The 56745-nt window shown below is 54.1% G+C and carries 57 protein-coding genes, 1 tRNA gene, 3 rRNA genes, 1 other RNA gene, 1 pseudogene and 1 other annotated feature (2 of these 64 cut by a window edge); of the genes and pseudogenes, 25 read left to right on the top strand and 38 right to left on the bottom strand.

Features of this window, described 5'->3' with window-relative positions; all coding sequences use genetic code 11:
- On the top strand, nucleotides 1-406 hold the 3' portion of the coding sequence (nadB, locus tag FHN83_RS05290; protein ID WP_139563383.1) for an L-aspartate oxidase. The gene continues 1214 nt to the left of window position 1, outside the view; only the last 406 of its 1620 coding nucleotides appear in the window; the start codon falls outside the window, past its left edge; the stop codon is at nucleotides 404-406.
- On the opposite strand, the gene trmN is transcribed toward nadB, so the two are convergent.
- A complete protein-coding gene (gene trmN / locus FHN83_RS05295) occupies nucleotides 391-1128 on the bottom strand; it encodes a tRNA(1)(Val) (adenine(37)-N(6))-methyltransferase TrmN (RefSeq protein WP_139563384.1) in 738 nt (245 codons plus the stop codon). The genes nadB and trmN overlap by 16 nt on opposite strands.
- A 132-nt stretch (nucleotides 1129-1260) precedes the next feature.
- Here trmN and srmB point away from each other — a divergent pair, with 132 nt between their 5' ends.
- Nucleotides 1261-2589, top strand: coding sequence for an ATP-dependent RNA helicase SrmB (gene srmB, locus FHN83_RS05300; protein ID WP_039029770.1), 1329 nt, complete (start codon nucleotides 1261-1263; stop codon nucleotides 2587-2589).
- Nucleotides 2590-2638: 49 nt separating this feature from the next.
- Here the strand turns inward: srmB and grcA are convergent, their stop codons facing one another.
- A complete protein-coding gene (grcA, locus tag FHN83_RS05305; protein ID WP_039029771.1) occupies nucleotides 2639-3022 on the bottom strand; it encodes an autonomous glycyl radical cofactor GrcA in 384 nt (127 codons plus the stop codon).
- A 314-nt stretch (nucleotides 3023-3336) separates the two neighbouring features.
- Between grcA and ung the strand changes: the two genes are divergently transcribed.
- Nucleotides 3337-4026, top strand: coding sequence for a uracil-DNA glycosylase (gene ung, locus FHN83_RS05310; RefSeq protein ID WP_039029772.1), 690 nt, complete (start codon nucleotides 3337-3339; stop codon nucleotides 4024-4026).
- 89 nt (nucleotides 4027-4115) lie between these two features.
- Here ung and FHN83_RS05315 read toward each other — a convergent pair whose 3' ends face one another.
- The gene (locus FHN83_RS05315; protein ID WP_039029773.1) at nucleotides 4116-5216 is read right to left on the bottom strand and encodes a tRNA/rRNA methyltransferase; all 1101 of its coding nucleotides are present in this window, start codon (nucleotides 5214-5216) and stop codon (nucleotides 4116-4118) included.
- A 206-nt stretch (nucleotides 5217-5422) separates the two neighbouring features.
- On the opposite strand from FHN83_RS05315, the gene trxC reads away from it, so the two are divergent.
- The 5 genes from trxC to FHN83_RS05340 all read left to right on the top strand — a co-directional run bounded on the left by trxC (nucleotide 5423) and on the right by FHN83_RS05340 (nucleotide 11144).
- Nucleotides 5423-5842 carry a thioredoxin TrxC gene (gene trxC, locus FHN83_RS05320; protein ID WP_039029774.1) on the top strand — a complete coding sequence of 140 codons (420 nt, stop codon included), beginning with the start codon at nucleotides 5423-5425 and terminating at the stop codon, nucleotides 5840-5842.
- Between the two features lie 71 nt (nucleotides 5843-5913).
- A complete protein-coding gene (tapT, locus tag FHN83_RS05325) occupies nucleotides 5914-6612 on the top strand; it encodes a tRNA-uridine aminocarboxypropyltransferase (RefSeq protein ID WP_139563385.1) in 699 nt (232 codons plus the stop codon).
- 35 nt (nucleotides 6613-6647) lie between these two features.
- A complete protein-coding gene (locus FHN83_RS05330) occupies nucleotides 6648-9311 on the top strand; it encodes a bifunctional acetate--CoA ligase family protein/GNAT family N-acetyltransferase (protein ID WP_139563386.1) in 2664 nt (887 codons plus the stop codon).
- Between the two features lie 110 nt (nucleotides 9312-9421).
- A complete protein-coding gene (pssA, locus tag FHN83_RS05335; RefSeq protein ID WP_039029777.1) occupies nucleotides 9422-10777 on the top strand; it encodes a CDP-diacylglycerol--serine O-phosphatidyltransferase in 1356 nt (451 codons plus the stop codon).
- Between the two features lie 31 nt (nucleotides 10778-10808).
- Nucleotides 10809-11144 (top strand): YfiM family lipoprotein, encoded by a 336-nt coding sequence (locus tag FHN83_RS05340; RefSeq protein ID WP_176556470.1) that lies wholly within the window; start codon nucleotides 10809-10811, stop codon nucleotides 11142-11144.
- Here FHN83_RS05340 and FHN83_RS05345 read toward each other — a convergent pair.
- The 9 genes from FHN83_RS05345 to rluD form a co-directional block, all read right to left on the bottom strand.
- Entirely contained in the window at nucleotides 11141-12448 is a 1308-nt protein-coding gene (locus tag FHN83_RS05345; RefSeq protein WP_139563387.1) for an MFS transporter, read from the bottom strand. The genes FHN83_RS05340 and FHN83_RS05345 overlap by 4 nt on opposite strands.
- Before the next feature lie 153 nt (nucleotides 12449-12601).
- Nucleotides 12602-13057, bottom strand: coding sequence for a DUF4385 domain-containing protein (locus tag FHN83_RS05350; RefSeq protein WP_039029779.1), 456 nt, complete (start codon nucleotides 13055-13057; stop codon nucleotides 12602-12604).
- Between the two features lie 114 nt (nucleotides 13058-13171).
- Nucleotides 13172-13287 (bottom strand): 5S ribosomal RNA (gene rrf, locus FHN83_RS05355).
- A gap of 64 nt (nucleotides 13288-13351) precedes the next feature.
- Nucleotides 13352-16250 (bottom strand): 23S ribosomal RNA (locus tag FHN83_RS05360).
- A 209-nt stretch (nucleotides 16251-16459) separates the two neighbouring features.
- Nucleotides 16460-16535 (bottom strand) — tRNA-Glu (locus FHN83_RS05365).
- An 85-nt stretch (nucleotides 16536-16620) separates the two neighbouring features.
- A 16S ribosomal RNA gene (locus FHN83_RS05370) occupies nucleotides 16621-18161 on the bottom strand.
- The 16S, 23S and 5S rRNA genes sit together here with 1 tRNA gene alongside, the layout of an rRNA operon.
- Nucleotides 18162-18592: 431 nt before the next feature.
- Nucleotides 18593-21166 (bottom strand): ATP-dependent chaperone ClpB, encoded by a 2574-nt coding sequence (gene clpB, locus FHN83_RS05375; RefSeq protein ID WP_039030107.1) that lies wholly within the window; start codon nucleotides 21164-21166, stop codon nucleotides 18593-18595.
- 129 nt (nucleotides 21167-21295) lie between these two features.
- Complete coding sequence (gene yfiH / locus FHN83_RS05380; protein WP_139563388.1) at nucleotides 21296-22027, bottom strand: purine nucleoside phosphorylase YfiH; 732 nt, start codon at nucleotides 22025-22027, stop codon at nucleotides 21296-21298.
- Nucleotides 22024-23004 (bottom strand): 23S rRNA pseudouridine(1911/1915/1917) synthase RluD, encoded by a 981-nt coding sequence (gene rluD / locus FHN83_RS05385; RefSeq protein WP_039030105.1) that lies wholly within the window; start codon nucleotides 23002-23004, stop codon nucleotides 22024-22026. The genes yfiH and rluD overlap by 4 nt, the downstream gene beginning before the upstream one ends.
- Before the next feature lie 130 nt (nucleotides 23005-23134).
- On the opposite strand from rluD, the gene bamD reads away from it, so the two are divergent.
- The 4 genes from bamD to pheA all read left to right on the top strand — a co-directional run bounded on the left by bamD (nucleotide 23135) and on the right by pheA (nucleotide 25904).
- Nucleotides 23135-23872 carry an outer membrane protein assembly factor BamD gene (gene bamD, locus FHN83_RS05395; RefSeq protein ID WP_039030104.1) on the top strand — a complete coding sequence of 246 codons (738 nt, stop codon included), beginning with the start codon at nucleotides 23135-23137 and terminating at the stop codon, nucleotides 23870-23872.
- Nucleotides 23873-24143: 271 nt separating this feature from the next.
- Nucleotides 24144-24485, top strand: coding sequence for a ribosome-associated translation inhibitor RaiA (gene raiA / locus FHN83_RS05400; protein ID WP_032613238.1), 342 nt, complete (start codon nucleotides 24144-24146; stop codon nucleotides 24483-24485).
- A gap of 103 nt (nucleotides 24486-24588) precedes the next feature.
- Nucleotides 24589-24714, top strand: a sequence feature (Phe leader region).
- On the top strand, nucleotides 24590-24637 hold the full coding sequence (locus tag FHN83_RS28395) for a hypothetical protein (protein ID WP_193767862.1): 48 nt from the start codon (nucleotides 24590-24592) through the stop codon (nucleotides 24635-24637). (Overlaps the previous feature by 48 nt.)
- A 29-nt stretch (nucleotides 24715-24743) precedes the next feature.
- Nucleotides 24744-25904, top strand: a complete 1161-nt coding sequence (gene pheA, locus FHN83_RS05405) for a bifunctional chorismate mutase/prephenate dehydratase (RefSeq protein WP_139563389.1) — start codon at nucleotides 24744-24746, stop codon at nucleotides 25902-25904.
- Here pheA and FHN83_RS05410 read toward each other — a convergent pair.
- Genes FHN83_RS05410 through aroF form a run of 3 tightly spaced genes read right to left on the bottom strand, consistent with a single transcriptional unit; the run spans nucleotide 25901 to nucleotide 29036 of the window.
- Nucleotides 25901-26773: an SMP-30/gluconolactonase/LRE family protein gene (locus tag FHN83_RS05410; protein WP_139563390.1), complete on the bottom strand. Its 873-nt coding sequence runs from the start codon at nucleotides 26771-26773 to the stop codon at nucleotides 25901-25903. The two genes, pheA and FHN83_RS05410, sit on opposite strands and share 4 nt — an antisense overlap.
- Before the next feature lie 60 nt (nucleotides 26774-26833).
- The gene (gene tyrA / locus FHN83_RS05415; protein WP_139563391.1) at nucleotides 26834-27955 is read right to left on the bottom strand and encodes a bifunctional chorismate mutase/prephenate dehydrogenase; all 1122 of its coding nucleotides are present in this window, start codon (nucleotides 27953-27955) and stop codon (nucleotides 26834-26836) included.
- Nucleotides 27956-27965: 10 nt separating this feature from the next.
- Entirely contained in the window at nucleotides 27966-29036 is a 1071-nt protein-coding gene (gene aroF, locus FHN83_RS05420) for a 3-deoxy-7-phosphoheptulonate synthase AroF (RefSeq protein WP_039030100.1), read from the bottom strand.
- Nucleotides 29037-29250: 214 nt separating this feature from the next.
- Here aroF and FHN83_RS05425 point away from each other — a divergent pair, with 214 nt between their 5' ends.
- From FHN83_RS05425 to FHN83_RS05440, 4 genes are all read left to right on the top strand, one after another.
- Nucleotides 29251-29625, top strand: a complete 375-nt coding sequence (locus FHN83_RS05425) for a DUF2799 domain-containing protein (protein ID WP_139563392.1) — start codon at nucleotides 29251-29253, stop codon at nucleotides 29623-29625.
- Between the two features lie 198 nt (nucleotides 29626-29823).
- On the top strand, nucleotides 29824-30309 hold the full coding sequence (locus tag FHN83_RS05430; protein WP_255296757.1) for a YfiR family protein: 486 nt from the start codon (nucleotides 29824-29826) through the stop codon (nucleotides 30307-30309).
- Nucleotides 30302-31522 carry a diguanylate cyclase DgcN gene (gene dgcN, locus FHN83_RS05435; protein WP_139563394.1) on the top strand — a complete coding sequence of 407 codons (1221 nt, stop codon included), beginning with the start codon at nucleotides 30302-30304 and terminating at the stop codon, nucleotides 31520-31522. The genes FHN83_RS05430 and dgcN overlap by 8 nt, the downstream gene beginning before the upstream one ends.
- 13 nt (nucleotides 31523-31535) lie before the next feature.
- A complete protein-coding gene (locus tag FHN83_RS05440; protein ID WP_139563395.1) occupies nucleotides 31536-32018 on the top strand; it encodes an OmpA family protein in 483 nt (160 codons plus the stop codon).
- 4 nt (nucleotides 32019-32022) lie between these two features.
- On the opposite strand, the gene FHN83_RS05445 is transcribed toward FHN83_RS05440, so the two are convergent.
- The 7 genes from FHN83_RS05445 to ffh form a co-directional block, all read right to left on the bottom strand.
- Nucleotides 32023-33390 (bottom strand): PepSY-associated TM helix domain-containing protein, encoded by a 1368-nt coding sequence (locus FHN83_RS05445; RefSeq protein ID WP_139563396.1) that lies wholly within the window; start codon nucleotides 33388-33390, stop codon nucleotides 32023-32025.
- 52 nt (nucleotides 33391-33442) lie between these two features.
- Nucleotides 33443-33838 carry a DUF2946 domain-containing protein gene (locus tag FHN83_RS05450; protein WP_255296505.1) on the bottom strand — a complete coding sequence of 132 codons (396 nt, stop codon included), beginning with the start codon at nucleotides 33836-33838 and terminating at the stop codon, nucleotides 33443-33445.
- Nucleotides 33839-33968: 130 nt separating this feature from the next.
- The gene (gene rplS, locus FHN83_RS05455) at nucleotides 33969-34316 is read right to left on the bottom strand and encodes a 50S ribosomal protein L19 (protein WP_002914145.1); all 348 of its coding nucleotides are present in this window, start codon (nucleotides 34314-34316) and stop codon (nucleotides 33969-33971) included.
- A gap of 41 nt (nucleotides 34317-34357) precedes the next feature.
- Nucleotides 34358-35125 (bottom strand): tRNA (guanosine(37)-N1)-methyltransferase TrmD, encoded by a 768-nt coding sequence (gene trmD, locus FHN83_RS05460; RefSeq protein WP_039030094.1) that lies wholly within the window; start codon nucleotides 35123-35125, stop codon nucleotides 34358-34360.
- Nucleotides 35126-35169: 44 nt separating this feature from the next.
- Nucleotides 35170-35706 (bottom strand): ribosome maturation factor RimM, encoded by a 537-nt coding sequence (gene rimM / locus FHN83_RS05465; RefSeq protein WP_375540641.1) that lies wholly within the window; start codon nucleotides 35704-35706, stop codon nucleotides 35170-35172.
- Between the two features lie 15 nt (nucleotides 35707-35721).
- Nucleotides 35722-35970, bottom strand: a complete 249-nt coding sequence (gene rpsP / locus FHN83_RS05470) for a 30S ribosomal protein S16 (RefSeq protein WP_003863133.1) — start codon at nucleotides 35968-35970, stop codon at nucleotides 35722-35724.
- 247 nt (nucleotides 35971-36217) lie between these two features.
- The gene (ffh, locus tag FHN83_RS05475) at nucleotides 36218-37579 is read right to left on the bottom strand and encodes a signal recognition particle protein (protein ID WP_039030093.1); all 1362 of its coding nucleotides are present in this window, start codon (nucleotides 37577-37579) and stop codon (nucleotides 36218-36220) included.
- 166 nt (nucleotides 37580-37745) lie between these two features.
- Between ffh and FHN83_RS05480 the strand changes: the two genes are divergently transcribed.
- Nucleotides 37746-38537 carry a cytochrome C assembly family protein gene (locus FHN83_RS05480; RefSeq protein WP_039030092.1) on the top strand — a complete coding sequence of 264 codons (792 nt, stop codon included), beginning with the start codon at nucleotides 37746-37748 and terminating at the stop codon, nucleotides 38535-38537.
- An 18-nt stretch (nucleotides 38538-38555) separates the two neighbouring features.
- Nucleotides 38556-39842 (top strand): HlyC/CorC family transporter, encoded by a 1287-nt coding sequence (locus FHN83_RS05485; protein ID WP_039030091.1) that lies wholly within the window; start codon nucleotides 38556-38558, stop codon nucleotides 39840-39842.
- 50 nt (nucleotides 39843-39892) lie between these two features.
- On the opposite strand, the gene grpE is transcribed toward FHN83_RS05485, so the two are convergent.
- Nucleotides 39893-40486 (bottom strand): nucleotide exchange factor GrpE, encoded by a 594-nt coding sequence (grpE, locus tag FHN83_RS05490; RefSeq protein WP_072036665.1) that lies wholly within the window; start codon nucleotides 40484-40486, stop codon nucleotides 39893-39895.
- Nucleotides 40487-40607: 121 nt separating this feature from the next.
- Between grpE and nadK the strand changes: the two genes are divergently transcribed.
- The 3 genes from nadK to bamE all read left to right on the top strand — a co-directional run bounded on the left by nadK (nucleotide 40608) and on the right by bamE (nucleotide 43726).
- Nucleotides 40608-41486, top strand: a complete 879-nt coding sequence (nadK, locus tag FHN83_RS05495) for an NAD(+) kinase (RefSeq protein ID WP_039030089.1) — start codon at nucleotides 40608-40610, stop codon at nucleotides 41484-41486.
- Between the two features lie 85 nt (nucleotides 41487-41571).
- Nucleotides 41572-43233 (top strand): DNA repair protein RecN, encoded by a 1662-nt coding sequence (recN, locus tag FHN83_RS05500; RefSeq protein WP_139563397.1) that lies wholly within the window; start codon nucleotides 41572-41574, stop codon nucleotides 43231-43233.
- 151 nt (nucleotides 43234-43384) lie between these two features.
- Nucleotides 43385-43726: an outer membrane protein assembly factor BamE gene (bamE, locus tag FHN83_RS05505; protein WP_039030087.1), complete on the top strand. Its 342-nt coding sequence runs from the start codon at nucleotides 43385-43387 to the stop codon at nucleotides 43724-43726.
- Nucleotides 43727-43823: 97 nt separating this feature from the next.
- On the opposite strand, the gene FHN83_RS05510 is transcribed toward bamE, so the two are convergent.
- Complete coding sequence (locus FHN83_RS05510) at nucleotides 43824-44111, bottom strand: RnfH family protein (protein ID WP_176556471.1); 288 nt, start codon at nucleotides 44109-44111, stop codon at nucleotides 43824-43826.
- A complete protein-coding gene (locus FHN83_RS05515; protein WP_218015343.1) occupies nucleotides 44101-44538 on the bottom strand; it encodes a type II toxin-antitoxin system RatA family toxin in 438 nt (145 codons plus the stop codon). Before FHN83_RS05515 ends, FHN83_RS05510 begins: the two co-directional genes overlap by 11 nt.
- 156 nt (nucleotides 44539-44694) lie before the next feature.
- Here FHN83_RS05515 and smpB point away from each other — a divergent pair, with 156 nt between their 5' ends.
- The 4 genes from smpB (at nucleotide 44695) to FHN83_RS05535 (ending at nucleotide 47655) form a co-directional block, all read left to right on the top strand.
- Nucleotides 44695-45177 carry an SsrA-binding protein SmpB gene (gene smpB, locus FHN83_RS05520; protein WP_039030084.1) on the top strand — a complete coding sequence of 161 codons (483 nt, stop codon included), beginning with the start codon at nucleotides 44695-44697 and terminating at the stop codon, nucleotides 45175-45177.
- Between the two features lie 90 nt (nucleotides 45178-45267).
- Nucleotides 45268-45631: a transfer-messenger RNA gene (gene ssrA, locus FHN83_RS05525) on the top strand.
- A 168-nt stretch (nucleotides 45632-45799) separates the two neighbouring features.
- Nucleotides 45800-46720, top strand: coding sequence for a hypothetical protein (locus FHN83_RS05530; RefSeq protein ID WP_139563399.1), 921 nt, complete (start codon nucleotides 45800-45802; stop codon nucleotides 46718-46720).
- A 461-nt stretch (nucleotides 46721-47181) separates the two neighbouring features.
- Complete coding sequence (locus FHN83_RS05535; RefSeq protein WP_139563400.1) at nucleotides 47182-47655, top strand: hypothetical protein; 474 nt, start codon at nucleotides 47182-47184, stop codon at nucleotides 47653-47655.
- A 123-nt stretch (nucleotides 47656-47778) separates the two neighbouring features.
- On the opposite strand, the gene FHN83_RS05540 is transcribed toward FHN83_RS05535, so the two are convergent.
- From FHN83_RS05540 to FHN83_RS05600, 13 genes and pseudogenes are all read right to left on the bottom strand, one after another.
- Nucleotides 47779-48093, bottom strand: coding sequence for a hypothetical protein (locus FHN83_RS05540; RefSeq protein WP_139563401.1), 315 nt, complete (start codon nucleotides 48091-48093; stop codon nucleotides 47779-47781).
- Nucleotides 48093-48332, bottom strand: a complete 240-nt coding sequence (locus FHN83_RS05545) for a hypothetical protein (protein ID WP_139563402.1) — start codon at nucleotides 48330-48332, stop codon at nucleotides 48093-48095. Before FHN83_RS05545 ends, FHN83_RS05540 begins: the two co-directional genes overlap by 1 nt.
- Nucleotides 48333-48396: 64 nt before the next feature.
- The gene (locus tag FHN83_RS05550; RefSeq protein ID WP_139563403.1) at nucleotides 48397-48822 is read right to left on the bottom strand and encodes a tail fiber assembly protein; all 426 of its coding nucleotides are present in this window, start codon (nucleotides 48820-48822) and stop codon (nucleotides 48397-48399) included.
- Between the two features lie 4 nt (nucleotides 48823-48826).
- Nucleotides 48827-49411 carry a gp53-like domain-containing protein gene (locus FHN83_RS28145; RefSeq protein WP_176556472.1) on the bottom strand — a complete coding sequence of 195 codons (585 nt, stop codon included), beginning with the start codon at nucleotides 49409-49411 and terminating at the stop codon, nucleotides 48827-48829.
- A gap of 11 nt (nucleotides 49412-49422) precedes the next feature.
- Nucleotides 49423-50004 carry a YmfQ family protein gene (locus tag FHN83_RS05560; protein ID WP_139563404.1) on the bottom strand — a complete coding sequence of 194 codons (582 nt, stop codon included), beginning with the start codon at nucleotides 50002-50004 and terminating at the stop codon, nucleotides 49423-49425.
- Nucleotides 49995-51053, bottom strand: a complete 1059-nt coding sequence (locus FHN83_RS05565) for a baseplate J/gp47 family protein (RefSeq protein ID WP_139563405.1) — start codon at nucleotides 51051-51053, stop codon at nucleotides 49995-49997. The genes FHN83_RS05560 and FHN83_RS05565 overlap by 10 nt, the downstream gene beginning before the upstream one ends.
- On the bottom strand, nucleotides 51046-51465 hold the full coding sequence (locus FHN83_RS05570) for a phage GP46 family protein (RefSeq protein ID WP_139563406.1): 420 nt from the start codon (nucleotides 51463-51465) through the stop codon (nucleotides 51046-51048). Before FHN83_RS05570 ends, FHN83_RS05565 begins: the two co-directional genes overlap by 8 nt.
- Before the next feature lie 2 nt (nucleotides 51466-51467).
- Entirely contained in the window at nucleotides 51468-52010 is a 543-nt protein-coding gene (locus FHN83_RS05575) for a phage baseplate assembly protein V (RefSeq protein WP_139563407.1), read from the bottom strand.
- Entirely contained in the window at nucleotides 52010-53080 is a 1071-nt protein-coding gene (locus FHN83_RS05580) for a phage baseplate assembly protein (RefSeq protein WP_139563408.1), read from the bottom strand. The genes FHN83_RS05575 and FHN83_RS05580 overlap by 1 nt, the downstream gene beginning before the upstream one ends.
- Nucleotides 53081-53082: 2 nt before the next feature.
- Complete coding sequence (locus FHN83_RS05585) at nucleotides 53083-53367, bottom strand: hypothetical protein (RefSeq protein WP_139563409.1); 285 nt, start codon at nucleotides 53365-53367, stop codon at nucleotides 53083-53085.
- The gene (locus tag FHN83_RS05590; RefSeq protein WP_139563410.1) at nucleotides 53367-54890 is read right to left on the bottom strand and encodes a phage head spike fiber domain-containing protein; all 1524 of its coding nucleotides are present in this window, start codon (nucleotides 54888-54890) and stop codon (nucleotides 53367-53369) included. The genes FHN83_RS05585 and FHN83_RS05590 overlap by 1 nt, the downstream gene beginning before the upstream one ends.
- Before the next feature lie 134 nt (nucleotides 54891-55024).
- Nucleotides 55025-56320: pseudogene (locus tag FHN83_RS05595) on the bottom strand (DNA circularization protein); the annotation flags it as partial.
- A gap of 48 nt (nucleotides 56321-56368) precedes the next feature.
- Nucleotides 56369-56745 carry the 3' portion of a PH domain-containing protein gene (locus tag FHN83_RS05600; protein WP_032675068.1) on the bottom strand. 40 nt of this gene lie beyond the right edge of the window, so the window shows 377 of its 417 coding nt (coding positions 41-417); its start codon lies beyond the right edge, outside the window — the gene reads right to left on this strand; its stop codon occupies nucleotides 56369-56371.

Raw genomic sequence — 56745 nt, forward strand, 5'->3', positions numbered from 1 at the left:
TATCGCAAAACGTATGCCTTACGCCCGCCAGGCGGAAAAGCTGCCCGCCTGGGATGAAAGCCGCGTGGAAAATCCGGATGAACTGGTGGTGATCCAGCACAACTGGCACGAGCTGCGCCTCTTTATGTGGGATTACGTCGGGATTGTGCGCACGACTAAACGTCTGGAACGCGCCCTGCGCCGCATTACCATGCTCCAGCAGGAAATTGACGAGTATTACGCGCACTTCCGCGTATCCAATAATTTGCTGGAATTACGTAACCTGGTGCAGGTGGCGGAGCTGATTGTGCGCTGCGCAATGATGCGTAAAGAGAGCCGCGGGTTGCATTATACGCTCGACTACCCGGAGCAACTTGAACACTCCGGACCGTCCGTGCTCTCACCGCTGGCTCACATAAATAAATAGAAGGGGTGGGTCAGCGCCGTGTAGTCATCGGAATAACGCTGATCCGGCCCGCGGATCACCAGCCTGTCGCTGAAGCACTCCCCCTCTTTCGGCGACAGCGCCAGCAGTACCCGGTGCGGCAGCCTGCCGTCGGTCTCCGCGATATCGGTGCGCAGGCGTAAAAACCAGCCCATCTCCAGCGCACTGGCAATAAATGCGCTGCCCGCACTCTCCGGTAACACCACGCAGAAAAATCCCTCTTCGGAGATCAACCCGGCGGCACAGGATAACAGCGCGCCATGATCGAGCGAACCGGTGTACCGCGCCTGCTCTCGCTCGGGAGTGGCGCACCCGACGCCAGGTTCATAATAAGGAGGGTTGCTGACAATTAAGTCATAGCGGGCCGTTTGCTCTGGCGCCCAGGTTAGAACATCCGCACAATGAAGTGATACGCGCGAAGCCCAGGGGGATTCCGCCACGTTTTCGGCTGCCTGCTCAGCGGCCTGCGGATCCAGCTCCACCGCATCAAGGGTGACCGCCTGCTCGGTGCGCTGCGCCAGCATCAGGGCCAGCAGTCCGCTGCCGCTGCCAATATCAAGGATACGTTTAACGCCTGCTACCGGTGCCCATGCCCCCAGTAAGATGCCATCAGTGCCGACTTTCATTGCACAACGATCGTGGGCGACAAAAAACTGCTTAAAAGTAAAACCATCGCGGCGCAGCTGCGCTTTGAGTTGAGACATGTCAGAGCAACCTTCAAAATGAAACGGGTGTAGCATAGGTGAAAGCGCAACGACGGAAAAGGGATATCCACACAAACAGATGAAGATTGCAGCCGTAACGTCTATAATCAGCGCCCCACACAGAGGTAGAACATGACTGTAACGACATTTTCCGAACTTGAACTCGACGAAAGCCTTCTGGACGCGCTCCAGGAAAAAGGCTTTACACGCCCGACCGCTATTCAGGAAGCGGCTATTCCGCCTGCACTGGAGGGCCGTGACGTGCTCGGTTCAGCGCCAACCGGCACGGGTAAAACGGCAGCCTATTTGCTGCCTGCGTTGCAGCATCTGCTGGATTTTCCGCGTAAGAAATCAGGTCCGCCGCGTATTCTGATCCTCACCCCGACCCGTGAACTGGCGATGCAGGTTGCCGATCACGCGCGTGAGCTGGCGAAGAACACCCACCTGGATATCGCAACCATTACCGGCGGCGTGGCCTATATGAACCACGCCGAAGTGTTCAGTGAGAACCAGGATATCGTCGTCGCGACGACCGGGCGTCTGCTGCAATACATTAAAGAAGAGAACTTCGACTGCCGTGCGGTCGAAACGCTGATCCTCGACGAAGCCGACCGTATGCTGGATATGGGCTTTGCGCAGGATATTGAGCACATCGCCGGTGAAACTCGCTGGCGCAAGCAGACCATGCTCTTCTCCGCGACGCTGGAAGGCGATGCGATTAAAGATTTTGCCGAGCGTCTGCTGGAAGATCCGGTTGAGGTGTCTGCCACTCCGTCAACGCGCGAACGCAAGAAGATCCATCAGTGGTATTACCGTGCCGATGACATTGAGCATAAAACAGCCCTGCTGATCCACCTGCTGAAACAGCCGGAAGCCACGCGTTCTATCGTCTTTGTACGCAAGCGCGAGCGTGTACATGAGCTGGCGACCTGGCTGCGTGAAGCGGGTATCAATAACTGCTATCTCGAAGGTGAGATGGTGCAGATTAAGCGTAACGAAGCCATCAAACGTCTGACCGATGGCCGCGTGAACGTGCTGGTGGCGACCGACGTCGCGGCGCGCGGTATCGATATCCCCGATGTCAGCCACGTCTTCAACTTCGATCTGCCGCGCACTGCGGACACCTATCTGCACCGTATCGGCCGTACCGGTCGTGCCGGTCGTAAAGGTACCGCCATTTCGCTGGTCGAGGCGCATGACCACCTGCTGCTGCAGAAAATTGGTCGCTACGTTGACGAGCCGCTGAAAGCCCGCGTGATCGACGAACTGCGTCCGAGCACCCGTGCGCCAAGCGAAAAAATGACGGGTAAACCGTCCAAGAAAGTGCTCGCGAAACGCGCCGAGAAAAAGGCGAAAGAAAAAGAGAAACCGCGCGTGAAGCAGCGCCACCGTGATACCAAAAACGTGGGCAAGCGTCGTAAGCCTGCTGGCAGCGCGCCAGCCACACAGAAAGAAGAGTAAAGAAAAGCCGGGTTAAAACCCGGCTTTTTTATTTTTACGCTGGCAAGGATTACAGGCTGGCGGTAAAGGTACGGGCAATAACGTCACGCTGCTGTTCGGCAGTCAGTGAGTTGAAACGTACTGCATAGCCTGAAACACGGATGGTCAGCTGCGGATATTTTTCCGGATGCTTAACGGCATCTTCCAGCGTTTCACGACGCAGCACGTTAACGTTCAGATGCTGACCGCCTTCAACGCGGACTTCCGGTTTGATTTCCATCGGGATTTCGCGATATTCGATTTCGCCCAGGGCGTTAACCTGAACCACTTCGTCTTCAGCAAAGCCTGCTTTTGCGCATACGCAGCGCGCTTCGCCTTTCTCGCTGTCCAGCAGCCAGAAAGAGTTCAGCAGGTCGTCGTTTGCAGCTTTAGTAATCTGGATACCAGTAATCATTTGATGCCTCCCTTAGACTACAATATTGGGTGTGCCCTGTTCGTCAGGGCAATTGGTAAAACCATTGTTGCTTGAGTGTATATATATCAGCCAAGCCCCCGCCATTCCTTGATATAAATCAACAAAAACCACACCAGCATAAGGGTGATAGATGGAGATTATTGTTTTATATCAATTTTCACCCAAGCCTGATTTAAAATAATTTTGTAAATTTTAAATATTTTTCAGCATGATAGCGTTTTCTCCGCCGTCAATTTTGCGCCCCCGGCATAAGCAGTTAAGCTAGGGGGAGAGAAAATTCGCAGGAGAGCGAGATGACAACATCTTTAACCTGGCACGATGTGCTGGCCGATGAAAAAAAACAGCCTTACTTCGTTAATACCCTGAACACGGTTGCCGCCGAACGTCAGGACGGCATCACCATCTATCCGCCTCAGAAAGATGTGTTTAACGCCTTTCGTTTTACCGAGCTCGCCGATGTAAAAGTGGTGATCCTGGGGCAGGACCCCTATCACGGGCCGGGTCAAGCACACGGTCTGGCGTTTTCTGTGCGACCGGGCGTTGGCATTCCCCCTTCCCTGCTGAACATGTATAAAGAACTCGAAGCCTCCGTTCCCGGCTTTACCCGACCAGCTCACGGTTATCTGGAAAGCTGGGCGCGTCAGGGTGTGCTGCTGCTTAACACCGTATTGACGGTTCGCGCCGGGCAGGCCCATTCCCATGCCAGCCTCGGTTGGGAGACGTTTACCGATAAAGTCATTAGCCTGATTAACCAGCATTGTGAAGGCGTGGTGTTTTTACTCTGGGGATCGCACGCACAGAAGAAGGGGGCGATTATTGATACTCAGCGCCACCACGTGCTGAAAGCGCCGCACCCGTCACCGCTGTCAGCGCATCGCGGCTTTTTTGGCTGCAATCATTTTGTGCTGGCGAATGAGTGGCTGGAAAAACAGGGCGAAAAGCCGATTGACTGGATGCCGGAATTACCGGCTGAAAGCGAATAATAAGTTGTTGTAGGCCGGGTAGAGCGAAGCCGCCACCCGGCGCATTGCCCGGCGGCGCTACGCTTGCCGGGCCTACGAATAAAGCGAAATTACGCTTTGTTCTGACGCCACCACTCCGCCAGCAGAACGCCGGTCGCAACGGATACGTTGAGGCTCTCAACATTGCCGGTGCCATCGATAGAAACGCTCAGATCGGCGCTGGAGAGTGCCGCGTCAGTCAGACCATCACGCTCCTGACCCAGTACCAGCACCATCTTACGCGGCAGCGTCGCTTTAAACAGCGGCGTAGTGCCTTTGTGGCTGGAGGTGGTCACAATGGCGTAACCCGCTTTACGGAACTGCTCAATCGCTTCCAGAACGCTGTCGCCGGTAATCGGTTGAACGTGCTCCGCGCCACCCTCCGCAGTACGAATTGCCGCGCCGGATTCCAGCAGAGCAGCATCCTGCAACAGAACGCCTTTGACGCCGAAATGGGCGCAGCTGCGCATCATGGCACCGAGGTTATGCGGGTTGCCTACGTCTTCCAGGGCCAGCACGCAGTCATCTTCGCCCGCCTGGCTGACCCACTGCTTAACGGTGGTGCCGTTACGTTTCTTGATCAGGAAGCAGACACCGCCGTGGTGCTCGGTACCGGACGCTTTGGTGATCTCTGCGTCATCTACCACGTGGTAGGCTTTGCGGTTGGCCGCCATCCAGCGCAGCGCTTCCTTGAAACGCGGCGTCACGCTCTGGATAAACCAGGCGCGCACGATGCAATCAGGACGGCTCTGGAACAGGGCCTGACAGGCGTTTTCGCCATAGACGCGCGTCTCTTCCGCACGCTGACGGCGGATCACTTCCGGATCGATAACCGGTTTATCGGCCATGCTGCCGTGATCGACAGGCGCCTTAGACTCATCGCCCGGCGCGCGGGAAACGGTGCGCCACGGTGAGGCGTCACGGTTAAAGTCGTCGCGTTTGAAATCATCACGCTTGCGGTCGTCACGTTTACGATCGTCGCGTTTGCGGTCATCACCGCGGCTGTTTCTCTCATCGCGGGCGGGGCGACGGCCACCGTCTGCACGAGATGGCCCTGGACGCCCGCCACCCTTTCCGGTACGCGGATTTTCGGTGCGTTTATCAGAGTCATCATCACTGCGGACATACATCACTTTGACCTTGCCGCTTTTGTTTTTCAGTTCGTCGTTCATGCTTTTCTCCACCAGCGCTGCGCGAAGCGCGCAGATTACCCGATGTCCCCGCGCATAGCCATTACTTCGTATAAAAGCCTGTGACTATTGTTCTCATTGAATAAAACGCATTGTCGTTTCAAACAGTGTCGTTGATAATATGTAACATCTTAGAAACATAACCGGCATCCTGCCGCTTTGTCCCCCTGCTCTACCTGAGGTTAGTTATGAATACCGTATGTGCCAATTGCCAGGCTCTTAACCGCATTCCGGATGATCGAATTGATGATGGAGCAAAATGCGGACGCTGCGGTCATGAATTGTTCGATGGTGACGTGATTAATGCTACCGGCGAAACTATGGATAAACTGCTGAAGGATGATCTGCCGGTTGTTGTCGACTTCTGGGCACCCTGGTGCGGCCCGTGCCGTAACTTTGCGCCCATTTTTGAAGATGTCGCTGAAGAGCGTAGCGGTAAAATGCGTTTCGTGAAAGTGAACACCGAAGCCGAACGCGAGCTAAGCGCCCGCTTCCGCATTCGCAGTATTCCGACCATCATGATTTTCAAAAATGGTGAAGTCGTCGATATGTTGAATGGCGCCGTTCCAAAAGCCCCGTTTGACAGCTGGCTGAACGAATCCCTCTGATATTCCGGGGCACGTAACTTGTGCCCCGCTCTCGCCTCTGCGAGAATGGCGTTTTTTCTGCGCTCTCTCCCATGACTGATAACGCCGTACTGCAATTGCGCGCCGAACGCCTGGCGCGTGCGACCCGCCCTTTTCTTGCCCGTGGTAACCGCATTCGTCGCTGTCAGCGCTGCCTGTTGCCGCTTAAGCAGTGCCTGTGCGCGACCCTGACTCCCAGCCATGCCGATAGCCGTTTCTGCCTGGTGATGTTCGATACCGAGCCGATGAAACCCAGCAATACCGGACGTCTCATCGCCGATATCTTACCCAATACCGCCGCCTTCCAGTGGTCACGCACCGAGCCGCCTCAGGCGCTGCTCGATCTGGTTGCCAGCCCCGATTACCAACCGATGGTGGTGTTCCCGGCCTCTTACGCCGGAGAGACGCGCCAGGTGATGACTAAGCCCTCCTCCGGCAAACCGCCGCTGTTCATCATGCTGGACGGCACCTGGACCGAGGCGCGCAAAATGTTTCGCAAGAGCCCATATCTGGATGCCCTGCCGGTGATCTCCGTCGATTTGTCACGCGTCTCGGCTTATCGACTGCGTGAAGCCCATGCCGAAGGCCAGTACTGCACTGCCGAAGTGGCTATTGCCCTGCTGGATCTGGCGGGAGATGTTCAGGCGGCGAGCGCGCTGGGCGATCACTTCTCGCGTTTTCGCGAACGCTATCTGGCGGGAAAAACCATTCATAAGGGAAGCATCACAGCGGCCGAGCCGGAAAGCGTTTAAAATCATCAGGTCACTCGCCCTTTCAGGAGACCTGTATGAGCCAGCGCGGGCTAGAAGCCTTACTCCGCCCTAAATCCATCGCCGTAATTGGCGCGTCGATGAAACCCGAGCGCGCCGGTTATCTGATGATGCGTAACCTGCTCGCTGGCGGCTTTAATGGCCCGATACTGCCGGTAACTCCCGCGTATAAAGCGGTACTGGGGGTGCTTGCCTGGCCGGACGTGGACAGCCTGCCCTTCATCCCCGATCTTGCGGTGCTCTGTACCCATGCCAGACGCAATATTGCGATGCTCGAAGCGCTGGGGAAAAAGGGCTGTAAAACCTGCATTATTCTCTCTTCGCCCCCAGAGCAGCAGGCGGAGCTGTTGGCCTGCGCTACGCGATATCAGATGCGGCTTCTGGGGCCAAACAGTCTGGGCCTGCTGGCACCGTGGCAGGGGCTGAATGCCAGCTTCTCTCCCGTTCCAATACGTAAAGGCAAACTGGCCTTCATTTCCCAGTCGGCTGCGGTCTCTAATACCATCCTCGACTGGGCGCAGCAGCGCGAGATGGGCTTTTCTTACTTCATCGCGCTGGGCGATGGCCTGGATATTGACGTGGATGAGCTGCTGGATTTTCTGGCGCGGGACACCAAAACCAGCGCAATCCTGCTCTATCTTGAACATCTCAGCGACGCACGGCGCTTTGTCTCCGCGGCCCGCAGCGCATCACGCAACAAACCGATTCTGGTGATCAAAAGCGGACGCAGCCCTGCCGCCCAGCGTCTGTTGCACTCCCACTCCGGGATGGATCCGGCATGGGACGCCGCTATCCAGCGCGCCGGCCTGCTGCGCGTTCAGGATACCCACGAACTCTTTTCTGCAGTCGAAACGCTCAGCCATATGCGTCCGCTTCGGGGTGAACGGCTGATGATCATCAGCAACGGTGCCGCACCGGCAGCGCTGGCGCTGGACGAACTCTGGCTGCGAAACGGGAAACTGGCTACGCTCAGCGAAGAGACCCTGCAGCGCCTGCGTGAGGCGTTGCCGCCCGGCGTGGAACCCGGTAATCCGCTCGACTTACGCGACGATGCCAGCAGCGAGCGCTATCTCAGCGCCCTGAATATTCTGCTGGATAGCCAGGATTTTGATGCCCTGATGGTCATTCACTCTCCTAGCGCCGTGGCACCGGGTAGCGAAAGCGCCCGTGCGCTGATTGATATCGTGAAAAAGCATCCGCGTGGAAAATACGTTTCGCTTCTGACCAACTGGTGCGGCGAATTCTCGTCCCAGGAGGCGCGACGTCTTTTCAGCGAGGCGGGACTGCCCACCTACCGTACCCCGGAAGGCACCATCACCGCGTTTATGCATATGGTGGAATACCGGCGTAATCAGAAACAGCTCCGGGAGACGCCAGCCCTGCCGGGGAATCTGACGGCCGACACGGGTCATGCCCATGACCTGTTACAACGTGCCATTGATGATGGCGCGCGTTCGCTGGATACCCATGAAGTACAGCCGATCCTCACCGCCTATGGCCTGCATACCCTGCCTACCTGGATTGCCAGCGACAGTGCGGAAGCGGTGCATATTGCCGAGCAAATCGGTTATCCGGTTGCCCTGAAACTGCGTTCACCTGATATCCCGCACAAGTCTGAAGTCCAGGGGGTGATGTTGTATCTGCGTACCGCGGCGGAAGTTCAGCAGGCGGCGGACGCCATCATCGATCGCGTCAAAATGACCTGGCCTCAGGCGCGGATCCACGGCCTGCTGGTGCAAAGCATGGCCAACCGTGCGGGCGCGCAGGAGTTGCGGGTAGTCGTGGAGCACGATCCGGTTTTCGGGCCGCTGATCATGCTGGGCGAAGGGGGCGTGGAGTGGCGTCCTGAAGAGCAGGCGGTTGTTGCCCTGCCGCCGCTGAACATGAACCTGGCGCGCTATCTGGTGATCCAGGCCATCAAGAGTAAAAAGATCCGCGGGCGCAGCGCCTTACGACCACTGGATATCGCCGCCCTGAGCCAGTTTCTGGTGCAGGTATCGAACCTGATTGTCGATAGCCCGGAGATCCAGCGTCTGGACATTCACCCTTTACTGGTATCAGGCAGCGAACTGACGGCGCTGGATGTCACAATGGATGTAGCGGCCTATACCGGCGATCGCGAAAGCCGGCTTGCTATCCGACCTTATCCGCATCAGCTGGAAGAGTGGGTAGAGATGAAAAATGGCGAGCTGTCGCTGTTCCGCCCTATTCTCCCGGAAGATGAACCGCAGCTTCAGCGCTTTATCGCTCAGGTCACCAAAGAAGATTTGTACTACCGCTACTTTAGCGAAATCAATGAATTTACCCATGAAGATTTAGCCAATATGACGCAGATCGACTACGATCGGGAAATGGCTTTTGTTGCCGTCCGGCGCACTGATGAGGGCGATGAGATCCTCGGCGTTACACGTGCCATCTCCGATCCGGATAACGTTGATGCGGAATTTGCGGTGCTTGTCCGCTCCGATCTGAAAGGTCTCGGGCTGGGAAGACGGTTACTCGAAAAGCTGATTGGCTATACGCGCGATCACGGACTCATCCGCCTCAACGGCATTACAATGCCTAACAACCGCGGCATGATCGCCCTGGCGCGAAAACTGGGCTTTGCGGTTGATATTCAGCTTGAAGATGGGATCGTCGGGTTGACCCTGCAGCTGATGCCAGCAGGTAAACAAGAGTAAGGTACTGGAAATGTTGACCACTTTAAACGGCACTGGTGGTATGATTGCCCGCTTCTGTTGTCTGCATAGTACATATAATCCTTCAATGAACAGAGAAGAAACGCACTGTGATGTTGTCAAAATTTAAGCGTAATAAACATCAACAACACCTTGCTCAACTACCGAAGATTTCTCAGTCAGTTGATGATGTAGAGTTCTTTTATGCTCCCGCCGATTTTCGGGAGACGCTACTGGAAAAAATTGCCAGCGCAACGCATCGTATTTGCATTATTGCTCTATACCTTGAACAGGATGAGGGCGGCAGCGCGATTTTACGCGCCGTTTACGAGGCCAAACGTCAGCGTCCTGAACTGGATGTCCGCATTCTTGTCGACTGGCATCGCGCCCAGCGCGGTCGTATTGGCGCGGCTGCGGCCAACACCAATGCCGACTGGTACTGTCGCATGGCGCAGGAAAACCCGGGCGTAGACGTGCCGGTGTATGGCGTACCGGTTAACACCCGCGAAGCCCTTGGCGTCCTCCACTTCAAAGGCTTTATCATCGATGACAGCGTGCTGTATAGCGGCGCGAGCCTGAACGATGTCTACCTGCATCAGCTGGATAAATACCGTTACGATCGTTATCACCTGGTGCGCAATGCCCGCATGGCTGACGTCATGTTTGAGTGGGTGGATCAGAATCTGGTACACGGCCGCGGCGTAAATCGTCTTGACGATCCGAACCGACCAAAAAGCCCGGAGATCAAAAACGACATCCGTCTTTTCCGTCAGGAACTGCGCGATGCCATGTTCCATTTCCAGGGTGATGCGGATAATGAACAGCTTGCGGTGACCCCGCTGGTGGGCCTGGGCAAATCCAGCCTGCTGAATAAAACCATCTTCCATCTTATGCCATGCACCGAGCATAAGCTGACCATCTGCACACCTTACTTCAACCTGCCGGCCGTGCTGGTGCGTAATATCATTCAGCTGTTACGCGACGGTAAGAAAGTGGAAATTATCGTTGGCGACAAAACCGCGAACGATTTCTTCATCCCGGAAGATCAGCCGTTTAAGATCATCGGCGCCCTGCCTTATCTGTATGAGATCAACCTGCGCCGCTTCCTGAGCCGCCTGCAGTATTATGTGAATACCGATCAGCTGGTTGTGCGTCTGTGGAAAGATGAAGACAACAGCTATCACCTGAAAGGGATGTGGGTTGACGATGAGTGGATGCTGCTGACCGGTAACAACCTCAATCCACGTGCCTGGCGCCTGGATCTCGAAAATGCCATTTTGATCCACGATCCACGCCAGGAGCTGGCCGCTTCGCGCGAGCGTGAGCTGGAACTGATCCGCACCCACACCACGGTGGTTAATCATTATCGCGATCTGCAAAGTATTGCTGACTATCCGGTGAAAGTACGTAAGCTTATTCGCCGTTTACGTCGTATTCGAATCGACCGGTTGATTAGCCGCATCCTGTAATTTTCAGCCCTGTCATTGACGGGGCTTTTTTATGGAGGTCGTTGTGCGTTATTTCCTGTTAACAGGCTGTCTGGTTCTGTGCGGATGCAGCCATATGGCTCAGGATAGCTGGTCTGGTCAGGACAAGGCGCAACACTTTTTAGCCTCGGCGATGCTATCGGCTGCGGGAAATGAATATGCCCAACGTCAGGGGTATAGCCGCGACCGGAGCGCTGCCTACGGCCTGATGTTTTCGGTTAGTCTGGGAGCATCAAAAGAGCTCTGGGACAGCCGCCCGGAGGGGAGCGGCTGGAGCTGGAAAGATTTTGCGTGGGACATAGCCGGTGCGTCGACCGGCTATGCCGTCTGGCAACTGGCCGAGCACTAAAGACGAACACCTTTGCCTTTTCGGTGCAGCATCAAAGAGACAATAAAGGCCAGCGCTCCCATTAGCGTGACGTACCAGAAAAAGATCGTCTCACTCCCCATCGATTTTAATGACAGGGCGACATATTCCGCCGAGCCGCCAAAGAGTGCGTTAGCCACCGCATACGACAACCCAACACCCAGGGCACGCACCTGAGCCGGAAACATCTCAGCCTTAAGAATACCGCTGATAGAGGTGTAAAAACTGGCAATAATCAGCGCGACCATCACCAGGGCAAAAGCGGCATAAGGAGATGAAACATGCTGGAGAGCGGTCAGAATGGGCACGGTGCATAACGCCGACAAGCCGCCGAAAATCAGCATTGAGCTACGACGGCCAATCTTATCCGACAGCGCGCCAATAATGGGCTGAATAAGCATAAAGACAAAAAGCGCTACCGTCATAACCATACTCGCCACGTTCGCATGCATACCTGTGGTGTTGACCAGATACTTCTGCATATAGGTGGTGAAGGTATAGAAGGTGAGCGAGCCGCCAGCCGTAAAGCCGAGCACCATCAAAAAGGCCTTTCGGTTACGCCATAGACCTTTAAATGAGCCCGCCTCTTTTAACGTCCTCACCTCTTTTCGCGACGTTTCTTCCAGCTGACGGCGTAACCACAGTGCCACAACAGCAAGCACGGCGCCGAGCGCGAAGGGAATACGCCATCCCCAGGCACGGAGATCTTCATCACTCAATACCTGTTGCAGGATCACCACGGCAAGGATAGCCAACAACTGGCCACCTATCAGCGTCACGTACTGGAAGGAGGCATAAAAACCTTTACGCCCTTCCACTGCGACTTCACTCATATATGTCGCGCTTGTACCATATTCTCCCCCGACGGAGAGCCCCTGGAACAAACGCGCCAACAGCAGTAATGCGGGTGCCCATGTGCCGATAGTTTCATAGCCGGGCAGACAGGCGATCACCAGTGAGCCAAAACACATCATGCAGACGGAGATCAGCATGGAGGTTTTTCGCCCTTTTCGATCGGCAATTCGGCCAAACAGCCAGCCGCCAATCGGACGCATCAGAAAGCCTGCCGCGAAAACCCCTGCGGTTTGCAGCAATTGGGTAGTGGTGTTGCCTGATGGGAAGAAGATATGGGCAAAATAGAGCGAGCAAAACGAGTAAACGTAAAAATCGAACCACTCAACCAGATTGCCTGAAGAGGCGCCGACGATTGCCCAAATCCTGCGGCGAGTATCGCCGTCTGCACTTTTATTACTATCCGTATCTGTACTTGCTACGGTTTCTGTCATTTTAAATCCCCTGTCTTACATTGCGGGCCATTGCACCCATTCCAGTAAAACCAGATTTAAAATTTAACGTTAGGTAAAAAAAAATGTTTCTATTATGTTTCATTTGATTTTGTGAGACGCATCATAAAACGGGCAATACCGGAGGCCATAACATCATCCCCACTTTTTTTGATGCGCTTGTTTTCTCTGTAAATAATCTTCATCAGCACGAATTTTATCCCACCATCCTTTGAACACTTTTGCCGCTTCGGCTTTAACAGGATCGTGATCTAAGGGACGAACATTGCGTTCATCATCGTACTTTTTTCCGCCTTTATGGTTGGCGTAGCGTCTGGCGCGGGTATACCCCATCTGGATAAATTTTCTGGCCATATCCATACCAACGAAATCGTCTTGCTGGCGGTACTGCTCAAAAAGCGCGTAAATTTCCTGCGCAGATTTTGTCGCAACCTCAGCATTTTTGTATCGCCAGTGGGGCAGGATTTCACTTTTGTAAGGTTCAACCAGCAGAACGCCCTGCTCTCCCCGCCCTACCTGGTAGAGCTCAGGGTGGTCACGAAAGTTTGTACTGGCGAAATCTTGTTGGTAGTTAAATGGTGGGTTCGGCAAAATAACCTCGCTGACGGTGCGTATCTTATTATTTTAGCCAGAGATTGTTGAGTTTGCCTGCGCGCACAAACGCAAAAAGCCCGTCCTTGCGGACGGGCTCTTGGCTTGTTTGATGCCTGGCAGTTCCCTACTCTCGCATGGGGAGGCCCCACACTACCATCGGCGCTACGGCGTTTCACTTCTGAGTTCGGCATGGGGTCAGGTGGGACCACCGCGCTACAGCCGCCAGGCAAATTCTGTAATCTGTACCAGCTGAAAATCGTCTCAAACCTACCGAAACAGCTTCGGCGTTGTAAGGTTAAGCCTCACGGTTCATTAGTACCGGTTAGCTCAACGCATCGCTGCGCTTACACACCCGGCCTATCAACGTCATCGTCTTTAACGTTCCTTCAGGACCCTTGAAGGGTCAGGGAGAACTCATCTCGGGGCAAGTTTCGTGCTTAGATGCTTTCAGCACTTATCTCTTCCGCATTTAGCTACCGGGCAGTGCCATTGGCATGACAACCCGAACACCAGTGATGCGTCCACTCCGGTCCTCTCGTACTAGGAGCAGCCCCCCTCAATTCTCCAGCGCCCACGGCAGATAGGGACCGAACTGTCTCACGACGTTCTAAACCCAGCTCGCGTACCACTTTAAATGGCGAACAGCCATACCCTTGGGACCTACTTCAGCCCCAGGATGTGATGAGCCGACATCGAGGTGCCAAACACCGCCGTCGATATGAACTCTTGGGCGGTATCAGCCTGTTATCCCCGGAGTACCTTTTATCCGTTGAGCGATGGCCCTTCCATACAGAACCACCGGATCACTATGACCTGCTTTCGCACCTGCTCGAGCCGTCACTCGCAGTCAAGCTAGCTTATGCCATTGCACTAACCTCCTGATGTCCGACCAGGATTAGCTAACCTTCGTGCTCCTCCGTTACTCTTTAGGAGGAGACCGCCCCAGTCAAACTACCCACCAGACACTGTCCGCAACCCGGATTACGGGTCCACGTTAGAACACCAGCCATTAAAGGGTGGTATTTCAAGGATGGCTCCACGCAGACTGGCGTCCACGCTTCAAAGCCTCCCACCTATCCTACACATCAAGGACCAGTGTTCAGTGTCAAGCTATAGTAAAGGTTCACGGGGTCTTTCCGTCTTGCCGCGGGTACACTGCATCTTCACAGCGATTTCAATTTCACTGAGTCTCGGGTGGAGACAGCCTGGCCATCATTACGCCATTCGTGCAGGTCGGAACTTACCCGACAAGGAATTTCGCTACCTTAGGACCGTTATAGTTACGGCCGCCGTTTACCGGGGCTTCGATCAAGAGCTTCTCCTTACGGATAACCCCATCAATTAACCTTCCGGCACCGGGCAGGCGTCACACCGTATACGTCCACTTTCGTGTTTGCACAGTGCTGTGTTTTTAATAAACAGTTGCAGCCAGCTGGTATCTTCGACTGATTTCAGCTCCACCCGCAGGGGCTTCACCTACATATCAGCGTGCCTTCTCCCGAAGTTACGGCACCATTTTGCCTAGTTCCTTCACCCGAGTTCTCTCAAGCGCCTTGGTATTCTCTACCTGACCACCTGTGTCGGTTTGGGGTACGATTTGATGTTACCTGATGCTTAGAGGCTTTTCCGAAGCAGGGCATTTGTTGCTTCAGCACCGTAGTGCCTCGTCATCACACCTCAGCGTTAACAAGGTACCGGATTTACCTGGAACCTCCGCCTACATGCTTAAACCGGGACAACCGTCGCCCGGCCAACATAGCCTTCTCCGTCCCCCCTTCGCAGTAACACCGAGTACAGGAATATTAACCTGTTTCCCATCGACTACGCCTTTCGGCCTCGCCTTAGGGGTCGACTCACCCTGCCCCGATTAACGTTGGACAGGAACCCTTGGTCTTCCGGCGAGCGGGCTTTTCACCCGCTTTATCGTTACTTATGTCAGCATTCGCACTTCTGATACCTCCAGCATGCCTCACAGCACACCTTCAACGGCTTACAGAACGCTCCCCTACCCAACAACACATAGTGTCGCTGCCGCAGCTTCGGTGCATGGTTTAGCCCCGTTACATCTTCCGCGCAGGCCGACTCGACCAGTGAGCTATTACGCTTTCTTTAAATGATGGCTGCTTCTAAGCCAACATCCGGCTGTCTGTGCCTTCCCACATCGTTTCCCACTTAACCATGACTTTGGGACCTTAGCTGGCGGTCTGGGTTGTTTCCCTCTTCACGACGGACGTTAGCACCCGCCGTGTGTCTCCCGTGATAACATTCTCCGGTATTCGCAGTTTGCATCGGGTTGGTAAGCCGGGATGGCCCCCTAGCCGAAACAGTGCTCTACCCCCGGAGATGAGTTCACGAGGCGCTACCTAAATAGCTTTCGGGGAGAACCAGCTATCTCCCGGTTTGATTGGCCTTTCACCCCCAGCCACAAGTCATCCGCTAATTTTTCAACATTAGTCGGTTCGGTCCTCCAGTTAGTGTTACCCAACCTTCAACCTGCCCATGGCTAGATCACCGGGTTTCGGGTCTATACCCTGCAACTTAACGCCCAGTTAAGACTCGGTTTCCCTTCGGCTCCCCTATACGGTTAACCTTGCTACAGAATATAAGTCGCTGACCCATTATACAAAAGGTACGCAGTCACACCACAAGGGTGCTCCCACTGCTTGTACGTACACGGTTTCAGGTTCTTTTTCACTCCCTCGCCGGGGTTCTTTTCGCCTTTCCCTCACGGTACTGGTTCACTATCGGTCAGTCAGGAGTATTTAGCCTTGGAGGATGGTCCCCCCATATTCAGACAGGATACCACGTGTCCCGCCCTACTCTTCGAGTTCACAGCAAGTGTGCTTTCATGTACGGGACTATCACCCTGTACCGTCGGACTTTCCAGACCGTTCCACTAACACACAAGCTGATTCAGACTCCGGGCTGCTCCCCGTTCGCTCGCCGCTACTGGGGGAATCTCGGTTGATTTCTTTTCCTCGGGGTACTTAGATGTTTCAGTTCCCCCGGTTCGCCTCGTTAACCTATGTATTCAGTTAACGATAGTGTGTCGGAACACACTGGGTTTCCCCATTCGGACATCGCCGGGTCAAAGGTTCATATCACCTCGCCGGCGCTTTTCGCAGATTAGCACGTCCTTCATCGCCTCTGACTGCCAGGGCATCCACCGTGTACGCTTAGTCGCTTAACCTCACAACCCGAAGCTGTTTCACTTCGCGTTGTGAAAATTTGAGAGACTCGAACACACTTTCCATCTGTTCCTGTTACGGAGAACAGACACAGTGTGTCGTTTCAATTTTCAGCTTGATCCAGATTTTTAAAGAGCAAATATCTCAAACGTGACTCTGAAGTCAGTTTTGAGATACTGATTGGTTGTGCCTTTCACTCACACCCAGCAAGTGGCGTCCCCTAGGGGATTCGAACCCCTGTTGCCGCCGTGAAAGGGCGGAGTCCTGGGCCTCTAGACGAAGGGGACACTGAAGTCTCAATCGCAAGACGCCTTGCTATTTACTTTTCATCAGACAATCTGTGTGAGCACTGCAAAGGCAGGTTCTTTAAGGTAAGGAGGTGATCCAACCGCAGGTTCCCCTACGGTTACCTTGTTACGACTTCACCCCAGTCATGAATCACAAAGTGGTAAGCGCCCTCCCGAAGGTTAAGCTACCTACTTCTTTTGCAACCCACTCCCATGGTGTGACGGGCGGTGTGTACAAGGCCCGGGAACGTATTCACCGTAGCATTCTGATCTACGATTACTAGCGATTCCGACTTCATGGAGTCGAGTTGCAGACTCCAATCCGGACTACGACGCACTTTATGAGGTCCGCTTGCTCTCGCGAGGTCGCTTCTCTTTGTATGCGCCATTGTAGCACGTGTGTAGCCCTACTCGTAAGGGCCATGATGACTTGACGTCATCCCCACCTTCCTCCAGTTTATCACTGGCAGTCTCCTTTGAGTTCCCGGCCGGACCGCTGGCAACAAAGGATAAGGGTTGCGCTCGTTGCGGGACTTAACCCAACATTTCACAACACGAGCTGACGACAGCCATGCAGCACCTGTCTCAGAGTTCCCGAAGGCACCAATCCATCTCTGGAAAGTTCTCTGGATGTCAAGAGTAGGTAAGGTTCTTCGCGTTGCATCGAATTAAACCACATGCTCCACCGCTTGTGCGGGCCCCCGTCAATTCATTTGAGTTTTAACCTTGCGGCCGTACTCCCCAGGCGGTCGACTTAACGCGTTAGCTCCGGAAGCCACGCCTCAAGGGCACAACCTCCAAGTCGACATCGTTTACGGCGTGGACTACCAGGGTATCTAATCCTGTTTGCTCCCCACGCTTTCGCACCTGAGCGTCAGTCTTTGTCCAGGGGGCCGCCTTCGCCACCGGTATTCCTCCAGATCTCTACGCATTTCACCGCTACACCTGGAATTCTACCCCCCTCTACAAGACTCTAGCCTGCCAGTTTCGAATGCAGTTCCCAGGTTGAGCCCGGGGATTTCACATCCGACTTGACAGACCGCCTGCGTGCGCTTTACGCCCAGTAATTCCGATTAACGCTTGCACCCTCCGTATTACCGCGGCTGCTGGCACGGAGTTAGCCGGTGCTTCTTCTGCGAGTAACGTCAATCGATGAGGTTATTAACCTCACCGCCTTCCTCCTCGCTGAAAGTACTTTACAACCCGAAGGCCTTCTTCATACACGCGGCATGGCTGCATCAGGCTTGCGCCCATTGTGCAATATTCCCCACTGCTGCCTCCCGTAGGAGTCTGGACCGTGTCTCAGTTCCAGTGTGGCTGGTCATCCTCTCAGACCAGCTAGGGATCGTCGCCTAGGTGAGCCGTTACCCCACCTACTAGCTAATCCCATCTGGGCACATCTGATGGCAAGAGGCCCGAAGGTCCCCCTCTTTGGTCTTGCGACGTTATGCGGTATTAGCTACCGTTTCCAGTAGTTATCCCCCTCCATCAGGCAGTTTCCCAGACATTACTCACCCGTCCGCCACTCGTCACCCGAAGAGCAAGCTCTCTGTGCTACCGTTCGACTTGCATGTGTTAGGCCTGCCGCCAGCGTTCAATCTGAGCCATGATCAAACTCTTCAATTTAAGTTTGATGCTCGTGAATTAAACTTCGTAATGAATTACGTATGTTCACTCAGAGACTTGGTATTCATTTATTGTCTTTCGACATTAAGAATCCATGTCACTTTGAGTGCCCACACAGATTGTCTGATAAATTGTTAAAGAGCAGTGCCGCTTCGCTTTTTCGCTGCGGCGCGGGGTGTGCATATTACGCTTTCCCGCTTCAGAGTCAAGCGTTTGTTTCACGCTTTTCTCTGCTAACCCGGCGGCTTGTTTGCCGTTGTTCCGTGTCAGTGGAGGCGCATTATAGGCAGTTATTCCTGGCTTGCAAGTGTAAAGTGAAAATTATTTTCTAACCGCTCACTTTCCAGGCAAATCCGTTTCCGGATTGCTATTCTTGCCTGGTTTTTAAACAAAAACGAGCCCCGCAGGGCTCGTTTTTGTCGTTTTGTGACTTACTGCACTGCCACAATCTGGTCGTCTTTCTTCACCAGTTGAATGGTTTTGCCCGGAAGCAGCTTCCCTGAAAGAATTTGCTGCGCCAGCGGGTTTTCTATCTGCTGCTGGATGGCGCGTTTTAAAGGACGCGCCCCGTAAACAGGATCGTACCCATTCGCACTCAGCAGTTGCAGCGCATCATCCGCAATCTGCATTTCATATCCACGCTCTTCCAGACGTTTATACAAACGCTGCAGCTGAATACGAGCAATAGAAGCAATGTGTTTTTCACCCAGCGGATGGAAGACCACGACTTCATCGATACGGTTGATGAACTCAGGACGGAAGCTGTGGCTTACCACACCCAGCACCAGATCCTTCATATGACCGTAATCCAGTTCACCGAAGCGTTCCTGAATCAGATCGGAACCCAGGTTCGAGGTCATAATAACCACTGTGTTACGGAAATCGACCGTTCTGCCCTGCCCGTCCGTCAGGCGACCATCATCCAGCACCTGCAGCAGAATGTTGAAAACATCCGGATGGGCCTTTTCAACTTCGTCCAGCAGGATGACGGAGTACGGGCGACGGCGAACCGCTTCTGTCAGATACCCGCCTTCTTCATAACCGACATATCCTGGAGGTGCACCCACGAGACGCGACACGGAGTGTTTTTCCATAAACTCGGACATGTCGATACGCACCATCGCATCATCACTGTCGAACATAAAGTTCGCCAGCGCCTTACAGAGTTCCGTTTTACCCACACCGGTCGGCCCCAGGAACAGGAAGGAGCCAATCGGACGGTTAGGATCCGACAAACCAGCGCGGCTACGGCGAATAGCGTTTGATACTGCTTCAACCGCTTCATCCTGACCAATCACGCGATGATGAAGGTCTTCCTCCATGCGCAGTAATTTGTCGCGCTCGCTCTCCATCATTCTGGCTACCGGGATCCCGGTCCAGCGTGCAAGTACTTCAGCGATTTCCGCATCCGTCACTTTATTGCGTAACAGACGCATGGTTTTACCTTCGGCCTGAGTCGCCGCCGCCAGCTGTTTTTCCAGTTCCGGAATTTTGCCGTACTGCAACTCAGACATTTGCGCCAGGTCGCCCACGCGACGTGCCTGCTCGATGGCGATCTTTGCCTGCTCCAGCTCGGCTTTAATGGTCTGGGTACCGGAGAGGGAGGCTTTTTCGGCTTTCCACTCTTCTTCTAACACTGAATACTGGCGCTCTTTATCGTCCAGCTCTTCATTAAGCATATCCAGGCGCTTTTTACTCGCTTCATCAGACTCTTTCTTCAGCGCCTGTTGTTCAAGCTTCAGCTGGATGATACGGCGATCGAGTCGGTCCAGCTCTTCCGGCTTGGAGTCAATCTGCATACGAATACTGGAAGCTGCTTCATCGATCAGGTCGATCGCTTTGTCAGGCAGCTGTCGATCGGCAATATAACGATGCGACAAAGTTGCAGCCGCCACGATGGCCGGGTCGGTGATCTGCACATGGTGGTGCAGCTCATAGCGCTCTTTTAGACCACGCAGAATGGCGATGGTATCTTCCACTGAAGGCTCAGCCACAAACACTTTCTGGAAGCGACGTTCAAGAGCGGCATCCTTTTCGATGTACTGACGATATTCATCAAGCGTGGTGGCCCCGACGCAGTGCAGTTCACCACGTGCGAGCGCCGGCTTCAGCATGTTCCCGGCATCCATAGCGCCGTCGGCTTTACCTGCCCCAACCATCGTGTGCAGTTCATCGATGAACAGGATGACGTTGCCTTCCTGTTTCGCCAGATCGTTGAGGACGCCTTTCAAGCGTTCTTCAAACTCACCCCGATATTTAGCACCTGCCACCAGCGCGCCCATATCCAGCGCGAGTACACGGCGGCCTTTCAAACCTTCGGGGACTTCACCGTTGACGATACGCTGGGCCAGCCCTTCGACAATGGCGGTTTTACCGACGCCCGGTTCACCAATAAGCACCGGGTTATTTTTGGTACGGCGCTGCAGGACCTGAATCGTACGGCGGATCTCTTCATCACGCCCGATGACCGGGTCAAGCTTGCCCTGTTCGGCACGCTCAGTCAGGTCGACGGTATATTTCTTCAATGCCTGACGCTGGTCTTCGGCACCCTGATCGTTCACGCTCTCACCTCCGCGCATCTGTGCAATCGCCTGGGTCACGTTGGCGGTGGTTGCACCCGCCGTTTTCAGCAGGTCGGTCAAGGTGCCACGTGATTCAAGCGCCGCCAGAACAAAGAGTTCTGATGAAATAAAGTTGTCGCCGCGTTTTTGCGCCAGTTTGTCGCAAAGATTCAGTACGCGAACCAGATCCTGAGACGGTTGTATATCTCCGCCTGTGCCCTCTACCTGCGGTAAACGGCTCAGAGCCTGATCGATGGCTGTGCGTAACTGCCCCGCATTAACTCCGGCAGATGTCAGTAAAGGACGTACCGAGCCCCCTTCCTGATTCAGCAAGGCGCTCATTAAATGAAGTGGTTCGATAAATTGATTGTCGTGCCCCAGTGCGAGAGACTGGGCATCGGCGAGAGCAAGCTGGAATTTATTAGTAAGACGATCCAGACGCATAACTCCTCCCATAACAGGTCAAAATTGCTACTGGAGATTAAATGAGGTCATCCCTCAATTATTCAAGGTGAATGACCTGAATTATGCGAAAAGAAAACGGCGCGTGCCGGATCGCCTTGATTCTATAGGTTATATCAGCCAAATGAAACTTGCCATACGCCCGGTCGTCTTGTCGCGACGATAGGAAAAGAAATCATCCTTTTCGGTGAAAGTGCAGCGATCGCCGCCATAGATCTGGCTGATACCAAGGTTCGTCAGGCGCTGGCGGGCAAGCTGATAAATATCCGCCATGTATTTATCTCCCGCCGCGCAAAAAGCATTTTCCGCCCGCGGGTCGTGCGCCATAAAGGCCTCGCGCACTTCCGGGCCCACCTCAAAGGCTTGTGGCCCAATGGCCGGGCCAAGCCAGGCGATGATGTTATCCGCACTGTCAGCGAAGCAGGCGACAGTCTCTTCCAGTACGCCAGCGCACAATCCGCGCCAGCCAGCATGGGCTGCGGCAACTTCGGTGCCCGCACGGTTGCAGAAGAGCACCGGCAGGCAGTCGGCGGTCATGACGGCACAAACTGTACCCGGAGTATTGCTGTACGAGGCATCAGCACGTTTCGAAGCGTAGGGTTCTCCGCTGAGCCGGAGCACAGCGGTACCATGCACCTGTTCAAGCCAGACCGGTTTCGACGGCAACTGGCCCGCAGCAAACATGCGTTTGCGATTCTCTTCAACATGCTTGAGATTATCGCCACAGTGAGCGCCCAGGTTTAATGATTCCCAGGCCCCCTCACTCACGCCCCCGATACGGGTTGAACTACATGCTGCCACGCCCTCTGGCGCGGGCCACTCCGGGACAATCAGTTTGGTCATAACCAGTCCACGTCATCCTTATGTTCTTCAAAATCGGCACGCATAGCGTCGATAAGTTCCACCATATCCTGTGGGATAGGCGCGTGCCACTCCATCTCGATACCGGTGATGGGATGATAGAGACGTAGCATGGTGGCATGCAGAGCCTGACGGTCGAATTTACGCAGCATGGCGATAAATTCTTCGGATGCGCCTTTCGGCGGACGCGGACGGCCACCATAAAGCTGATCGCCCACCAGCGGATGGGTGATATGCGACATATGAACACGGATCTGGTGAGTACGGCCCGTTTCCAGACGCAGACGCAGGCGCGTATGAATGCGGAAATGCTCCATGATGCGGTAGTGCGTCACTGCCGGTTTACCCATTGGGTGGACAGACATATGGGTACGCTTGGTCGGATGGCGGCTGATAGGCTGCTCAACCGTCCCGCCCGAGGTCATGTGACCAATGGCCACCGCTTCGTACTCGCGGGTGATTTCACGCAGCTGCAGGGACTCCACCAGACGCGTTTGCGCCGGAATGGTCTTCGCCACGACCATCAGGCCGGTGGTGTCTTTATCCAGACGGTGAACGATCCCCGCACGCGGTACATCGGCGATCGGCGGATAGTAGTGCAGCAGCGCATTCAGCACCGTGCCATCAGGATTACCTGCGCCAGGGTGTACAACAAAATCGCGCGGCTTATTGATGACCAGGATGTCGTCGTCTTCGTAGACGATATTCAGCGGGATATCCTGCGGCTCAAAACGGACTTCTTCTTCGATATCAGCATTGATGGCGACCACTTCCCCACCCAACACTTTCTCTTTTGGCTTGTCCCAGATCTTGCCATTTACCATCACGCGCTGGTCAAGGATCCATTCTTTTATGCGTGAACGCGAATAATCAGGGAACATTTCGGCCAAAGCCTGATCTAAGCGTTGTCCGAGCTGTTTTTCGGAGACTGTTGCGGTGAGTTCTACTCGTTGTGCCATAGACTGCTTCTTCGTTTAACGTTGGGTTTTACGGCTTTGCCGTTTAATATAGTGTGCTATTGTAGCTGGTCTTAATCGGGAGCAGGAAAGAGATTCTCCCGGACAAACATTTGAGGAAAGTCAAAACGTCATGACGCGCATGAAATATCTGGTGGCAGCGGCCACGTTGAGCCTGGCTTTGGTAGGCTGCTCCGGTTCGAATGAACAGGTCCCTGACAATCCGCCGAATGAAATCTATGCGACTGCTCAGCAAAAGCTGCAGGACGGTAACTGGAAACAGGCGATAACGCAACTGGAAGCGCTGGATAATCGCTATCCATTTGGCCCGTATTCCCAGCAGGTACAGTTGGATCTGATCTACGCCTACTATAAAAATGCCGATCTGCCACTGGCCCAGGCGACGATTGATCGCTTCATGCGTCTGAATCCGACCCATCCGAATATCGACTACGTGATGTACATGCGCGGCCTGACCAACATGGCGCTGGACGACAGTGCGCTACAGGGCTTCTTCGGCGTCGATCGTTCCGACCGTGACCCTCAGCATGCGCGCGATGCGTTCAATGACTTCTCCAAGCTGGTTCGCGGCTACCCGAACAGTCAGTACGTAACGGATGCCAGCAAGCGTCTGGTGTTCCTGAAAGACCGTCTGGCGAAATACGAATATTCTGTGGCGGAATACTATACCCGTCGTGGCGCATACGTTGCCGTCGTGAACCGTGTTGAAGGCATGCTGCGTGATTATCCGGATACCCAGGCAACACGTGATGGCCTGAAGCTGATGGAAAATGCCTATCGTGAGCTGCAGATGACATCTCAGGCTGAAAAAGTGGCGAAGATTATTGCCGCCAACAGCAGCAGCTCCTGATCATTCAGTAAGATGCAAAACGGCAGCCCAGTGGCTGCCGTTTTTTTATCCGTTTTCGTACTAAGCTGAAGCGGTTTAGCCCGCACCAATCCTATCAACTATGGCCGCAATTTCTTCCTTCGACAAGGTAAATCTTACTTCTTCCTGTCCTGCCTCACAAAAAGAATCCGTTGACAAAAAGTGACATTAAAATGTGATTTACATCACACATTTTGACATTAGGAACGGTATGCTGGAATCACCAAGACGGGAAAGACAAGAGGTAAAATTTATGACAATGAACATTACCAGTAAACAAATGGAAATTACTCCGGCAATCCGCCAGCACGTCGCAGACCGTCTCGCCAAACTGGATAAATGGCAAACACACCTGATTAACCCGCATATCATTCTCTCTAAGGAGCCACAGGGTTTCATCGCTGACGCAACTATCAATACTCCAAACGGCCATCTGGTCGCCAGCGCGAAACATGAGGATATGTACACCGCCATCAACGATTTGATCAACAAGCTGGAACGGCAGCTCAATAAAGTGCAACACAAAGGTGAAGCCCGTCGCGCCACAACATCGGTGAAAGACGCCAGCTTCGCAGAAGAAGTTGAAGATGAGTAATCCCTTACATTGAGTCTATCGCCAACGCGCCTTCGGGCGCGTTTTTTATTGACAGGGTGAAAACAGTGCAGGTACTTTAAGTCTGTCTTCTGAAGGAATCATCCATGACCGTTAAGCCGTTCTTCTTCGCATTCTTTTTTACCTTCCCCTGATTGGGAGGCGTTTCGTCGTGTGATAAAGAATGCGAAGACGAACAATAAGGCCTCCCACACCGGGGGGCCTTTTTTATTGATAACGATAAATGACAAAGGCAACGCTATGACATCGGAAAACCCGTTACTGGATCTGCGAGATAAGATCAGCTCACTGGATGAAAAACTGCTTTCGCTGCTGGCTGAACGCCGTGCGCTTGCCGTCGAGGTAGGTAAAGCAAAGCTGGCATCACATCGCCCGGTACGTGATATCGACCGTGAGCGCGACCTGCTGGAACGCCTGATTAATCTTGGCAAAACGCGCCATCTGGATGCGCACTACATCACCCGCCTGTTCCAGCTGATTATCGAAGATTCCGTCCTGACCCAGCAGGCGCTGCTGCAGCAGCATCTGAACAAAACCAATCCGCACTCGGCGCGTATTGCCTTCCTGGGGCCAAAAGGTTCCTATTCCCACCTCGCGGCACGACAGTATGCTGCCCGCCATTTCGAAGAGTTTATTGAGAGCGGCTGCGCGAAGTTCGCCGATATTTTCAATCAGGTGGAAACCGGCCAGGCGGACTACGCTGTCGTACCGATTGAAAACACCAGCTCCGGGGCGATCAACGATGTTTACGATTTACTTCAGCACACCACCCTGTCATTGGTCGGCGAACTGACGATCCCTATCGACCACTGCGTGCTGGTCTCCGGGACGACCGACCTCGACAAAATCAAAACGGTTTACAGCCACCCGCAGCCCTTCCAGCAGTGTAGCCAGTTCCTGAACCGCTATCCGGGCTGGAAAATTGAATATACCGAGAGCACCTCGGCAGCCATGGAAAAGGTCGCTCAGGCCAATTCCCCTGCCGTGGCCGCACTGGGCAGCGAAGCGGGCGGCGCGTTGTATGGATTACAGGTGCTGGAACGTAACCTGGCCAACCAGACGCAGAACATTACCCGTTTCATCGTTCTGGCACGTAAGGCGATCAACGTTTCCGATCAGGTGCCGGCGAAAACTACCCTCTTGATGGCAACGGGTCAGCAGGCCGGTGCGCTGGTTGAGGCCCTGCTGGTGCTGCGTAATCACAATCTGATTATGACCAAGCTGGAATCGCGCCCTATCCATGGCAACCCGTGGGAAGAGATGTTCTATCTCGATATTCAGGCCAACCTGGAATCTGCATCCCTGCAGAAAGCCCTGCGCGAACTGGGTGACATTACCCGTTCAATGAAGGTGCTTGGCTGCTATCCGAGCGAAAACGTCGTACCGGTCGATCCGGCTTAACGCGTAATAAACGGCCCCTTTTTCACCCCTGCCACGCTGACGGGCAGGGTGAAAATGGCACCGGAAAGAGGATATTCCGCCACTTCCTGCGGATCCATATTCTCGCGGGTGGTGGTGATAAACAGCGTCTTCATATCCTCGCCACCGAAACAGACCATCGTCGGGTAGCGCACCGGCAAACGATACTCTTCCAGCTGCTCGCCCTGCGGTGAAAAACGCGCGATGTGCCAGCCGTCAAACAGCGCACTCCAGTAACACCCCTCCACATCCACCGCTGCGCCGTCGGGTATCCCCTCTCCCGGCTGGAATCGGCGAAAGACTTCCCGTTTACCCGGTTCGCCCTGCTCATCCAGCGGCGTACGGTAGATAACCGCGTTGGGCGTGTCTGAGGTGTACATCCAGCGCCGGTCATCGCTGAATGCCAGGCCGTTATGACCGTGGATATCACACTGGATAACCTCAGGCGTGAGGTCATTATCGATGCGCATCAGCAAGGCGCCGTTGTAATCCCCCGGCGCCCAGAACGTGCCCGCGTAGAAGCGGCCAAAGTGATCGGTTCCCCCGTCATTGAAGCGCGCCAGCTGTGGGTTCGATGGGTTATCACACACTTTTCGCTGCAGCAGCCCGTGCTTGTCCGCCAGCCAGATAGCGTTGCGCATGGCGACAATAAAGCCCCCTCCTTCGCGCAGGGCAAAACAGCCCACCTCTTCGTGAAAGGATAGAACGCTGTGTTCACCTGTCGGCAAATGATAGCGGTGGATCTCGCCTTCAAGAATATCCGCCCAGTAGAGCGCGTTTTCTGCATCGCTCCAGGTCGGGCATTCCGGTAGATGCCCCGTGTAGTCAAACAGTACCTGTGGTTCAGCCATGACAAATCCCCAAAATGAAAAAAGCCAGCAGTGCTGGCTTTCAGTATATACATCATCGGATTACTGGCGACTGTCATTCGCCTGTCGCAGCAGGATGCGGCTTTCGCTCTGGAAGCGTTGGGCGTAATCGCCAAACCAGTGCTCGACCTTACGGAAACTGTCGATAAAGGCCTGCTTATCGCCCTGCTCGAGCAGAGTGATCGCCTCGCCAAAACGCTGGTAGTAGCGTTTAATCAGCGCCAGGTTGTTGCCCGAGGACATAATAATATCCGCGTACAACTGTGGATCCTGGGCAAACAGCCGCCCGACCATCGCCAGTTCAAGGCGATAAATAGGGGACGACAGCGACAGCAGTTGCTCAAGCTGCACGTTCTCTTCCGCCAGATGCAGGCCATACGCGAAGGTCGCGAAGTGACGCAGCGCCTGGATGAAGGCCATGTTCTGATCGTGCTCGACGGCGCTTATACGGTGCAGTCGCGCGCCCCATACCTGAATCTGCTCCAGGAACCACTGGTAGGCTTCTGGTTGACGACCATCGCAGTAGACCACAACCTGCTTCGCCAGGCTGCCGCTGTCCGGGCCGAACATCGGGTGCAGGCCCAGCACCGGGCCATTATGCGCGGCCAGCATCGCCTGCAGCGGACCATTTTTTACCGAGGCCAGGTCGACCAGAATACAGTCTTCCGGCAGCGGTGGCAGTCTGGCAATAATCTCTTCAGTAACGTGAATCGGTACGCTGACAATAACCATACCGGCATCGGCCACCATCGCTTCCGCCTGAGGCCAGTCCTCTTTTTCAAGGATGCGCACCTGATAGCCGGAAAGCGTCAGCATCTTCTCGAACAGACGCCCCATCTGCCCGCCGCCACCGACAATGACCACCGGGCGCAGCGTTGGACAGAGGGTTTTAAATCCCTTGTCGTTTTCGCTGGAGTACGACTCACGCATCACGCGGCGCAGCACATCTTCAATCAGATCCGGCGAGACGCCCAGCGCCTGGGCCTCTTTACGGCGTGAAGCCAGCATGGAGGCTTCACGCTCCGGCACGTAAATCGGCAAGCCGTATTTACTTTTGACTTCACCCACCTCGGCGACCAGCGCCATGCGGCGTGCCAGCAAATCCAGCAGCGCCTTGTCTACCTCGTCAATTTGATCGCGCAGGGCGGTCAATTCAGCAACCATAACTAACCTCTTAAGCCAGACGCGTCGCCAGCTGGCCGTTCAAATCTTTGTGGATCTCACGCAGCAGCGCATCGGTGGTTTCCCAGCTGATGCAGGCATCCGTCACGGATACCCCGTGCTGCATGGCGCTGCGTGGCTGCTCAGATGACTGATTGCCTTCATGGATGTTGCTTTCAATCATCAGGCCAATAATCGAACGGTTGCCATCTTTAATCTGCGCAACGACGGATTCCGCCACCGCAGGCTGACGACGGTAATCTTTATTGGAATTACCATGACTGCAATCTACCATCAGCGCCGGGCGCAGTCCTGCCTGTTCCATCTCTTTTTCACACTGAGCAACGTCTGCCGGGCTGTAGTTTGGTGCTTTACCGCCGCGCAGGATAACGTGCCCATCCGGGTTGCCCTGGGTCTGCAGCAGGCAAACCTGGCCTGCCTGGTTGATGCCGACAAAACGGTGCGGCATGGCAGCGGCGCGCATGGCATTAATGGCTGTCGCAAGGCTGCCGTCGGTACCGTTTTTGAAACCGACCGGCATAGAGAGGCCCGAGGCCATTTCACGGTGCGTCTGCGATTCAGTGGTACGCGCACCGATTGCTGACCAGCTGAACAGGTCGCCCAGGTACTGCGGGCTGTTTGGATCCAGCGCTTCTGTTGCCAGCGGCAGCCCCATGTTAACCAGCTCCACCAGAAGATTACGCGCAATCTTCAGACCGGCTTCCACATCAAACGAGCCATCCATGTGCGGATCGTTAATCAACCCTTTCCAGCCGACGGTGGTACGAGGTTTTTCAAAATAGACGCGCATGACCAGGTAGAGGCTATCGCTGACCTCCTCGGCCAGGGCTTTAAAACGATGCGCATATTCGATGGCGGCTTCTGGATCATGAATAGAGCACGGACCACATACCACCAGCAGACGCGGATCGCGCCCGGCAATAATGTCGGAAATGGTCTGGCGTGAGTGCGCGATTTGCGCCTCTTGCTCAACGCTCAGCGGGAATTCCGCCTTCAGTTGATCCGGAGTGATCAAAACATGTTCATCGGTAATGTGTACGTTATTCAGCGCGTCTTTTTGCATGATTGCGATCCTGGAAGCTCGTTTGCGATAGTTGTTTCCTCACTGAGGAAGCCCAACGATACCACAACAAGTAAAGATTTCAATCCAAAATCCGTAAATAATAATTTACAACATACAGTTTTAAGCAAAAAACATCCAATTAAACTGTAACGTAAAAATTACAGTCCGCATTTTTAACGCCAGGCTATGCTCAATGGAAAAAGGAGAATGTCTTATGCGCCTGATTGTTATCCCACTTCTGGGTCTGCTGCTAACCGCCTGTCAAATCGATCCTTACACTCATCAGCCGACATGGACGGGCACCGACTGGTATGATGCCGGTAAAGAAGATGCCATGAATGGCGTGGTCGCTAAATCGAGTGAGTCACTTGCCGCGAATTTTAATGACCCTAAGGTGGATCGCTCTGCCTATCTCAGCGGTTATAAAGAGGGGCGTGAGAAAATATGTCAGGAAAATTTCGTTTACGCCTGGGGATTAGCAGGGAAAATATTTCCTGCCAGCTGTGATACTGCGGATAACGCCACTCAACTTCGAACCGCCTGGCAGCAGGGAATGGATGAAGGAACAAAAGCCAGTCGCTTAAATTAATAACGCCCACACGCACTCTGTAAATAAAAACGTCAGATTTCACTTAAGTCTCTGAACAGAATTTCGGCGTAATGACTGCCCACGTAAAAAATGGTATTCTTGCACCGAAACTCAAGGGCAAATATTTCCAGAGTGGTATGGCGGATTCTGGTGGGTAACTTTCTTCTCATTTCCTGGTGCCGGGTAGCCCTGGTGCTGATGCTGTTATTATCCTGCGAACAGGCTATTGGCGGAACATTATCCAGAACGGATAAATCGGTACGCTCAATTGTCTCCGGGATCGTCAGTTATACCCGTTGGCCTGCCCTCTCTGGTCAGCCAACCCTGTGCATTTTTGCCTCTTCCAGCCACGTTGAGGCGCTCAGTGCTCAGGGTCCGGATGCACTGCCCTACATTCCCGTGATTATTCATAGCGATCAGGAAGCACTGGGAGCAGGTTGCAATGCGCTCTATTTTGGCAGTGAGTCTCCGACCGCCCAGCTTGAATTAAGCACCGCCTTCAATTCCAGTCCGTTGCTGTTAATTGCGGAGCAAAATTCGCAATGCGTTATTGGCAGTGCTTTTTGCCTGATATTTGATAATACACAAGTCAGATTTTCCGTAAATCTGGATGTGCTGTCGCGTAGCGGAGTCAGAGTCAATCCTGATGTGTTAATGCTTGCACGGAATACGAAGGATGAATAAGGAATTTACATTAGCGCCTCGTCTGACGTTCAAAAGGACCCTGAGGCGCATCAGTATAATTAGCGTCCTCATAACGATGACGCTGGTCTGGTTATTATTGTGCATTGCTTCAGTGATATCACTGAAACAGTACGCACAACGAAATCTTGAATTAACCAGCGCCACCGTGAGCCGCAGTCTGGAGGCGACGCTGGTGTTTAATGATACGACCGCCGCCAACGAAGCGCTGGCCACACTTGGCAAACAGGGGCAGTTTTCTTCTGCGGTACTGCTGGACCGCTACGATCATCCTTTTGCTACATGGTCGATGGGGCCGAACGATCGGGCCGATCCCCTCAGTAAACTGGTCAGCCGGTGGTTATTCCCTCAGCCCATCCGCCAGCGCGTCTGGCACAATAACCTGCCGATTGGTGAGTTACACCTTACCGCGCGTGACAGCCTGATCAGCCACTTCCTTTGGACTTCCCTGGCGGTGTTAACCGGCTGCATCCTGTTTGCGGCCATGGTGGCGTTAATCATCACCCGCACCCTGCATAACGGCGTTGTCACCGCCCTGCAAAACATAACCGAGGTGGTGCACGACGTCCGGTCAAACCGTAACTTCTCCCGCCGGGTATCCGAGGAGCGCATCGATGAATTTCATCGCTTCGGTCAGGACTTCAACAGTCTGCTGGATGAAATGGAGGAGTGGCAGTTAAAACTGCAGGCCAAAAATGCCCAACTGCTGCGCACCGCCATGCACGATCCGCTCACCGGTCTGGCGAATCGGGCGGCTTTCCGTACCAGCATCACGGCGCTGATGAATGACTCCTTAGCGCGGACCAATTCCGCCCTGCTCTTCCTGGATGGTGATGACTTTAAGCTGATTAACGATACCTGGGGGCACGCCGCCGGGGACTGTGTACTGATTGAAGTGGCCCGCCGCATGGTCGAGTTTAGCGGCGAGCGTCATCAGCCCTATCGTCTGGGCGGGGATGAATTTGCCATTATTCTGTATGGCATCCATTCGGAACACGAGGTCCTGCGCCTCTGCGCCGCGCTGACGCAACAGTTCAGCCCGTCTTATGACCTGCAAAACGGCCTCAGCACCAGAATGTCGCTCAGCATTGGCTTCGCGCTGAGCTGGGAGCATCACTCCGTTGAAACCTTACTGGATCAAGCTGACCGAAATATGTATCTGGTGAAGCATCAGCGTTCTAAAAACACTGCATAGAAGGGAACACATTATGTTAAGGCGATACGCCGCACCGCTGTTGATGGCATCAATGCTGCTGGCGGGATGCCAGGCGCCGCAGGGCAAATTTACCGCTGAACAGATTGCCGCCATGAAATCATACGGCTTTAACGAGACTAACGGCGACTGGTCGCTTGGCCTCTCTGCGAAGATCCTGTTTGGTAAAAACGAGTATCAGCTGCGCCCGGAGAGCGAACAGCAGATTAAAAGCATGGCATCGCGTCTTGCGGCCACGGGCCTGACGCACGCCCGGATGGACGGACATACGGACAACTACGGCGAAGAGAGCTACAACAAAGACCTCTCCCTGAAGCGCGCCAATGTGGTTGCCGATGCCTGGGCTCAGGGTGCAGGTATTCCCCGCAGCAATCTGACGACCCAGGGCTTAGGTAAACAGTACCCCGTTGCGGACAACAAAACTGCCCAGGGACGTGCTGAAAACCGTCGCGTTGCGGTGGTGATCGGCACGCCCTGAGTCATTACTCTGGCGTTCCGGCCAGGGCTAATCCTGATGCCGCCCGCCAGCGCAGCCAGTCAATAACGATAAACAGCGCCAGGCTGCATCCCATGACTGGCATCGCCAGCCCCAGTAATACGGCGATACCGACAGAGACGCACCGCCCCCACAGCGGCAACGCCAGCCAGCTCTGACACAGAGTCTGCGCGGGATCGGTTGCCGTCTGACGGGGCCTGCGCATCCACCACATCCGGTATCCCCACACAATCATCACGCACAGCGCGACGCCAAAGGCGATCAACACCAGCTGGTTAGGCAGACCAAACAGCACGCCCATATGGAAATCCACCCCCCAGCGGGTCAGTTTGGCCATCAGCGGGTAATCCGCAAAACGGGTATGATCGATGACCGCCAGGGTCGCGGGGTCAACGGCCACCGCATCCACCTGCGTCGGCCAGCGACGATCTATCTCCGTCACCGTCCACGCCGTCGCATCACTCTTCGCCGGGCGGATCTCCAGCTTCGTGGCCTTGATACCCGCCGCATTCGCCGCCTGTAGCACGCCGTCGTAGAGCGCCGGATCGGGCTTCATCTCCGGCATGGGCATCGACATGTGATGACCGTGATGATCGGCATGCGGATCGGCGATTTTCGCCGGGCCTTGCAGCTGCGTTTTCACCTGCGGTGTGAGCCAGTTCATCTCTGCCCGCAGCTTATCCACGTTCCCCCCCGCCCACTGGGACCAGGTCAGGCCGGTCGCCGAGAACAGCAGCATGCCCAGCAGCAGACACCAGCCGAGGGTGACGTGCAGACGACGGCGGTTCTGGAAGCGGTTATTGATACGCCGTTTTGGCCGGGTATAAAACCACAGCGCAATGCCCCCCAGCGCGGCAATCCACATCCACGACGCGGCCAGCTCGCTGTAGAGACGCCCCACGTCACCCAGCATCAACGACTGATGCAGATAATCGATTGTCTGGCGGAACGGCAAAATACCGCTGGTGCCGTAGACGGTCATATCTCCCCGAACCTCAAGACTGACCGGATCGATAAAGATGGCCCGGTTCTCTGAGGCCTTCAGCGCCGGGTCGGCATACATTACCCGGGTGGTGTCGCCATCGGCCAGACCCGGGCGAACCGCATGCAGGCGCAACTCTCCGCCGGTCACTTTTTCCGCGACAGCGATCTGCTCCGCAAGAGGGCGCGCTGTCCCCCGGGTCTCGCTGAACAGGGCATGATGATAAAGCGCATTTTCCAGCTGCGGTGTGGCGACATACAGCGTACCGGAGAGCGCGGCGATAAAGATAAATGGCCCGACAAACAGACCAATATAGAAGTGAAGACGACGCAGCAGGTTGCCCCATGCAGCGCGCGAAGTGCAGGTAGTCATGCTTTCCCTTTTTTAGGCAAAAAGTTATCGGTACACCGGGGTGCACGTTTTTTTAAATGGAATAAGCAGACAGGCGCGGAGGGGCTCGCGTATCGGGGCAGAGCCAGGGGAAGTAATGCCAGTGGCGGACGGCAGGACGCGGTGGCGTCAGCCGCTGTCTGAGTAATACCGCGCACAGCAGCATCACCAGCGCCAGTATCACCCCCGGAACATGGGCCAACAGCACGCAGTAACCACAGGCTTCGGCGTGGTCGACCGGCATGGTTTCGGAGGGGGCATGGTGCTCAGTCATCATAGTCATCTCATGATGCATGCCGGGCATCGCGCTCATGGGATCTTTTTGCAACGAGACAGAGACAAGCGGTGCAAAGACGATCATCAGGATCGCAAATAACGCGAGACCTGTCGCGATACGTTGCCATGTTGCCTGATGCTGTTTAGTCGTCACTTACCCTCCGTTGAAGCAGGGGCATTGTAAACGATTTATGACGAAGACGTTAACGTGCAAGGCACACAGAGATAAAAAAAGGGCCGGCCTTTCGGCCAGCCCTTTTTACAGGATGTCGCACAAGCGAATCTTAGTTCAGACGCTCTTTGATACGAGCAGACTTACCAGTACGCTCACGCAGGTAGTACAGTTTAGCTTTACGTACAGCACCACGACGTTTAACAGCAATGCTGTCAACTACCGGAGAGTGAGTCTGGAAGACACGCTCAACGCCTTCGCCGTTGGAAATTTTACGAACAGTGAATGCAGAGTGCAGACCGCGGTTACGGATAGCGATAACCACGCCCTCAAATGCCTGCAGACGTTTTTTGGAACCTTCAACAACCCATACTTTCACTTCCACGGTATCACCCGGACGGAAGGAAGGTACGTCCTGCTTCATCTGCTCTTGTTCAAGTTGCTTAATAATGTTGCTCATAATTTAATCTCTTATCCTGGGTAAACTGATATTCGGGGGCCTCAGGCCATCCCATCATGTTTCTGCTGCTGGTGCGCGTGTTCAGTTTTGAACTCGGCCAGCAACTTTGCTTGCTCTTCAGTCAGAGCCAGGTTTTCCAGAAGTTCAGGTCTTCTAAGCCAGGTACGGCCCAGCGACTGCTTCAGACGCCAGCGACGAATCTCAGCATGGTTTCCCGACAGCAATACCGGCGGTACTTCCATCCCTTCTAACACTTCAGGACGGGTATAGTGTGGACAGTCCAGCAATCCATCAGCAAAAGAGTCTTCTGTTGCTGAAGCTTCATGGCCCAGAACCCCCGGAATGAACCGGGAAACCGAGTCAATCAGCGTCATTGCCGGTAACTCACCACCGCTGAGAACGTAATCGCCGATAGACCATTCTTCGTCAATCTCGGTTTGAATTACGCGCTCATCTATCCCTTCGTAGCGACCACACACCAGAATCAGTTTCTGATTCGTTGCCAGTTCGCTGACGCCCGCTTGATCAAGCTTGCGTCCCTGAGGTGACAGATAAATCACCTTTGCGCCTTCACCTGCCGCGGCTTTTGCTGCTGCGATGGCATCCCGCAAGGGTTGAACCATCATGAGCATCCCCGGTCCGCCGCCGTAAGGACGTTCGTCCACGGTACGGTGCCGGTCATGAGTGAAGTCACGTGGACTCCAGCTCTCGATGCTCAGCAGGCCATTTTTTACTGCCCGGCCAGTTACCCCGTAATCAGTAATCGCGCGGAACATTTCAGGAAACAGGCTAACGATACCTATAAACACAAGCCAATCCCCATAGCGCCGTCTTTTACCGTTTTCAGGAGAATTTAAAAACCAGGATCCCAATCTACTTCGATAGTACGAGTAGCGAGATCGACTTTCTTGATAACCTGCCCATCGAGGAACGGAACCAGCCGCTCCTTGATGCCAAACGCATCTTTCAGGTTTGCCTTAATGACGAGAACGTCATTCGATCCGGTTTCCATCATATCGATGACTTTTCCCAGACCGTAACCTTCAGTGGTGACTACCTGGCAACCGATAAGGTCTTTCCAGTAGTAACCATCATCCAGCTCAGGCAGCTGCGACGAATCCACGACAATTTCACAATTAGTCAGCGCATTCGCGGCATCGCGATCGTCAACGCCTTTCAGCTTGATAACGATGTCCTGATTGTGGTGACGCCAGCTTTCCAGCTCGACTTCCTGCCACTGACCCGCCTTCTGGATAAACCAGGGCTGATAGTCAAAAATGCTTTCGGCGTCTTCGGTGGAGGAAAACACTCTGAGCCAACCACGGATACCGTAGCAAGAACCCATTTTGCCCAATACAATCGGTTCAACAGGTGCTTTTTTGCTCATCATGACCACCGTGACAGATTAAGCTGCTTTGTTTGCTGCTTTGATCAGCGTAGCAACGCGATCGGAAACGGTAGCGCCCTGGCCAACCCAGTGAGCGATACGATCCAGATCCAGACGGGTTTCTTCTTCTGCGCCAGCGGCCAGTGGGTTGAAGAAACCAACGCGCTCGATGAAGCGACCGTTGCGTGCATTACGGCTGTCAGTAACAACAACCTGGTAGAACGGACGCTTTTTCGCGCCGTGACGTGCTAAACGAATAGTTACCATAACATCCTCTTGTGTGAATAAAACACCGGGCCCCATCGAGGGAAGGAGCCCGGTGTCATATTAAAAGCCCGAAAATTTTACTGATTTTTGGGGAAAATGCAATCAGCAGTTGCTAATCCACCATAATAAGGCCGTCGGCGGCACAGCCAGTTTGGTGCCGGCGTGCGCGCAGCCACCGGAGCGTACACGCAGTACGTGAGGATGGCGAGCACACCCCGGTGCCAAAATGGCAAACAAGCCAGGCCGATTAGCGACCAGGGAATCCTGGTGGCATCATGCCCTTCATGCCGCGCATCATTTTGGCCATCCCGCCCTTCTTCATTTTCTTCATCATGCGCTGCATGTCGTCGAACTGCTTCAGAAGGCGGTTAACGTCCTGAACCTGCATCCCACAACCCGCCGCGATACGGCGTTTACGGGAGCCTTTAATGATTTCTGGCTTCGCGCGCTCTTTCAGCGTCATGGAGTTGATAATCGCCTCCATCCGCACCAGAACCTTGTCGTCCATCTGCGCTTTCACGTTATCCGGAATTTGCCCCATGCCCGGCAGCTTGCCCATCAGGCTCGCCATACCGCCCATGTTTTTCATCTGGCGCAGCTGCTCCAGGAAGTCGGTCAGATCGAAGCCATCGCCTTTTTTCAGCTTGGAGGCCAGCTTCTCCGCCTGCGCACGGTCGACTTTGCTCTCGATATCTTCGATCAGCGACAGCACGTCGCCCATGCCGAGGATACGGGAGGCAATACGATCCGGGTGGAACGGCTCCAGCGCTTCGGTCTTCTCACCGACGCCGAGGAACTTAATTGGCTTGCCGGTGATATGACGAATCGAGAGCGCCGCACCGCCGCGGGCGTCGCCGTCCACTTTGGTCAGCACCACGCCGGTTAACGGCAGCGCTTCATTGAACGCTTTTGCGGTGTTTGCCGCATCCTGACCAGTCATGGCGTCGACAACAAACAGGGTTTCTACCGGATTGATCGCGGCATGCACCTGTTTGATTTCGTCCATCATCGCTTCGTCAACGTGCAGACGACCGGCGGTATCCACCAGCAGCACGTCGAAGAACTTCAGCTTCGCCTCTTTCAGCGCCGCATTAACGATGTCGATCGGTTTCTGTCCGACGTCGGACGGGAAGAATTCCACGCCAACCTGTTCGGCCAGGGTTTCCAGCTGTTTGATCGCCGCCGGGCGATAAACGTCGGCAGAGACGACCAGCACTTTCTTCTTGTGCTTTTCGCGCAGGAATTTACCCAGCTTACCGACGCTGGTGGTTTTACCCGCACCCTGCAGGCCCGCCATCAGCACCACCGCTGGCGGTTGCGCCGCAAGGTTCAGGCTCTGGTTCTCTTCGCCCATCGCCGAAACCAGTTCGTTACGGACGATTTTGACGAACTCCTGACCCGGGGTCAGGCTCTTGTTAACTTCATGACCAACCGCTTTCTCTTTTACGCGGTTGATGAAATCACGGACGACCGGCAGCGCGACGTCTGCTTCAAGCAGCGCCATGCGCACTTCGCGCAGCGTCTCTTTGATGTTGTCTTCGGTAAGGCGTCCACGGCCGCTGATGTTGCGCAGCGTGCGCGACAAACGATCGGTTAAATTATCAAACATTGTCTCTCGCCTGGGGTAGAAACGTTAGGTCGCTGGCGCGACACGTACACAGAATTTTGCCGGAGTATAACATGAAGGCGCCTTTGTTGTTATGCAACGGTTGGAGCACGCCTCACGTAACGTTATACTGCACCTCTTTCTTATCAGGACAACTGTCGACACCTATATGCCTGTTTTCGCTCTGATCGCCCTCGTCGCGTACTCTGTCAGCCTCGCGCTGATCATTCCTGGCCTGCTGCAAAAAAACAGCGGCTGGCGGCGAATGGCTATTTTGTCGGCGGTCATCGCGTTGATAAGCCACGCTTTTGCCCTCGAAGCGCGCATTCTGCCAGGCGACGGTAGCGGGCAGAATCTGAGCCTGCTGAACGTCGGCTCGCTGGTCAGCCTGATGATCTGTACGGTGATGACCATCGTGGCCTCGAAAAACCGCGGCTGGCTGCTGCTGCCGATTGTCTACGCCTTTGCGCTGATCAATCTGGCCTTTGCCACCTTCGTGCCGAACGAGTTCATCACCCATCTTGAGACAACGCCGGGCATGATGGTGCATATTGGCCTGTCGCTGTTCTCCTATGCCACGCTGATTATTGCCGCGCTGTATGCCCTCCAGCTGGCCTGGATTGACTACCAGCTGAAAAATAAAAGGCTGGCCTTTAGTAACGAAATGCCGCCGCTGATGACCATCGAACGCAAGATGTTTCACATCACTCAGGTCGGGGTGGTCCTGCTGACGCTGACCCTGAGTACCGGCCTGTTTTATATGCACAATCTCTTCAGCATGGAGAATATCGACAAGGCCGTGCTCTCCATCATCGCGTGGTTTGTCTATATTGTCCTGTTATGGGGCCATTATCATGAAGGCTGGCGCGGTCGCCGCGTGGTCTGGTTCAACGTGGCGGGAGCAGGCATCCTGACCCTGGCCTATTTTGGTAGCCGCGTCATCCAGCAACTCGCCGGCTAAGCAACAAAGGAGTTCCCCCTGGAACACATCTCCACTACCACGCTGATCGTTACCCTGATCGTGATGGTAGTTATCTCCGCCTATTTCTCCGGCTCGGAGACCGGCATGATGACGCTCAACCGTTACCGGTTACGTCATCGCGCCAAACAGGGTAACCGCGCTGCGCGTCGTGTAGAAAAACTGCTGCGTAAACCGGACCGCCTGATAAGCCTGGTGCTCATCGGCAACAACCTGGTTAACATCCTCGCCTCCGCGCTGGGCACCATTGTCGGCATGCGCCTGTACGGTAACGCCGGGGTCGCTATCGCCACCGGGGTGCTGACGTTCGTGGTGCTGGTCTTTGCCGAAGTGTTACCGAAGACCATCGCTGCCCTCTATCCTGAGAAGGTCGCCTATCCCAGCAGCTTCCTGCTGGCGCCGTTACTGATCCTGATGATGCCGCTGGTGTGGCTGTTAAACGGCGTGACCCGGGTGCTGATGCGCATGGTGGGTATCAAAGCGGATGTGGTGGTCAGCAGCGCGCTGAGCAAAGATGAGCTGCGCACCATCGTGCACGAGTCGCGCTCGCAAATCTCCCGCCGCAATCAGGATATGCTGCTGTCGGTGCTGGACCTGGAGAAGGTCAGCGTGGATGACATTATGGTGCCGCGCAATGAGATCGTCGGTATCGACATCAACGATGACTGGAAAGCCATTGTCCGCCAGCTGACCCACTCCCCGCACGGTCGCATCGTGCTGTACCGGGATTCACTGGACGACACCATCAGCATGCTGCGCGTGCGTGAAGCTTATCGTCTGATGACCGAGAAAAAAGAGTTCACCAAAGAGGTGATGCTGCGCGCGGCGGATGAGATCTACTACATCCCGGAAGGCACTCCGCTCAGCACCCAGTTGATCAAATTCCAGCGGAATAAAAAGAAAGTGGGCCTGGTGGTGGATGAGTATGGCGATATCCAGGGCCTGGTGACGGTAGAGGATATTCTGGAGGAGATTGTCGGCGACTTTACCACCTCCATGTCCCCTACCCTTGCCGAAGAAGTCACGCCGCAAAACGACGGCTCGGTGCTGATTGACGGCAGCGCGAACGTTCGTGAACTCAATAAAGCCTTTAACTGGCAGATGCCGGAAGAGGAAGCCCGGACCATTAACGGCATGATTCTGGAAGCGCTGGAGGAGATCCCGGCGGCAGGCACGCGGGTGCGGATTGGTCAGTATGATATTGATATCCTGGACGTACAGGACAATATGATTAAGCAGGTGAAGGTCGTGCCGGTCAAACCGCTCAGGGAGAGCATCGCGGAGTAAAACGTAGTGCCGGGCAGGCGACGCCGCCACCCGGCACTACGGGAGGCAAATTACGCCTTAGCTTTCGCCACGGAGACCATCGCCGCGCGAATGGTACGGCCGTTCAGGGTATAGCCTTTCTGCATCACCATCAGCACGTTACCGGCAGCGACGTCTTCAGACTCAACCATCGCAATCGCCTGATGCACGTTCGGATCCATCGGCACGTTGGTATCGGCGACCACTTCCACGCCAAACTTCTTCACTACGTCGAGCATGGATTTCAGCGTCAGCTCAATCCCTTCCACCATCGGAGCCATATCCGGGTTCGCTTTATCCGCAACTTCCAGCGCGCGATCCAGGCTATCGATGACCGGCAGCAGTTCGTTGACAAATTTTTCCAGCGCAAATTTATGCGCCTTTTCAACGTCCAGCTCGGTACGACGACGCAGGTTTTCCATTTCGGCTTTGATACGCAGGATGCCATCGCGCTCGCGGTTCTGGGCTTCAGTTACCTGAGCTTCCAGATTCGCAATTTTTTCATCGCGCGGATCCACCTGCTCAGCACCAGCCTCAGGCTCTACAGCCTCAACCTCTTCGTGCTGCTCCGTGATAATTTCTTCCGGGGCTTGCCCCTCAGGCGTTTTCTGTTCTTTACTACTCATGAATTTCTCCGCGTTTTTCTGCATTCAACTCGCTAACTTCGCTTATTATGGGGATCAGTTTCCGGGATTCAAGGGAACAAGCCACATTGTCATCATTCATTCGCACAAGGACCTTCAGAAAATGAGCAACCATTTCAAGTGTATTGGGATTGTCGGTCATCCACGTCACCCTACTGCGTTGACGACACATGAAATGCTCTATCGCTGGCTGTGCGCGAAAAACTATGACGTGATTGTTGAACAGCAAATTGCCCAGGAATTGCAGTTAAAAAACGTCAAAACCGGTACGCTGGCGGAAATTGGCCAGCAGGCCGACCTGGCGGTGGTGGTCGGTGGCGACGGAAATATGCTGGGTGCCGCGCGCACCCTCGCCCGTTACGATATTAAAGTCATTGGCATCAACCGTGGCAACCTGGGCTTTTTAACCGACCTCGACCCGGATAACGCCCAGCAGCAGCTCGCCGACGTGCTGGAAGGCCACTACATCAGCGAAAAGCGCTTTCTGCTGGAGGCCCAGGTGTGCCAGCAGGACTGTCAGAAACGGATCAGCACCGCCATTAACGAAGTGGTGCTGCATCCGGGGAAAGTGGCGCATATGATTGAGTTTGAAGTCTATATCGACGAAATCTTTGCCTTCTCGCAGCGCTCCGACGGGCTGATTATCTCGACCCCGACCGGGTCCACCGCCTACTCGCTCTCGGCGGGCGGGCCAATCCTGACGCCATCCCTGGATGCTATTACGCTGGTGCCGATGTTCCCGCACACCCTTTCGGCCCGCCCGCTGGTGATAAACAGCAGCAGCACCATTCGCCTGCGTTTTTCGCACCGCCGCAACGACCTTGAGATCAGCTGCGACAGCCAAATCGCGCTGCCGATTCAGGAAGGCGAAGACGTGCTGATCCGCCGCTGTGATTACCACCTGAATCTCATCCACCCGAAAGACTACAGCTATTTCAACACATTAAGTTCCAAGCTCGGCTGGTCGAAAAAATTGTTCTGAAATAGCATCCAGCACTTTACTGTATAAAAAACCAGATTATACTGTACACAAACACAGTTATGGTTTTTCATACAGGAAAACGTTTATGCTGGCACAACTGACCATCAGCAACTTCGCCATCGTTCGTGAGCTCGAAATTGATTTCAACAGCGGAATGACGGCTATCACCGGGGAGACCGGGGCCGGTAAATCTATTGCGATTGACGCGCTTGGGCTCTGCCTCGGCGGTCGTGCTGATGGCAACATGGTGCGCGCAGGTGCCAGCCGCGCCGATCTCTGCGCCCGTTTTTCCCTCAAGGACATCCCCGCCGCCCTGCGCTGGCTCGAGCAGAACCAGCTTGAAGATGGGCGTGAGTGCTTACTTCGCCGTGTCCTCAGCAGCGACGGCCGCTCCCGTGGCTTTATCAACGGTACTGCGGTGCCGTTGTCCCAGCTGCGCGAGCTGGGTCAGCTGTTAATCCAGATCCACGGCCAGCACGCCCATCAGCAGTTGATTAAACCTGAACAGCAGAAATCCCTGCTCGACGGCTATGCCGGTGAGTCTGCGCTGACGCAGCTGATGGCTGATCACTACCGTCAGTGGCACCAGAGCTGCCGCGAACTGGCGCTGCATCAACAGCAGAGCCAGGAGCGTGCGGCCCGTGCCGAGCTGCTGGCGTATCAACTGAAAGAGCTGAACGAATTCAGCCCGCAGGCGGGTGAGTTTGAGCAGATTGACGAAGAGTACAAGCGCCTTGCCAATAGCGGCCAGTTGCTCTCCACCAGCCAGCAGGCGCTGAACTTACTGGCCGACGGCGAAGAGGTGAATCTGCAAAGCCAGCTTTATAGCGTGCGTCAGTTAGTCACCGAACTGGCAGGCATGGACAGTAAAGTCTCCGGCATGCTCGATATGCTGGAAGAGGCGGCGATTCAGATCTCCGAAGCGAGTGACGAGCTGCGCCACTATTGCGAGCGTCTGGATCTCGATCCCAACCGCCTGTTTGAGCTGGAACAGCGCATTTCGCGCCAGATCTCCCTTGCGCGTAAGCACCACGTTTCACCCGAGGAGCTGCCTGGCTTCCACCAGTCCCTGCTGGATGAGCAGCATCAGCTTGACGATCAGGCCGACTCGCTGGAGACCCTCTCTCTGGCGGTCAGCGTGCATCATCAGCAGGCTCTGGAAACGGCTACGCAGCTGCACAACGTTCGTCAGCGCTATGCGCAGGAACTCAGCCAGCACATTACCGAGAGCATGCATCTGCTGTCGATGCCGCACGGCGTTTTCACCATCGATGTGAATTTCGAAGCTAACCACCTGACGGCTGACGGCGCGGACCGCGTTGAATTCCGCGTGACCACTAACCCCGGTCAGCCGCTGCAGGCTATCTCCCGGGTCGCGTCTGGTGGTGAGCTGTCGCGTATCGCCCTGGCGATTCAGGTGATTACCGCGAAGAAAATGGAAACCCCGGCGCTGATCTTCGATGAAGTGGATGTCGGTATCAGCGGCCCGACCGCGGCGGTGGTAGGTAAACTGCTTCGTCAGCTTGGCGAGTCCACACAGGTGATGTGCGTCACCCACCTGCCGCAGGTTGCCGGCTGCGGGCATCATCATTTCTTCGTCAGCAAAGAGACCGACGGCGAGATGACCGAAACGCACATGCAGCCGCTGGACAAACGTGCCCGCCTGCAGGAGCTGGCGCGTCTGCTGGGCGGCAGTGAAGTCACCCGCAATACCCTGGCAAACGCGAAAGAACTGCTGGCAGCCTAAACTTTTTCGGTATCTCAGGGTCATACAGAACAATAAAAACGCCGACAGACCGGACGCCAGAGGTTTTAATGTGGTGAAAGGTCTATTATCATCGGCATATTACATATGAGCCGTCGCGTATTGCCCGGGCCCGAAAAGGAATCAAATCACTATGCGCTGTAAAACGCTGACCGCTGCCGCTGCGGTTCTTTTGATGATGACCGCAGGCTGTTCCACTCTGGAAAAAGTGGTTTACCGCCCTGACATCAACCAGGGGAACTATCTCGCTCCTAACGATGTGTCTAAAATCCGTGTCGGTATGACGCAGCAGCAAGTTGCCTATGCTCTGGGCACACCGATGATGTCCGATCCGTTCGGCACTAACACCTGGTTCTATGTCTTCCGCCAGAAGCCTGGTCATGAAGATGTGTCGCAGCAGACGCTGACGCTGACTTTCAACAGCAGCGGCGTGCTGACCAACATCGACAACAAACCGGCGCTCACCAAAGAGTAAGGTTTCAGAAATGCAAAAAGGTGCTCAATGAGCACCTTTTTTGTTTTCTCTCGCCGCCTGTAGCCCCGGTAAGCGCAGCGCCACCGGGGAACCCCGCTTATTTAGCAGCTCTCTCCGCACGCTGGCGACGCAGTTCTTTCGGGTCGGCAATCAGCGGACGGTAAATCTCTACCCGGTCACCGTCCTTAACCGTATCGGCCAGCTTGACCGGACGGCTGTAAATCCCGACCTTGTTTTTCGCCAGATCGATATCGTTACGTAATGTCAGCAGGCCAGAAGCCCGGATCGCCTCTTCAACGGTCGCCCCTTCTTCCAGCGTGACGCGCTGCAGATACTGTTTTTCCGGCAGCGCGTAGGCCACTTCCACCACGATCTCAGGCTGCACTGTAGACCTCTTTGGCGCGCACGGTGAACGCCTGAACCATATTGGCGGCAAGTTCTTTGAAGATGCGACCAAATGCCAGCTCGATAAGGGCGTTGGTAAACTCGAAGTCGAGATGGAATTCGATCCGGCAGGCATCGGCGCTCAGCGGAACAAACTTCCATCCACCCATCAGTTTCTTGAAGGGGCCATCCACCAGATGCATCAGAATACTCTGGTTATCGGTCAGCGTATTCCGGGTGGTGAAGGTTTTGCTGATCCCGGCTTTGGAAACATCCACCGCCGCCGTCATTTGCGTCGGGCCTGATTCCAGCACGCGGCTCCCGGTACAACCCGGGATAAACTGCGGATATGACTTAACGTCATTCACTAACTGGTACATCTGTTCCACACTGTAAGGGACAAGCGCAGTACGACTAATCTGAGGCATAGCATTTTTCCTGATCAAACAACCTACAAATAATAACATTTATCACCTGTTAAAAAAACGCTGAGCCTCATCTCGTGCTAATATAGCGCGTTAGACCTCACAGGACGCAATGAGGTGACTTTTTGACATCAGATTACCTACGGCTTTACGACACTTATGACGAAGAAAAAAGCACATAAACCAGGCTCGGCAACCATTGCGCTCAACAAGCGTGCCCGCCACGAGTATTTCATTGAAGAAGAATTCGAAGCTGGCCTTGCGCTGCAGGGCTGGGAAGTTAAATCGCTGCGTGCGGGTAAAGCCAACATCGGTGACAGCTACGTGATCTTCAAAGACGGCGAAGCTTTTCTGTTCGGCGCAAACTTTCAGCCGCTGACCGTTGCTTCCTCTCACTACGTCTGCGATCCGACACGCACCCGTAAGCTGCTGCTGAACAAACGTGAGCTGGATTCGCTCTTCGGGCGTATCAACCGCGAAGGTTACACCGTCCTCGCCCTGTCGCTGTACTGGAAGAACGCCTGGTGCAAAGTGAAAATCGGCGTGGCGAAAGGTAAGAAGCAGCACGACAAGCGTAACGATGCAAAAGATCGTGAATGGCAGGTGGATAAAGCGCGCATCATGAAGCACGCAGGCCGTTAATTTTCGGATACTTATTGAGCGATTCAATAAGTTAGCGTTCCGGACTGGTATCCGGGCCGCGAATTCTGGTATACTTGCTGTAACACTATTGGGGCTGATTCTGGATTCGACGGGATTTGCGAAACCCAAGGTGCATGCCGAGGGGCGGTTTGCCTCGTAAAAAGCCGCAAAAAAATAGTCGCAAACGACGAAAACTACGCTTTAGCAGCTTAATAACCTGCTAAGAGCCCTCTCTCCCTAGCTTCCGCTCTTAAGACGGGGATCAAAGAGAGGTCAAACCCAAAAGAGATCGCGTGGAAATCCTGCCTGGGGTTGAAGCGTTAAAACTAATCAGGCTAGTTCGTTAGTGGCGTGTCATTCCGCAGCTGGCGTGCGAATGTAAAGACTGACTAAGCATGTAGTACCGAGGATGTAGAAATTTCGGACGCGGGTTCAACTCCCGCCAGCTCCACCAATCATGATTGGACAGTGATAGGACATCACTAGCAATAACAGGAAGTTAGCAGTCTCAGCAGGACACCGACCAGACGGTGAGGGGACAAAAAAGGATACGCAAAGGAGCCGCGGCTCCCCAGTGACATAAAAGCCCGCATCGCGGGCTTTTTTTATGAGGAGTAATCTTGTGAACCAGTTGGAAGAGATTATTGCGATCCTAAGTTCGGGCGATGAAGGAACAACTAACGCGCTGCTAAAGACGAAGGTTCTTCTCTACTCTATTGGCAAAAAGGAACTAGCCACTTGGGTAAATCATGAGCTCCATGGCTACCCTAATGTGGCTCATCTTCCCGACTACAGAGTTGTGACCACCCGGATACTCGCAAACATTACGAATGGAGTCAGTATTTATAAAGCCTTCCCTCTTCCGATTTCGTATTTAGATGATGACGATTATGAGGATGCAACTACTTCAAAGGTTAGGCTTTCTATCAGTCAGATAGAACAACTCGTTATTAACGCCGCAGAAAACCAAGATCTACAACAGCCAATTCCAATCGATTATGCCCAATTAAAATATCGAAAGCATATTGCCAAGGGGTACTCGATAACGGCTTGCTACAAAGATATCGCCCTGCATAATTTCACTTCAATAATGACCCAAGTTAGGTCGAGACTTCTAGATTTTGTTTTAGAGTTATCCGATCATGTATCCAGTGTACCCGGGACAGCTGCTATGACAGAAAAATTAAAGAAATTAGACGCTTCCTCACTTTTGAATAACGCTGTCTTTGGTGATAACACTGTAATAAACTTGGGTGATAGCAGTTCTTTCAATATCACTAACAATGTTTCCAGAAATGATTTTAATGCTTTGAAAAAACTCCTTATGTCTGAAGGTATTTCAAGCGACGATTTAGATGAATTAGAAGTTGCGGTAAATTCTGATGGCCCAATTGCCCCCCGAAGTAAAAACTATGGCTCGGCAGTAGGTCAGTGGTTTTCAGGCATGATTTCCAAGGCGGCGAACGGTACGGGTGGGATCGGTGTAGCAGCGGTTACTGACCTTCTATCGTCCGCTTTGAAAAAATACTACGGCCTCGATTAGATATCGTGGGGTGTCAGGTGTCGGAGGTTCAAATACTCTTTTGCCGACCAAAATTACAAGAAAACCAGCCTGTTAATACTGGTTTTTTTATGTCTGCGATTAGTGGGTTGTCGAAAGATGTCAAAATGATGGTAAAACCCTGTCCATTCTCGATCTTTAACTACCGTCAGATCGTACTGCAAACTTTGCTGAGCTACTTCCAAAATCGCACCAACTGTTTTACACCACCAGCCTACCCGGACAAATTAATCCGTTGTACAGTTTTAAGGATCGCGCCGCTACTTATGCCGCAGACCGCTTTGCGCCAGAAGCGGACGTTCAGCTATTCACTTTTTGTCATTAAATTGCGTGCTCTTGGACTTCCTAGGAAATCTGTCCTGACATGCATATAGCTATAAACGATGTTTACCTTTAATCTCAGATAACTACAGCACACATGAAACCAAATTAAGGAAATATGTATGGAAAACGATACGCTGGGCGGTAAGGAGCTTCAGGACAAAATTTTAGCCGGACTCAAAATCTATGAGGGAAAATCCTTTCTTGAGCGGTTTGGCCTGTTTATGGGTAAGGCGCAATTGCTAGAGTTCGGCCTGAAAAAAATCCTCGAATCGCTTCCTGACTATAACCTTTCCGAAGAGGAACTAGAGAGACTCACGTTAGGCCAGACTCGCGTTGAGCTTGAAAAACTGGGGCTGCGCGCAGACTATAACGCACACCTGAAATCTTTTAAAGATCAGCGCAACACGATGGCGCATGAGTTCTTGGCTAACTATGCGATAACTCAGCAAATTCTGGACGGAGCCGCATTAATTCGCCCATTTGAACGTGAGTTAGCTAATGCCAGCACTCAACTAGAGATGTTGATCATCGTTTTCGACTTTATCAACGGTGCCGGTAACGTTACCGCTTGGCTGGAGCCTAAAGCCGCCTGAAATAAACAAATCTGACATGTATTCTCAATTAATTATTTCTGCTTCTCGCACATAGCAGACTTCAAATCTGGAAAGGGAAGACCGCAGGCCTTCCCCTTTTAACGCACAACCGCGCACCGCTTCTTACACAGGTATGTCATCTACGTCTGTGCTGTTAATGAAGTACGTTACCCTGCCCATGACCTCAACCTCTTCCGCCGCTTCGCCCTCGATCGCCTCGCCATCATCCGTAATTAACGCCTTACCCATGAACTTTGCAAACTGAGTCCGACCGCCGGACAAAATCAGCAACACTTGCCCCTGCTTTACCCTGGTAGCGGGTTCGACAATGGCATAACCAAACGATGTCTCGATGATTCGGCTCTGGTTCGTCATGCACATGCTGGCCGGAGAAAAACGTTGCTCGACATAGTCGCCTGCCGGTGACACGAAGCCCATTAGTGAATCCTCCCCATGTTGCGCATGATCCAGTAGTGATTGTCGGTTCCGTCAGTTGTCTTGTCGGTGAAGTCGGGCTGGTAGTACTTTATCCACTCGTTGGCGTCGGCCCGGCTGAAATGCCATTGGACCTTTGCCAGTTCGCGGATAAAGTCTTCTGTGCGTAAGCAACGGTAGCCCTTGGGGTTTAGCTGTATTGCGGCCACAAATGCGGCGTGAATGTCGGAACGGCGGGGCATGATCTGCACTCCTTTTACTGTTTTTATATACAGTAGTTTTAAAGGGGTTGCAGATCAAGGAGGTTTACACAGTTGGCTGATCGGGCCAGGTAATGTCTGGGGCAGTGGTGACGTCTACTGCCTCAAGAGCATCGAGGTAATCCAGCCAGGCGTTATAGCCCGCAAGTTCATCACCTTTAAGCCGGCCAAGCGCCGCTTTACCGGGCCACTGCTTACCGTTCATGTACGCATTGGCAGCATCAATCCTGCGCTGCAGTTCAGTCCGGGCAGACGATGCCAGCTCTTCGTGCGTTGGCGGCGGAATGTCTGCCCACGCGGGAAGCCCATCAACCGGCGCGCGAACTTTCCCGGCCGGTGGCATGGAAATAAACTCCACGAATACCTCGTTGCTTACCTCAACTGCGTCATCCGGCCAGGAGCCTGCGGCAACATAGGAATTCTTCAATTCCTCGTCATAGAAAGCGTTATTTTTTGCGCTGTAGAAATGCATGTTGTTATCTCCCGATAGCAAACCAGTATCCGGTGCCGTAAGACGTATATTCTGAACCTGCAAAACGTACCCACTGGAAACCCGTTCGGGTAACTGCGGTGGTGGATGACGGCGCTATTCCAGTTGTTGCTCCACCTGAGGCGTTAGTGGTGATTACCACAGCGTAAGCCGTAGATGGGAATGCGATGGGGAATGTCACATTATTCGACGCCCCTGGCGCAGGCATTGAGTTTTGCCCCCACTGAAGGATCAGGCCGCCTGGCAATTTCTGATACCCGTTATTGCCGAAGCTCGCGATGAATGAGGACATATCAGGGATCTGATTTGAACCCTCGCCGACATCGCGCAGCGCTGCGGCTTTGATACCGAGAACTAACGGAAGAGCCGTTCTCAGCTGGTTGCGTTTGGTTTTATCGAGCGTAATTCCCGCCGCTTCTACGATACCAGCCAGCTCCTCCTGCAGCATGTCAAAATAATCATCATCAAGGTCGGTAGCCGGCGTGCCGGTCTGCGGGTTACCACGGGTAAAGCCATTCTTTCCCACGCCGAATTTATCTTTCTGCGCGGTAGGCGTGTCGATACGATGCATAGTTTCTCCGGTTACGGATATTTGAAAAGTACGTAGGTATGGGACGGGCAGAGTTTGCTGATCACGCATTCGGCGACCGTATCGCCCCAGTAACGAATCGGGGTATCGCAGTTATCTGTGCATGTCATCCAGGTGGCATCCGTGGCTGCAGGCATGTTGACCTGCCAGTAGTAACGCCATTCGGTTGAATACACGGCTTCAGTACAGGCGGAGGTGCACTTAAACGGCCCCTTATTGTACCGGGTGATAGTAGCCCCAGGCTTGCCCAGGGCCGCCAGCTGCTCGAGATAGAACGTCTCGTTTATACCCCCGATTAAATTGACCTTTGCGTCCAGCCTGCTCTGCCGCTGCAGTAATGTTTGCGTTCCGGTGGGGATGCATTCGTCCGGAAGACCGCAGCACGTCTCCCAGCGGTTGATCAGCTCGGTGGTGGTGCGTGGATCAATTTCCAGCATCAAATCATCGGCGCGCTGGTGAGCCCGACGCAGAGAAGGGGCTGCGCCGATGAATGCGGGATCGTCAGCTGACCATGCCGGACCCGGCGGCAGCAGGGCTGACATCAGATTGATGTAGTCGTCATCTGTCACGTCCATGCGAGCGTCCCCAGTATGGCCAGTTCGTTTTTCGCGATCGTGATATTGGCCGTAGGGGCCACCAGAACATGGCTGTGCTCGCCGGCTGCGATGGAAATAGCCTCGTTTATCCTGGATAAATCCAGTTCGCCCTCTGGGTAGCCATCCCTCAGCAGAAACGAGCGCAACTCCGCCGTCACCGCCGCCCGAACTTCTGGCGTATCAGGTGTCAGGCGTATTCTGAAATCGACGTTATGGGCAACGGGTGCGAACGGATACAAATCAGCACCGGCAACGGGTGCGAGCGGAGCAATGTGCGCTTTTACCGCTGCAACAGTAGCGGCACCGGGGATAGGGTTAACCGGATCATCGCTGGCCACCATCACGCCTACGGTGCCGGCCCCCATCCAGTGCCGGTAGGTCCACGCCCGGGTAATACCCTGAACTTCTTTCGCCCAGACGATATAATCCCCGTCCGCACCGCCCTGTGGCGTCCAGTAGTAGCGCTCCAGCACGCGGGCGCGCCAGGTCTCCAGATCCTCAATATCAAACCCGCCAGCAACAGAGTCAGCCACGCCAGAAGACGGCAGGCCATTAACCGGCGTCACCAGATAAAGCGCGGCGCCATCGTCAATTTCACCCACACTCCCGGTGACGCTGCACACCATCGGCACGCGCAGAACGCCACCCGCGCTGGTTGCATCTGCCGTTGTGGTGTACTGGATGAGATCGTCACGTTGAATCACCGCGCCAGCCTTAAGCGTAATGCCGTTTGTCACACCATCCCAGCGCATAAACCCTGCTGATGCTGTCGGGCTTTTGCGAGGACAGCGCTTCATGGCCGCGTGCCTTTCCAGCCAGGCCTCATCGCACTTATCCGGCAGCATATTCAGCGCCAGGTAATCGATATAGCCATAAACGGTATGCAGCGCGGCCGCATACACTTTCGCCCTGACGTCTTCATCCATACGCCTGATAGTGTCGCTCGCGTCCAGGCGGGAAAAGAGGTCGGTGCGGAGCATGCTGATATTTTCTGCCAGCGTCGGGCGCTGGAATTCGCTGTCAGCCATTAGTGATCGCACTCCATAGATCGTCGAAAGAAATCGTGGTGGGCTGGTTGTAGCGCCACAGCGTGATGCTGTTACCCAGTTCGTTAATGCCGGTACGCTGAATGAGGAGGTCAATCTTTGAAACAACGCCGTCGTCAACCATCCACTGCAGCGCTTCGGTGATATACGTTCTGGCGATTAGTGCGGTCTGGTTCGTCAGCTTCTGACGCTGAAGCAGCCAGAGGCGCGAGCCGTACCGGTCATTCTGAACAACAGGCCAGGTATCGCCCCACCACCCATTGGGCTGATCGGCATTATCATCCGGTTGCGCGCGGCGCCAGGTGAAAAGAGAAATAACAACTGAGCGGGTGAGTAAATCCATGGGGGCACTCGCTGAAACGCTTACCCCATTAACGGTTAACCACAGGTCCATAATTACGTCCCCATTTGTTTGTCCGGTACGTCTGTGTTGTTACCGTTCTCTTTGTGTTTATGGCCGTTGTAGGCAAGACGCATTTCCGCCATCGTGACGCCGGTTGTGTCGCAATGGTCTTTGATCTGGCCTGTCGACTCGATGTCCATTTCGAACCGGGCTTTTGGCGCGTTCCGGAAGGTGATGGTCTTTCCGGCGCCGTCGACGACGATACCACTGCGCGTCAGCGTGACTGACTGCCCCAGATCGTCATAAATAGCGACTTCACCGGGCTTAAGTGACCTGATGCGATAGCGGCGATCAGACACAACGACCGCAACAGCATGTGAGCGATCAGCGTCGGGAGACAGAATCAGAGCTTCAGAACCTGCCTTCGCGTGTGAGGTAAACCCATACGGCTCCAGATGCTCAATGCCGCCCTTCTGTTCTCCTGCGAGGAGCTCAACATCCACGGCCTGGCATTTAGAACCAGGCTTAACGCTGCTGACCACCGCACGGCAAATCAGACTAAGCAGCTGCCGCTGCAGTTGTTGAAAGTTACGCATCAGAAAGGGGCCTCCACGGCTTTTTTCTTCTTCCGCTGTTTGGGATCAGTCGGTTCAGGCAGATACGCATCAGGCGGGCCGACGCGCAATTCGGTGATCGTGCCATTGCTGTCTTTGGTGAACGACACCTCCGAAATCAGCAGTTCGCGATTGTTAAACCCGCAGACGGGGTCAAAGACGATTACACGCTGGTTAGGTTGCCAGAGAGAACCGTCACCCTGGCGCCACCCCCATACGGTGTAGGTTGTTTCGTCAGTCCGGGCGGCGCGCTGGCGCGCTTCGAAATCAGCGCGAGCGATGCAGCTGGCCCCTGTCGCCTGACCTGTCTGCTGAACGGCCATTGGCCGGTACCGCCCGATCCCCGCGTCTTCCGTTTTCGCTCGCAGAGCGGTGGTGGTGGCCGCGCCGAAGTCGTCATCATTCCCGGCGCGCTGACCGGAAATCTGGTACGTTGAGAAACGGTCCCTGATACTTTTTTCTGTATCACAGGAAAGAATGTTCTGGCCGAGAACGAGCGCGGTATGCGCCCGCGTAGCCCCAATTCCGCCAATCACCAGGCGTCCGGTTGGATCGTCATAGGCCAGCGCCTGCTGCTGGCCCAGCATCTTATTCAGCACCTCGATAACCGTTTCGCCGTGATCCGGCTGCACGCCAGGTATAACGTCAGCGGGTGCGCCGGTATTGACGACCTCAATACCAAACGGTTTTGCCAGTGCAGCAGCTACCTGAACTAGCGACTGCCCGTTAAATTGCGTTGGTTCTGCAGCGCAGTCGATGAGATCTGCAGTCAGGCTGCGCCCGCTGATTCCAACACGAACAGAGCGGGCGTCGTAGCGAACGGGAGTGGCTTCCACCCAGCCAGTGATCACCAAATCGGTGCCTATCAAAACTTCGACCCGGTCACCTCCTTTCACTTTTGGCCGGAGAGAGTCGCCGTTCTCACCGGGCCACTGCCGGGTAATTTCGACACTGAAATCACGGGCCAGGCGTTCAACGCCCGCGCCGATCCTCACCGACGTCCAGCCGCCCCACTCCTTGCCATTGATCCTCAGGGTAACGTTGTCATCCATAATCAGGCCCAGACGCGAGCAGGTGTTTTCGGGAACACAACGAAGCCATCCAATTTAGATAAATCGAGATCGTCGTTAATAACGCGCAGATTTACGTGATAGCCGGGTTCGGTGACATATTCAACCGACTCTGCATCGCCGATGCTGTTAGTGATAATGCCCACTACATCCAGGCTAATATCAGGGTGATATAAACTGCCATGCTCTTCATCGACAACAAACCCCGCCTCAATTAATTTCGTGCGCATTTCATCGGCATCAGCGAAGCGCAGGTATAAATCTTTCATCAGCGGAGTCCTTTGATTTGGATTTCAGATAAAGCAGAATGCCATATTTTCAAATCCCGAATGTAATAGACGCACTTAACTGTTGAAGGCGTTGTATTACCTAGTTCACTTACAGTTTCGGTTGTGCTGTTTGGTGCAACGGTGGAAGTGTTTGTCTTGCCTGCAAAGTAAGTAGTGATTTTATTTCCTTCCGTTTTATGGACAAAAACACCCTTATCTCCAGCATCCACGTTGATAGCGACGCCACCAGAGCTTCTATATGCTGACAGCTTTTGTGGAGGCGTGTGCATTCTGCATATAATGTCATTACGGGCACCTTTTGAGCCCAGAACGTCGTTATAGCTGGTTGGTGGGAAGAACTTCGGCACTATCGTAAAAGCGATTGTTCTGTTAAACAGTTGAGAAAGTGTTTTGTAACCGATATTTGAACTTGGCATACCCCAGCCATCTGCAGCTCGGGTTACAGTTGCGGAATCCGTTTTAATGTATGAGGTAGGGAATGTGCCTTCTTCTAATTGCGCTCCCCAGAAATATAATCCAGATACACCATCTCCTGTATAATTAGCTGATACTCCATTAGCTAGCTGTATACGAATTACCGTTGATTGGGTCGCAGCGGCTGTAAAGGTGATCCATACACGATAAATGCCGTTTCCAAAATCTTCAAATCCCCGATCAATGAATTGCGCCCCACCAGCGTTACCAGCCCAGGCGCCAGCTACAGGGTCAAAAAAAGACTGAGCTGTGCTACCTGATGCAACTCGCAAATAAAGGTTACGGGGGCTTGAGAAAGCTTTTACAAATACTGAATAGCAGTAAGTTGTACCAGCTGTTAAAACAATGCCTCTATCTGAAGAATAATGCTCAACGGCAGCAGAAGTATCCTCAACCATTAAAGCCATAGTCTGATCGCCGCGAGGAGAAATACCACTATTATTGGTAACCGTGCAGCGCTGACCAGCGCCCCATGTTTCAGACTGGGTATAAAGGTTTGTGGCAGCTCCTTCACACATTAAACCCTGCTTTTCAAAGCGAGGTTCGTTAATTGCCGCCTCCTTCATCATACCTGTTTTATCAATATACGTTCCTGTTGTGGGACGCGAAAACGCAACGCTGCGTGTCCCTATCGGAACATTGACGCCATTAACAGGGGCTGTATCAACTGGGCCTATCCCGGCCAGCATCTGTAAGTTGTCATTAAATGGCACCCAGGCGTCCGGGAACGGCGCATCTACGTATCCGGTGGCGGCGGCCGAGTTCGCAGCATCAGCTGCGCTTTGGGCGGCTGCCTGCTGGGAGGTCAGGGCTTGCTGGGCCGCTGCCGTTGCCTGCGTTGCGGCCTGTGCTGGTTTTATGGTAACCGCATCAATAGCGCGCTTTAACCTTTCGGCCAGGCTTGGCTGAGCCGCGCCTACTGGCATTTCGACCACCGTACCTTCCGGCTCAGTCAATACTTTCTCAAATGCCGAAACGGCTGCATTCAGGCGATTTACCGCTGAATCACCTTCAGTAAACTGGGACATGCTGACTCCTAAAATCCTAATGAACAGGCTCTCTCAACCGCGACCGCCCACCGCAGCCAGTCGCTGGTCTTAGCCGTATAGAGCTGATCCTGATCGGCTTGTTGGTTGACCCGCCACGCCAGCTGGCGCGTCGACAATTTAAGTGGTCGCAAAGGTACGAATCCGGGATGCGCAATACCGTTGCGCTGGACAATTTCGGTGGCACGGCTGGCGTCGTCGTATACACGAGCCGCCAGAACGACGGCAGGCTCTATTCCAACTGGCAGCACAGTTATGGTTCTGTCTGTCTGCCTCAGGCGCTGGGTCAGGTCGGCATTCAGATCTGATTTGAGACGGCGCAGTGCTGTGAATACGCGATCGTCAGTCGTCCGCTCCATCTCTTTAACAATCGCCTGGTTCAGGGTGTCACGAACTACAGTGAGTTCATCCCAGGACGGTGCATCAGGAGTGACTGTGTTCGCCGGCGCGTTGTTCAGTGCCGGGTGAGTGACATTCGCCACAATCGCGGGACTTTGTCCGGAAGAGCCGGCAGAGGTAACCGCTGACGGAGCAGGCAGACTCGTTACGGTGTAAACCGCCTCGCTTAAGGCTGTAGTACGGATCGCGCTCGCAACATAGTTTCTCTGCTCTGTTTTTGACCTTGTGCTCTGGCTGTCGGTTTTCCACACCCCTCTGGGGGCCAGGTCTTTGCCAAGACTGATCCCTGAAAGAGCTTTTGCCATTGTGATCAGGTCACTGGAATTGCCGTACAGCCGGTTGCCCGTTCGCCACATTTTTTGCAGCGACTCAATAAAGCCCTTCCCTGATGACGGAGGGGGAAGCAGCACCGAGATATCCCCCTGGAGAAGTCGCGCTCCCGCGGAAACACCATCGTCGATCATCTTCATGGCGTCTGAGACATAGCCAATCATTCCGTTGGCCTGGCCAATAACGTCCTGCTGAACAAAGTCAGCCATGCCATCCATGCCAAACCCGTCGAATGCATCACTGATGCAGCTGTCGAACGCCGAGCATGAGGACTCAAGCATCTGGGCGGTGGCCGCGCCTGATGTTGGGTAAGCCAGTTCACCTGCCTCCACGAACCGGAGGTCAAAGCGAACCATGCGGCCCTCTGTCTTGCTTGTGCTGACCCTGATCTCGCCATCAACACAGACGCTGATCTCGCCAAAAGATGGATGAATCAGCGTGCCAGGACCCGGTTTATTCAGCGCTTCTTTCAGCGCGTCGCGCTGTTCGTAACAGTCCTCCCCGATCACATAAGCTGTAATGTTCGCGCGAAACGTTACCTTTCCGAGGTCTTCGGTATAGGGTTTGTCACGATTTGGATATTCGTGGGTTTCAACCCGGCGCCCGCCGGTAGAGTCTTCATCCTCAACTTTGAACGGAACGCCGCGAAACGAGGCGCTTTGCAATCGGTCTTTCCACGCCATACCATCTCCAGAAACAAAAAACCCGCCGATTGGCGGGTTTATTTAAGATTATTTATTTTCTATCTCTTCCTGAAGCTCAAAGAAACGCTGCCTGAACTTCATTGGATCTTTGATAAAGCGGATTGGAGCGTGAACAGCTCCAGTATCACTGATAATAAGAGATCCATAACCCAGCAAACGCCCTGATATCCCCTGCTTAACCTGCAGGCTCGAAATTTTCCTGATAGGAATTTCTACAGTATCTCTCTTGATTAAGCCGGACTTAGCGATCAACCGCTTGTTAGTTATCGCAGCCTCATTTGAACGCAAAACAAAATAACCTAAAGGGATCAGGATGAACCCTATAAGAGTAGTGAAACCTAAAATTAAGCCCCACACTACCCATGGCAACCAAGCCCACAAAGTAACATGCCCACGATAAACCA

Source organism: Leclercia adecarboxylata (assembly GCF_006171285.1).
GTDB classification, from domain to species: Bacteria; Pseudomonadota; Gammaproteobacteria; order Enterobacterales; family Enterobacteriaceae; genus Enterobacter; species Enterobacter barmai.

Coding starts and splice junctions, on each gene's coding strand:
- trmN (WP_139563384.1), bottom strand. CDS start 1,128: ATGTCTCAACTCAAAGCGCAGCTGCGCCGCGATGGTTTTACTTTTAAG.
- srmB (WP_039029770.1), top strand. CDS start 1,261: ATGACTGTAACGACATTTTCCGAACTTGAACTCGACGAAAGCCTTCTG.
- grcA (WP_039029771.1), bottom strand. CDS start 3,022: ATGATTACTGGTATCCAGATTACTAAAGCTGCAAACGACGACCTGCTG.
- ung (WP_039029772.1), top strand. CDS start 3,337: ATGACAACATCTTTAACCTGGCACGATGTGCTGGCCGATGAAAAAAAA.
- FHN83_RS05315 (WP_039029773.1), bottom strand. CDS start 5,216: ATGAACGACGAACTGAAAAACAAAAGCGGCAAGGTCAAAGTGATGTAT.
- trxC (WP_039029774.1), top strand. CDS start 5,423: ATGAATACCGTATGTGCCAATTGCCAGGCTCTTAACCGCATTCCGGAT.
- tapT (WP_139563385.1), top strand. CDS start 5,914: ATGACTGATAACGCCGTACTGCAATTGCGCGCCGAACGCCTGGCGCGT.
- FHN83_RS05330 (WP_139563386.1), top strand. CDS start 6,648: ATGAGCCAGCGCGGGCTAGAAGCCTTACTCCGCCCTAAATCCATCGCC.
- pssA (WP_039029777.1), top strand. CDS start 9,422: ATGTTGTCAAAATTTAAGCGTAATAAACATCAACAACACCTTGCTCAA.
- FHN83_RS05340 (WP_176556470.1), top strand. CDS start 10,809: ATGGAGGTCGTTGTGCGTTATTTCCTGTTAACAGGCTGTCTGGTTCTG.
- FHN83_RS05345 (WP_139563387.1), bottom strand. CDS start 12,448: ATGACAGAAACCGTAGCAAGTACAGATACGGATAGTAATAAAAGTGCA.
- clpB (WP_039030107.1), bottom strand. CDS start 21,166: ATGCGTCTGGATCGTCTTACTAATAAATTCCAGCTTGCTCTCGCCGAT.
- yfiH (WP_139563388.1), bottom strand. CDS start 22,027: ATGACCAAACTGATTGTCCCGGAGTGGCCCGCGCCAGAGGGCGTGGCA.
- rluD (WP_039030105.1), bottom strand. CDS start 23,004: ATGGCACAACGAGTAGAACTCACCGCAACAGTCTCCGAAAAACAGCTC.
- bamD (WP_039030104.1), top strand. CDS start 23,135: ATGACGCGCATGAAATATCTGGTGGCAGCGGCCACGTTGAGCCTGGCT.
- raiA (WP_032613238.1), top strand. CDS start 24,144: ATGACAATGAACATTACCAGTAAACAAATGGAAATTACTCCGGCAATC.
- pheA (WP_139563389.1), top strand. CDS start 24,744: ATGACATCGGAAAACCCGTTACTGGATCTGCGAGATAAGATCAGCTCA.
- FHN83_RS05410 (WP_139563390.1), bottom strand. CDS start 26,773: ATGGCTGAACCACAGGTACTGTTTGACTACACGGGGCATCTACCGGAA.
- tyrA (WP_139563391.1), bottom strand. CDS start 27,955: ATGGTTGCTGAATTGACCGCCCTGCGCGATCAAATTGACGAGGTAGAC.
- aroF (WP_039030100.1), bottom strand. CDS start 29,036: ATGCAAAAAGACGCGCTGAATAACGTACACATTACCGATGAACATGTT.
- FHN83_RS05425 (WP_139563392.1), top strand. CDS start 29,251: ATGCGCCTGATTGTTATCCCACTTCTGGGTCTGCTGCTAACCGCCTGT.
- FHN83_RS05430 (WP_255296757.1), top strand. CDS start 29,824: ATGCTGTTATTATCCTGCGAACAGGCTATTGGCGGAACATTATCCAGA.
- dgcN (WP_139563394.1), top strand. CDS start 30,302: ATGAATAAGGAATTTACATTAGCGCCTCGTCTGACGTTCAAAAGGACC.
- FHN83_RS05440 (WP_139563395.1), top strand. CDS start 31,536: ATGTTAAGGCGATACGCCGCACCGCTGTTGATGGCATCAATGCTGCTG.
- FHN83_RS05445 (WP_139563396.1), bottom strand. CDS start 33,390: ATGACTACCTGCACTTCGCGCGCTGCATGGGGCAACCTGCTGCGTCGT.
- rplS (WP_002914145.1), bottom strand. CDS start 34,316: ATGAGCAACATTATTAAGCAACTTGAACAAGAGCAGATGAAGCAGGAC.
- rimM (WP_375540641.1), bottom strand. CDS start 35,706: ATGATGAGCAAAAAAGCACCTGTTGAACCGATTGTATTGGGCAAAATG.
- rpsP (WP_003863133.1), bottom strand. CDS start 35,970: ATGGTAACTATTCGTTTAGCACGTCACGGCGCGAAAAAGCGTCCGTTC.
- ffh (WP_039030093.1), bottom strand. CDS start 37,579: ATGTTTGATAATTTAACCGATCGTTTGTCGCGCACGCTGCGCAACATC.
- FHN83_RS05480 (WP_039030092.1), top strand. CDS start 37,746: ATGCCTGTTTTCGCTCTGATCGCCCTCGTCGCGTACTCTGTCAGCCTC.
- grpE (WP_072036665.1), bottom strand. CDS start 40,486: ATGAGTAGTAAAGAACAGAAAACGCCTGAGGGGCAAGCCCCGGAAGAA.
- nadK (WP_039030089.1), top strand. CDS start 40,608: ATGAGCAACCATTTCAAGTGTATTGGGATTGTCGGTCATCCACGTCAC.
- recN (WP_139563397.1), top strand. CDS start 41,572: ATGCTGGCACAACTGACCATCAGCAACTTCGCCATCGTTCGTGAGCTC.
- bamE (WP_039030087.1), top strand. CDS start 43,385: ATGCGCTGTAAAACGCTGACCGCTGCCGCTGCGGTTCTTTTGATGATG.
- FHN83_RS05515 (WP_218015343.1), bottom strand. CDS start 44,538: ATGCCTCAGATTAGTCGTACTGCGCTTGTCCCTTACAGTGTGGAACAG.
- smpB (WP_039030084.1), top strand. CDS start 44,695: ATGACGAAGAAAAAAGCACATAAACCAGGCTCGGCAACCATTGCGCTC.
- FHN83_RS05535 (WP_139563400.1), top strand. CDS start 47,182: ATGGAAAACGATACGCTGGGCGGTAAGGAGCTTCAGGACAAAATTTTA.
- FHN83_RS05540 (WP_139563401.1), bottom strand. CDS start 48,093: ATGGGCTTCGTGTCACCGGCAGGCGACTATGTCGAGCAACGTTTTTCT.
- FHN83_RS05545 (WP_139563402.1), bottom strand. CDS start 48,332: ATGCCCCGCCGTTCCGACATTCACGCCGCATTTGTGGCCGCAATACAG.
- FHN83_RS05550 (WP_139563403.1), bottom strand. CDS start 48,822: ATGCATTTCTACAGCGCAAAAAATAACGCTTTCTATGACGAGGAATTG.
- FHN83_RS28145 (WP_176556472.1), bottom strand. CDS start 49,411: ATGCATCGTATCGACACGCCTACCGCGCAGAAAGATAAATTCGGCGTG.
- FHN83_RS05560 (WP_139563404.1), bottom strand. CDS start 50,004: ATGGACGTGACAGATGACGACTACATCAATCTGATGTCAGCCCTGCTG.
- FHN83_RS05565 (WP_139563405.1), bottom strand. CDS start 51,053: ATGGCTGACAGCGAATTCCAGCGCCCGACGCTGGCAGAAAATATCAGC.
- FHN83_RS05570 (WP_139563406.1), bottom strand. CDS start 51,465: ATGGACCTGTGGTTAACCGTTAATGGGGTAAGCGTTTCAGCGAGTGCC.
- FHN83_RS05575 (WP_139563407.1), bottom strand. CDS start 52,010: ATGCGTAACTTTCAACAACTGCAGCGGCAGCTGCTTAGTCTGATTTGC.
- FHN83_RS05580 (WP_139563408.1), bottom strand. CDS start 53,080: ATGGATGACAACGTTACCCTGAGGATCAATGGCAAGGAGTGGGGCGGC.
- FHN83_RS05585 (WP_139563409.1), bottom strand. CDS start 53,367: ATGAAAGATTTATACCTGCGCTTCGCTGATGCCGATGAAATGCGCACG.
- FHN83_RS05590 (WP_139563410.1), bottom strand. CDS start 54,890: ATGTCCCAGTTTACTGAAGGTGATTCAGCGGTAAATCGCCTGAATGCA.